We start from the raw sequence: 57,671 nt of genomic DNA on the forward strand, positions 1-57,671 counted from the left end.
TAGAGGTAGCTGGAATAAGTAGTGTAGCGGTGAAATGCATAGATATTACTTAGAACACCAATTGCGAAGGCAGGTTACCATGTCTTAACTGACGCTGATGGACGAAAGCGTGGGGAGCGAACAGGATTAGATACCCTGGTAGTCCACGCCGTAAACGATGCTAACTCGTTTTTGGGTTTTCGGATTCAGAGACTAAGCGAAAGTGATAAGTTAGCCACCTGGGGAGTACGTTCGCAAGAATGAAACTCAAAGGAATTGACGGGGGCCCGCACAAGCGGTGGATTATGTGGTTTAATTCGATGATACGCGAGGAACCTTACCAAGGCTTAAATGGGAATTGACAGGTTTAGAAATAGACTTTTCTTCGGACAATTTTCAAGGTGCTGCATGGTTGTCGTCAGCTCGTGCCGTGAGGTGTTAGGTTAAGTCCTGCAACGAGCGCAACCCCTGTCACTAGTTGCTAGCATTAAGTTGAGGACTCTAGTGAGACTGCCTACGCAAGTAGAGAGGAAGGTGGGGATGACGTCAAATCATCACGGCCCTTACGCCTTGGGCCACACACGTAATACAATGGCCGGTACAGAGGGCAGCTACACAGCGATGTGATGCAAATCTCGAAAGCCGGTCTCAGTTCGGATTGGAGTCTGCAACTCGACTCTATGAAGCTGGAATCGCTAGTAATCGCGCATCAGCCATGGCGCGGTGAATACGTTCCCGGGCCTTGTACACACCGCCCGTCAAGCCATGGAAGTCTGGGGTACCTGAAGTCGGTGACCGTAACAGGAGCTGCCTAGGGTAAAACAGGTAACTAGGGCTAAGTCGTAACAAGGTAGCCGTACCGGAAGGTGCGGCTGGAACATCTCATTTTAGAGCGTCTTTAGACGTTAAACAAAATTAAGGTACTTAAGTGTACCATGTACTTACTTAAAGGACGTTTTAGTTTTTTACTCGGTTGATTTATATTAAAAAAATACAAAACCCACTAGAAATTAGTATCAGGGAGAAAGAGATTTTAGAATTAGAAATTAGAAGTTAGTCGTTAGAAATTAGTCTAACATCTAAAATCTAGCCTCTAATATCTAAATAATGAAGTCTCGTAGCTCAGCTGGTTAGAGCGCTACACTGATAATGTAGAGGTCGGCAGTTCGAGCCTGCCCGAGACTACTAATTAAAATAGAGGTTAGAAATTAGAACTTAGAAGTTAGTTTTTTACTAATATCTAATTACTAACATCTAACATCTGACTAGAGGGGGAATTAGCTCAGCTGGCTAGAGCGCCTGCCTTGCACGCAGGAGGTCAAGGGTTCGACTCCCTTATTCTCCACAGTTTTGTGAGTCTGATTTAAAAGTACGATGAATAGAGCCAAAACAAATATTCATTTATCAGACAAGCAGAAAGACATTAAAGATCATTGACATTAACGGTAAAAATATCACAAAGAGAAAACCGAGCACTTGCGAGTGCTTGAGTAATTAATAAAATAGGAAAGAAATCGTTAAGGGCGTATGGCGGATGCCTAGGCTTTCAGAGGCGAAGAAGGACGCGGTAAGCTGCGAAAAGCTGCGGGGATCGGCACACACGAATTGATCCGCAGATGTCCGAATGGGGCAACCCGGCATGTTGAAGACATGTCACTCTAAATTTATTTAGAGAGCAAACCCGGAGAACTGAAACATCTAAGTACCCGGAGGAAAAGAAATCGAAGAGATTCCGTAAGTAGTGGCGAGCGAACGCGGATTAGCCCAAAAGTCTTTATATATTTAAAAGAATGTTCTGGAAAGAACAGCCATAGAGGGTGATAGCCCCGTATTTGAAAGGTATATTTTGATGATAAATGAGTAGGGCGGGACACGTGAAATCCTGTCTGAATATGGGGGGACCATCCTCCAAGGCTAAATACTCCTGAAAGACCGATAGTGAACAAGTACTGTGAAGGAAAGGTGAAAAGCACTTCGAATAGAAGGGTGAAATAGAACCTGAAACCGTACGCCTACAAGCGGTCGGAGCCCACATGTTGGGTGACGGCGTGCCTTTTGCATAATGAGCCTACGAGTTAATGTTACTAGCGAGGTTAAGGACTTCAGGTCCGGAGCCGGAGCGAAAGCGAGTCTGAATAGGGCGCTTAGTTAGTAGTATTAGACGCGAAACCTTGTGATCTACCCATGGGCAGGTTGAAGCTTTGGTAACACAAAGTGGAGGACCGAACCGGTTGACGTTGAAAAGTCTTCGGATGACCTGTGGGTAGGGGTGAAAGGCCAATCAAACTGGGAGATAGCTCGTACTCCCCGAAATGCATTTAGGTGCAGCGTCGTGTATAAGTTTATTAGAGGTAGAGCTACTGATTGGATGCGGGGGAGTCAAATCCTACCAATTCCTGACAAACTCCGAATGCTAATAAATGTTCCACGGCAGTGAGGGCGCGGGTGCTAAGGTCCGTGTCCGAGAGGGAAAGAACCCAGACCAACAGCTAAGGTCCCCAAATCTCTATTAAGTTGAAGCAACGCGGTTGGACTGCATTGACAGCTAGGATGTTGGCTTGGAAGCAGCCATTCATTTAAAGAGTGCGTAACAGCTCACTAGTCGAGCGGTCCGGCATGGATAATAATCGGGCATAAATAGAGTACCGAAGCTATGGATTTATAACCATTGGGTTATATCTGGTAGGGGAGCATTCTGTTTGCACAGAAGCAGTGGCGTGAGCCATTGTGGAGCGTACAGAAAAGAAAATGTAGGCATAAGTAACGATAAAGCGGGCGAGAAACCCGCTCACCGAAAGACTAAGGTTTCCTCAGCCATGCTAATCAGCTGAGGGTTAGTCGGGACCTAACGCGAACCCGAAAGGGGTAGTGGATGGACAATGGGTTAATATTCCCATACTTGCTCACACTAAAAAGGGGACGGAGTGCCGTACTTACTGGAGACTGACGGAATAGTCAAGACCTAGCCTTCGGGCGAAGTTGCTGTAAGGAAAGTGCTTCCAAGAAAAGCCGAAGTGAAGCAACCCGTACCAAAACCGACACAGGTAGTCGAGGAGAGAATCCTAAGGTGCTAGAGTGAATCATGGTTAAGGAACTAGGCAAAATAGTCTCGTAACTTCGGGAGAAGAGACGCCATCAGCAATGGTGGCCGCAGTAAAAAGGCCCAGGCGACTGTTTATCAAAAACACAGGACTCTGCTAAATCGAAAGATGCTGTATAGGGTCTGACACCTGCCCGGTGCTGGAAGGTTAAGGAAGGGCGTTAGCAGTAATGCGAAGCGTTTGACTGAAGCCCCAGTAAACGGCGGCCGTAACTATAACGGTCCTAAGGTAGCGAAATTCCTTGTCGGGTAAGTTCCGACCTGCACGAATGGTGTAACGATCTGGGCACTGTCTCAACCATGAGCTCTGTGAAATTGTAGTCTCGGTGAAGATGCCGAGTACCCGCAATGGGACGAAAAGACCCTGTGAACCTTTACTATAACTTCGTATTGACTTTGAGTAAGTAATGTGTAGGATAGGTGGGAGACTTTGAAGCAGGCACGCTAGTGTTTGTGGAGTCAACGTTGAAATACCACCCTTTACTTACTTGGAGCCTAACTTCTTTTAGAAGGACATTGCGTGGTGGGTAGTTTGACTGGGGTGGTCGCCTCCAAAAGAGTAACGGAGGCTTTCAAAGGTACCCTCAGCACGCTTGGTAACCGTGCGTAGAGTGTAATGGCATAAGGGTGCTTGACTGTGAGACCTACAAGTCGATCAGGTGCGAAAGCAGGACATAGTGATCCGGTGGTTCCGTATGGAAGGGCCATCGCTCATAGGATAAAAGGTACTCCGGGGATAACAGGCTAGTCTCCCCCAAGAGCTCACATCGACGGGGAGGTTCGGCACCTCGATGTCGGCTCGTCACATCCTGGGGCTGGAGAAGGTCCCAAGGGTTGGGCTGTTCGCCCATTAAAGTGGCACGCGAGCTGGGTTCAGAACGTCGTGAGACAGTTCGGTCTCTATCTATTGCGGGCGTTAGATGTTTGAGAGGGCTTGATTCTAGTACGAGAGGACCGAATTGAACAAACCTCTGGTGTATCAGTTGTTCCGCCAGGAGCACCGCTGAGTAGCTACGTTTGGAAGAGATAAGCACTGAAAGCATATAAGTGCGAAACTCGCCTCAAGATGAGACATCTTTTAAGGGTCGTTGGAGATGACGACGTTGATAGGCTACAGGTGTAAAGTTGGTAACAGCATAGCCGAGTAGTACTAATTACCCGTAGATTTATTGCCTATTGAAGGAATAAATATAATCATCAAATGAGTAATCATTAATATTACATTAAAAACCTATCTCAAGAGACTTGCAAGTGCAAGAAAGGTTTTGTCTTTGTGAGTGTTTTTATCGATTAAAATCAGGTAGCAGATGTTAGCTGTCAGAAAGCAGGTTTTCCCTGCAATCTATAACCATCAACCTGCAACCTTATATAACGCCTTTAGGGTGGTTTTAGCGGTGGGGCTCACCTGTTCCCATTCCGAACACAGAAGTTAAGCCCACCAGCGCCGATGGTACTGCGAAAGCGGGAGAGTAGGTCGCCGCCAGTTTTTATTTAAAACTCCTTCATCTATTGATGAAGGAGTTTTTTTATGTCCATACACTAAGGGATGAGACTTTTTTTTTGTACTTACTCAAGGAATAACTCAGACATCTACTTTGATAGAAGTAATATAGAAGCGCTGTGGTAATTTATAGTAGAAATAATATTAAGTTTTAGCTAAAGCCCTATTGATTCATATATATATATATATCATAAAATAGGGTTAAAAAACAAGATTATTTCTATCAAATTAAGAGGATTGGTTAGAAATTAAAATACTTTCTTTTAATTTAGGATTAAAACAATCTAGGCTGTTTGCAATTTATATTCAAGGTCAAAATAAAATCTAATATTAGCTATATTCTTCCAAGCTGCAAATTTGAATGCAGAGTAACCAATTAACATTCCTAGAGTGTTTAATAATACATCGTCAATGTCAGCTACACCTCGGCCTGTAAGAGATTGAGTTAGTTCAATTAGAGTTATTGAAATGATAAAAAATAGAGTAATAGGAATAATTTTATTAAGCTTTGTTATACTTAATCCTAAAAAGCCAAATGGACTGAAAACAAAAATATTTCCAATTATATTAATTAAAAATGTCTGTGTATGAATATGATTCACAGAAAAAATGGTGAATCGTTTTAAATGGAATTAGCTGAAAGTAGCTTGTAGACGACGTTTCTCTATCACATCCGATAAACATCATGTATAAAAGCAAAATAGTATAAATAGTAATAAGTACTGCAAAAAATCTTTTCATAGGTTTCCTTTTGGGATTAGTAATAAAAAAGGTTGTATGCTATTAGCTTTTAAGCTTAATTTATTAACAAAAATTCTGCCCTAATGTAGAAGATTTTAAAACTTTATGCTTCTTTAATATTTTTTAACTCAATACAAAAGCCTCACTTTAAAAGTAAGGCTGTATATTTAATTAAAATCGTTTTATCAAACCTGTATTACTCCCAAATTAAATTTCTCTGTAATTGGAGCATTATTTGCAGCCTCAATACCCATAGAGATCCATTTTCTGGTATCTGTAGGATTAATGATAGCGTCTGTCCAAAGCCTTGCTGCGGCATAAGTAGACTCTGTTTGTTTTTGGTATCTTTTAGAGATTGTATTCAGAATTTCATTACGGTCTTCCTCAGTAATTTCTTTACCTTGTTTTTTCAATGTAGATTCTTGAATCTGAGCCAATACTTTTGCAGCCTGAGAACCACCCATTACAGCTAGATCTGCCCAAGGCCAAGCAACGATTAATCTCGGATCATAAGCTTTTCCACACATTGCATAATTTCCTGCACCGTAAGAGTTTCCTGTAATAATGGTGAATTTTGGAACTACAGAATTAGCAACAGCATTTACCATTTTTGCTCCGTCTTTGATGATTCCTCCGTGCTCAGATTTTGAACCTACCATAAAACCGGTAACATCCTGTAAGAATACCAAAGGAATTTTTCTTTGATTACAGTTTGCAATAAATCTTGTCGCTTTATCAGCCGAATCAGAGTAAATAACTCCACCAAACTGCATTTCTCCTTTACCACTTTTTACTAATTTTCTTTGATTAGCAACAATTCCTACGGACCAACCATCAACTCTTGCCGTTGCGCAGATGATAGTTTTGCCATAATCAGGTTTATATTCTTCGTACTCAGAATTGTCGACCATACATTTGATAATTTCCAAAGTATCATATTGATCTGCTCTTGAAACAGGTACAATTCCGAAAATATTGTCTGGACTTTCCTTTGGAGGGAAACTTTCAATTCTATCGAAGCCTGCTTTTTCAGTACTTCCGATAGATTTCATAATCGTTTTAATTCTATTTAAAGCATCTTTATCATCTTTAGCTTTATAATCTGTAACTCCGGAAATTGAGCAGTGTGTAGTTGCTCCTCCAAGTGTTTCATTATCAATAGTTTCGCCAATTGCGGCTTTTACCAAATAACTTCCGGCTAAGAAAATAGAGCCTGTTTTGTCAACAATCATTGCTTCATCACTCATGATTGGTAAATATGCACCACCAGCAACACAACTTCCCATTACTGCAGAAATCTGAATAATTCCCATAGAGCTCATTTTGGCATTGTTTCTGAAAATTCTTCCGAAATGCTCTTTATCAGGGAAAATTTCGTCCTGCATGGGAAGATAAACTCCTGCAGAATCTACCAAATAAATAATTGGAAGTTTATTTTCCATCGCAATTTCCTGAGCTCTCAAATTTTTCTTTCCGGTAATTGGGAACCAAGCTCCAGCCTTTACAGAAGCATCATTAGCAACTACCAAGCACTGTCTTCCGGAAACATAGCCCATAACTACAACAACGCCACCAGCTGGGCAACCACCATGCTCTTCATACATTTCATAGCCTGCAAATGCGCCAATTTCTATGGAATCTGAATCTTTATCAAGAAGATATTCCACCCTTTCTCTTGCCGTCATTTTTCCTTCATCACGAAGTTTTTGAAGTCGTTTTTCGCCTCCTCCTTTTTTTATTTCAGCAAGTAGTCTATTTATTTCGGATAGTTTTAATCTGTTTTGATCTTCTCTTTTGTTGAATTCAATGTCCATAAAATTTCAAATTTTTCCGTCTAAAGATACTCTTTTTATAAGAATTCTGAATTTAAATAAAACAGGTGTTTAATAGGTTGGTTTTCAGATTTTTGTGAAATATTTAACAAAAAAAGGTTTTAAATGTTTGATATTTTTTCTAACTTTACATAAGAGTTATAGGGATAATATTCTCTATGAAATACTCTAAGTTCCTAGTTTATTTTTTTAATAGTTTATTATTTGAAGGCCCTGAAAGTTTAACAGACTTTCAGGGTTTTTTGTCTGTATGAATGTCATTTTAAAGAAAATTGATTTCAATATTACTATTTAACACAATTTCTTAAATTTAATTGAAGTAAAGAGATATTTTTTGTAAGATTTGTAAAAGCTATTTGTAAATTTGCATGTTAAAATTAAAAGAAGATAGGATATGCATAAATTAGCGCTTTTCAGATTACACTTAATTGTTTTTTTGTGGGGATTCACTGCAATTCTAGGAAAACTGATTCAGGCTAATGCACAGATTCTTGTATTTTACAGAATGCTTTTTGCTGCGATCTTTTTATATGCTTTTATCAGAATCTATAAAAAAGAGAGTATAAAAGTTTCTAAGAAAATATTCTTTCAGTTGGCTGCAATCGGAGTTGCTATGGCTTTGCACTGGTATTGCTTCTTTTATTCGATCAAAGTTTCAAACGTCTCGATAGCATTGAGCTGTTTATCATTATCAACATTATTTGCTTCCATTTTAGAACCTATTATTTTTAAAAGAAAAATAGATGCTTCGGAAGTAATCATGGGAGTGGTGATTGTCTCCTGTATTTTATTAATTTTTAAAACAGAGTTTCAATATAAAGAAGGAATCATTTACGGAGTCTTTTGTGCCATTTTTGGGACGATATTTTCCGTTTTTAATGGAAAAATGTTTGGGAAAACAAGCTCCGGGAACATTATTTTTTATGAAATCTTCTGTGGATGGTTTGTTTTATTGATATTTTATCTATTTAGTGGTCAAATTTTTCAAATGAATGAAATAAGTTACAGCGATATTGCGTTAATATGCTTATTGGCAAGTGTTTTTACAGCTTTCCCGATGTTGGAATCGGTTAATCTAATGAAGTATATTTCGCCTTTTACACTAATTTTAACAGTTAATTTAGAACCAGTTTACGGAATTATACTAGCTTTTTTTATCTTTGGAGAATCGGAACATATGAGCCCAATATTTTATATTGCATCTGGTGTTATGATACTGGCAATCATTGCAAACGGATTAATAAAAGCCAGAAAAACAAAAAAACTTTAACTAAGCATCAAACTTATATGATGAAAAAATATTTTTTACTTGCTTCTTTCGTATTATTTGGGACTTCTCAGGCTCAAATTATAAGGAAATATTCCAACGAATTTTTAAATATCGGAGCAGGAGCCAGAGGTCTTGCTATGGGAGGAGCCGTGATATCCAATCAGGATGATGTATATTCTCCTATGTGGAACCCGGCAGGTTTGATGTCGATTGAACGAGACTGGCAAGGAGCTGCAATGCACGCCGAGTATTTTGAGTCGATTGCTAAATATGATTACCTAGCATACGCAAAAGTTCTGGAAACAGGTGTTTTCGGAGTTTCGGTTGTAAGGCTTGGTATTGATAATATTTTGAATACAACTCAGTTGATCGATCCTGAAGGAAATATTGACTACGATAAAATCACTAAATTTTCGCAGTCAGACTATGCAGCAATAATTTCTTATGCTTTTAATCCTGCAGGAAATCCTAAATTGGATGTCGGAGTAAATGCTAAAATTGTTTATAGAAATGTAGGTAAATTTGCAAGTGGTTATGGTTTTGGTTTTGACGTAGGTGCAATTTATAAGGCAGACAACGGATGGAAATTTGGGGGAATGCTTCGAGATGCAACAACAACTGTCAATTTTTGGAGCATTAATCAAAAAGAGCTTTCAACGATTGTAAATGGTGAAGAATTTAACCCTGCACCAACTGATAAAATGGAACTTACAATGCCTAAATTAAATGTAGGTGCAAGTAAAATTTTTAATATCAACAGCAGTATTTATGTTTTACCTGAAGCTGGTATTAATGTAGATTTTGCTAAAACAGCAGCTCTTGTTTCTACTGATTTTGCAAGTATTACGCCTTATGCGGGAGCTGAAGTAGGCTACCAAAAAATGATTTTTGTAAGATTGGGGGTAAACAGATTCCAAAATATTACAGATATTGAAGACTTGAAAAGAAAAGTCTCTTTCCAGCCAAGTGCGGGTATTGGTATCAAATATAGAGGTCTTACGTTAGATTATGCTATTACAAACTCAGGAATTGGAGGTTCAAATTTCTATTCGAATTTCTTCTCACTTAAATTGGATATGGGAACGTTTAGAAATGATTAAAATTTTTAAAATGAAAAAACTATCAATACTTATACTTACTATTTGTTCAATAATTGCTTTCGGACAAAAGATTTCTGATTACAAATATGTTTCTATTCCAGAAAAATTTCAAACTTTTAAAAACAGTTTTGATCTAGAAAATTTTTTAGCAAATGCTTTAAAAGGAAAAAAATATGTAATCCTTCAGGATGATAAATTGAAGTGGCCGTCGGAAGCGATGGGGAACTCTTGTAGTATCATTAATGCAGATGTTATTAATGATAAGACGATGTTGAGAAATAGAGTGATCTTACAGTTTAAGGATTGTAATGGTAAAACTATACTTGAATCGAAAGGAAACTCAACAATCAAAGAATTTGAAGAAGGTTTTCAGGATGCTTTAAAGCAGGCATTAGTTGTAGTTCCAATTTCTAACCCGGTTGCAATTGTGGCTCAAAAGGAGGCCGAAACACCTGTAAATAATAATGTTTCAAGTACTGTTGCGGTATCTGCAGAAAGTACAGCGAGTAAATACAGTAACGGAAAGGTAGATTTACAGAAAGTACAAATTGATAATAGCCAGTTTATTTTGGTTAAACCCAATAGTTCTTTGCCATTTGCGACTTTTAAATCAACTACAAAAGCAGATGTTTTCAGAGTGAAACTGGAAACTGGAGATTCTACGATCGGCTATTTTGAAAATGGAAATATTGTAATAGAAATTCCTCAGAAAAATGGAGAATATGCTAAAGAAGTTTTTGCCGGAAAATAAAGCTTACTACATCATCAAGAAATAAAAAAATAGCCCTTACCTGAAACCTCAGGTAAGGGTTTTTAATAACAGTTAACCATAAAAACTAAAATTATTAAGGCATTAAAACAGTGTCAATCACATGAATCACACCATTTGACTGATTTACATCAGCTATTGTAATTTTTGCACTATTTCCTTTAGCATCAGTTACGTATAGATCTTTTCCTTTTGTCCAGAAAGTAACATCTTCACCTTCAACGGTTTTCATCATACTTTTTCCGTTTCCGGCTTTTACCGCAGCCCAAATTTCTTTAGCACTATATTTTCCTGCAAGAACGTGGTAAGTTAAAACTTTAGTAAGCATTTCTTTGTTTTCAGGCTTTACCAAGCTTTCCACTGTTCCTTTTGGAAGTTTTGCGAAAGCTGCATCAGTAGGAGCCAATACAGTAAAAGGACCTTTTCCCTGTAAAGTTTCAACTAAACCGGCTGCTTTTACAGCCGTTACAAGCGTTTTGTGATCTTTAGAGTTTACAGCGTTCTCAATAATGTTTTTTGAAGGATACATTGCTGCACCACCTACCATTACTGTTTTTTCTTTCATTTGTGCAGTTAGATTTCCACTGAAAGCGAATGATAAAGCAACCATTCCTAATACTGCGATTTTTGATCTTGTATTCATTTTTTGATTTTTTAAATTAAATATTTTTTGATTTCTTATTCTTACCTACCATTTACGATGTAGATTCTGTTTTAGATTTAAAAATTATTTTTTTGTTTAAATTATTTTTTCTTGGTTAAGAAGGTTGAGTTAATTTCAAAATCATTTACGACATAAAATATTTTTTGGTTTTTCTTTATTATACATTTTATTTTATTACATTTGGATTGAAAAATATTCGTTATTAAAACAAACTATTCGGAAGAGGAACTTATCGTTTTATTGAAAGAGAAAAACGAAGCTGGTTTTCATTATTTGTATGACCATTACTCCGGCGCGCTTTATGGTGTGATATTCCGAATTGTACAATCAAAAGAATATACAGAAGAAGTTATTCAGGATGTTTTCGTAAAGATCTGGAACTCCATTCTTCAATATGACTCTACCAAAGGAAGATTTTATACCTGGATGATTAATATTGCCAGAAATACGGCGATAGATTATTTAAAATCAAAAGGTTTCCAAAACGAACTTAAAAACCAACCACTTCCTGATTTCGTATATAACAGTGCAGAACTTTCAACGACTAATAAGACATCCGACTTTATCGGGTTCAAAGACGTTCTTGGAGGTTTGGAGATTGATAAGCAGGAGCTTATAGATCTGGCGTATTATCAGGGATATACTCAAAACGAGATATCAGAAAAACTAAAGATACCGCTGGGTACTGTTAAAACGAAAATGCGGAATGCATTGATAAAATTAAAGGATTTGTTAAAAGATTATCAATAAATTGAACACTAAGGAATACATATCATCCGGAATTATAGAATCTTATATTCTAGGTTTTGCTTCTCACGAGGAAGCAGGGATTTTGGAGTGTGTGATGAAGAACAATGCTGAAGTTAAAGTAGCTTTTGAAGAAGCTCAAAAAACTTTGGAAGATTTAGCAACAGCTCAGGCTGTAACTCCTCCAAATGATTTAAAATCTAAAATTTGGAATAAAATTCAACAGGAACAAATTGTTGAAGAGGTTAGACCTGTAATTTCAGAAGTAAAACAAGATCTGAAAGTTCAGGGAGATATAAAAGAGATTAAAACTCAAAAAAATAACAATTGGAAAACCTATGCTGTTGCAGCATCGATACTGTTTTTAGTAAGTGTTGTCGGAAATTTATTCTGGATGAATACTCAATCTGAAAATAAAAAAGTCATTGCAAAACTTGAAACTGAAAAACAGTCTAAAGATTTAGCATATCAAAAAATGCAGCAAAAATGGGATATGCTATCAGGTACAGATATGCAGATGGTTGTTTTAAAAGGCGTAGAAAAACATGCTGACTCCAAAGCAATGGTTTTCTGGGATAAAAAATCTAAACAAGTGTATCTAAATGCTGATAGCCTGCCAAAAGCTCCTGAAGGAATGCAGTATCAGCTTTGGGCAATTGCAGACGGAAAACCTGTAAGCGCAGGAATGTACACTGAAGAAAAAGACAGTAAAATTGCTCTTTCAAATATAGAAAATGCTCAGGCATTTGCAATAACTCTTGAAAAACAGGGAGGAAGTGCAACTCCAACAATGGAAAATATGTACGTGATGGGTGCTATCTAAACGTTATATTTTTATGAAAATAAAAAGCTCTTGATTTAAAGAGCTTTTTTTGTGAGCAATAATAGGATTGTATTATTTCTTGATAAACTTAATGCTTTGATTTCCTTTATCACTAATTATTTTTGCGGTATAAATTCCCGGAACTAGGTCTGGCAATCTTATGATAGTATTTTTACTGTTTTTAGGAAACTCATTTCTTAATAATTTACCATTGAAGTCATATATTTCAACAGATTTAATCGTTTTTGTATTTTCAATAGTTAAAACGTCCGAAACGGGATTTGGATAAATTTTAGCAGAAGATAATGTAATTTCAGAGGTAGATAAAGGCTCTAAAACATTCACGGTATAATCTGTCCATGTTCCATAAGCGTAAGTAGCGCATGCAGAATCGGCAGTTGGTGTACCGGCACCGGAGTTCCCAAGACGATTCCATATTCTCATTCTATAATTTCCGGCTGCTACAGATGACGGGATCGTAAAAGGTCCGGTATAGGTCTGGTTTTGATTGGCAATATAAGTCGGTAAGAACAAGTTTTCTCCTGCATCATCAAAATCTCCGTCACTATTGAAATCAATTGCCATTCCGCAAGCAGTCCAGTTGGTTGTAGACACATTGATTGTATAATTCGTTGTCGTGTTTAGGTTGATAACAACAGAAGTACGATCTCTTTCGGAAGTACATGTTCCAGCCGCAAATGAATTAGTAAAACCAACTTCAGGAATTGTTACCTGAGTAATTCTCCAATTTGTGCATCCGCTAGGATAAGATGGACTACAATATGTTTGTGAATAAAATGGAATTGCAGTTACAATCAATGAAAATAATGCAAAAATTTTTGCTAAGAGATAGTTTTTTTCCATAATATTTGATTTTTTATTACAAATTAAAATTATGAAAAAATATTAAATTATGTGTTTTTGATGCTTAATTACTAATAAAAATGCTATTTTTAGATTAATTTTATTTAAATATTGACTTTTAAATATGATTTCAATTAGTTATTGAAAAAATCATGAATAACTTTCGCCTTACTTTTCCCAAGAATTTCTTCCAAGGTCTCCAAATTAGACTCTTTTATACGTTTCACAGACTTTAATTTAGATAAAAGCAACTCAATTGTTTTTTCTCCGACTCCCGGGATTTCTTCCAGCTCAGATTTTATAGTAGAATTTGTTCTTCTGGTTCTGTGATGTTTTACTCCAAAACGGTGGGCTTCATCTCGAACTCTCTGAAGAATTTTAAGCGTTTCAGATTTTTTATCTAGATATAAAGGAATCGGGTCTTCCGGGAAGAAAATTTCCTCTAATCTTTTGGCAATTCCGACAATGGTAATCTTTCCGTAAAGTCCTAATAATCTTAAACTTTTTACCGCTGAAGAGAGCTGTCCTTTTCCACCATCGATCAAAATTAGTTGTGGTAAAGTATCCCCTTCGTCGAGTAATCTTTTATAACGACGGTAAATCACTTCTTCCATCGTCGCAAAGTCATTGGCTCCTTCCACCGTTTTTGGATGGAAAATTCTGTAATCGGCCTTGCTTGGTTTTCCGTCTTTAAACACAACACACGCCGAAACCGGATTGGTTCCCTGAATATTTGAGTTGTCGAAACCTTCAATATGTCTTGGCTCAACGGGCATTCTCAGCAGTTTTTGCATTTCTGCCATGATTCGGTTGGCATGTCTTTCCGGATCTATTATTTGAACTTGTTTTAATTTTTCTAAGCGATATTCTTTTGCATTTTTCTCGGAAAGTTCAACGATACGTTTTTTATCGCCCATTTTAGGGACGATCAATTTTACATTCGGAATTTCAACAGATAAATGGAAAGGAAGTAAAACTTCTTTTGAATCTGAATCAAATTTCTGACGAATTTCAATCAAAGCCTCTTCCATAATATCCTCGTCCGATTCTTCAAGAATTTTTTTTATTTCTGTCGTGAAACTCTGAATAATATTTCCATTTCTAATCTTAAAGAAATTCACATAAGCGGCCGTTTCATCGCTTGTCATTCCAAACACATCTACATCGTCGATATTTGGGTTTACAACCGTATTTCTTGACTGATAATCTTCAAGAATGTCTATTTTTTCTTTAACAAGCTGCGCTTGTTCAAATTGGAGGTTTTCAGCATATTTCATCATCTGATTAACCAAATATTCTTTTGCCTTTCGGAAATCTCCTTTTACAATTCCGCGGATCGCATCTATTTTTTCATCATAATCTTCTTTGCTTTCCAGATCTTCACAAGGTCCTTCGCAATTTTTGATGTGATATTCAAGACAGACTTTATATTTTCCTTCTGCAATTTTGGATGGAGCTAAATTTAAATTACAAGTTCTGAGTTTGTAAATATGTTTAATAGTTTCCAGTAGAATCTTTGCAGGACGTACTTTTGCATAGGGGCCGTAATATTCTGAACCGTCTTTGATCTTTGTTCTTGTTAAAAAAATACGTGGAAAATTTTCATTTTTAATACAGATCCAAGGATAGGTTTTATCATCCTTCAACATAACATTGTAAAACGGCTGATGTTCTTTTATCAGGTTATTTTCCAATAAAAGAGCGTCATATTCACTATTTACAATGGTCGTTTCTAATCGCTGGATCTTGCCAACCATTATTCTTGTTCTGTAACCCGGAAGATTTTTGTTGAAATAGGACAGAACCCTTTTCTTTAAATTTTTCGCCTTTCCTACATACAATAAATGTTCATTTTTATCATAATAACGATAAACACCGGGTTCGGAAGGCAAAGTTTTGAGTTGTAATTCTAAAGAAGGATTCATATAACAAAATTACGGAATTTTGCTTTTATCTGTTGATACTAATATTTTTTTAACCTATTTTAAATTTTAGATACAGATCTTTTCGACTATATCTATTAAATAAGCCTTTAAAGTATACGAGAATTTTTATTTAAATCAAGTTAGATTTCGTAAAATAAAAAAGCTGCAGAAAATTTCTACAGCTTTGTACATGATATGTTTGAATATTTTATCCGTTTGTTATCTGAGTATATTCGCTCACCAAGAAGCTGAAATAATCCCATTCAATAGATTTTTTAGGGTATTTTTTCATAAATTCTGCATTATCTCCGAATAGGAAATCGTAGTTGTCTTCAAAATCATCTTTGTGTAGCCACATTACTTTATCGCCTTTTTTAACGTAATAAGATTTAATAACGCCACCACCTAATTGAGGAGAACCCATCACAGAAAATCCGGTTGTTTCTTTCGCTCTAGGATCGTGATAAACAGAAATGATATTGTCAAATCCAGGGTTGATAACCTGCATAAGGAATTCTTTATCGTCTTTTTTATTTTTTAAAGAAACAGTTTGATTTACAAAATGAATACGCTCGTTTGTGGTATTCTTATTTAAGCTTTTTGTTCCAAAATTTCTGATATTTCCCATGTACTTGGCCACTTTTGCATACTTTTCAGCGTTGCTTGGGTAAACATACATTTCGTCAATTTGATCTGCATTAAAAGTTGTGCTCTTTTTTGAGATACTGTCTTTGATAGAAACTTCAAAAATCTGTCCTTTTTTAGTATCAATTTTACCACAGAACCCTTTGTAAGTCGTTCCGTCCTTTAAAATTACGGTAGATGTTTTCTTTGGAGATGGCGTGTTGAATCCTTCATTAAAAAGATACATTTCCATTTTTTTGATGTCTTCTTTTGAGTATTTTACCTTATCCTGGGCAAAAGAAGCAACACTTACAAGGCAGAATGCCAATAGTAAAGCTTTAAATTTCATAGGTTATTGTTTTTTATTTTCGGAAGTAAAAGTAATGAAATAAATCACTTGTTTTGAAAAATAAATACAGGTTAAAGTTTTACTTTTACAGTTGTTGTTAAAAGTGTAATTTTAAGCAAAATTAAGACAATGATATACGGGATAGATGTTTTCAGTTTTCATGATGTATTGGAAATCTGTAAAAATCCGAAAAAAGCGAAACTTAATAAAGCTTCAAAAGATCAAATTTTAAAATCACAGAAAAACGTTCAGAAAATTGTTGAGTCCGACAGATGTGTGTACGGGATCAATACAGGTTTTGGGCCTCTTTGCGATACAAAAATCTCTGCTGACGAAACAGCGCAATTACAATATAATTTAATCATTTCTCACGCGGTAGGCGTAGGAAAACCGATTGATAAAGAATTTTCAAAGATCATGATCATTGCTAAAGTTCATGCATTGTCAAAAGGTTTTTCGGGAGTTTCTTTGGAGGTGATCGAGAGATTGATCACGATGTTGGAGAAAGATATTATTCCTGTGGTTCCTGAACAAGGTTCTGTTGGTGCTTCGGGAGATTTGGCACCTTTGTCACACTTAGTTTTACCGCTTTTAGGATTAGGACAGGTTTGGGAAGGAGATCAGATTTTCGAAACTGCTGAAATTTTAGAAAAACATAACCTTGAACCTTTGACTTTAGGTCCAAAAGAAGGTTTGGGATTAATTAACGGAACCCAATTTATCTTAGCGCATGCGATCAAAGGGTTGGAGAAATTCGAATATCTGTTGGATCTGGCTGATCTGACTGCAGCAATGAGTTTAGAAGCTTATAGAGGTTCTGAAAGTCCGTTTAAAAAAGAACTTCATGACATAAGACCATTTGAAGGAAGTAAAAAAGTAGCTGCCAGAATGGTGAAATTTCTGAAAGGTTCTGAAAATATGAAAGCTCACGAAGACTGTGAACGAGTACAGGATCCTTATTCAATGAGATGTGTTCCTCAGGTTCATGGAGCGAGCAGAAATGCTTTTGAGCATCTTAAATTAATGGCGAATACAGAATTAAACTCTGTAACAGATAATCCGATTGTTTTAAGTGCTGAAGAATCAATCTCAGGAGGGAATTTCCACGGACAGTTAATGGCAATGCCTTTAGATTATGCAACGTTGGCTGCGGCTGAATTAGGAAATATTTCTGACAGAAGAAGTTATTTATTATTGGAAGGAAAATACGGTTTACCAAGATTGTTAACGGAAAGCTCTGGTTTAAATTCAGGATTCATGATTCCTCAATATACTTCTGCGGCGTTGGTTACGGAAAATAAAACATTATGTTTTCCAGCTTCTGCGGATTCAATTCCTACAAGTTTGGGTCAGGAAGATCATGTTTCGATGGGAAGTATTTCAGGAAGAAAATTCAATCAGGTTCTTGGGAATTTGGTTAATATTTTATCTGTTGAATTAATGTTTGCAGCGCAAGGATTAGAATTCAGAAGACCTGCAAAATGTTCAAAAATCATTGAAGAAAACTTTGCAATCATTCGTTCTAAAGTGGCTAAACTTGAAGATGATAGATTGATAGGAAAGGATATGCTCGCTATTGCTGAATTGATTAATGATAGAAAATTTGTTGTGAATTAATTTTTCAAACTTAATATATATATAAAAGCTTCCTTGAAAAAGGGAGCTTTTTTGTTTTAAATTTTTCTCTCGCTGATTTGCAAATTACTCAGATGTTTATGTTTTTTTTGTGTTATTTGTGAAAATATCTGTGAAATTTGTGTTTAAAAATATTAAATAAATTGCTTTTCAAACTAAAAATATACACAAACATCTGCAAAATCAGCGAGACACAAATCACAAGAATAATTTAAAAATATTAATTTAGCAAAAGTAAAAACAAAAAGATGACAATTACAAAAACAGATTCTTCAAACGTTGACTTTCAAAATCTGGTAAAACTTCTTGATGCCGATTTGGCGATTCGTAACGGTGAAGATCATGCATTTTATGATCAATTCAACAAAATTGATATGATCAAAAACTGTATCGTTATTTATGTAGATAACAATCCTGCAGCTTGTGGCGCTTTCAAAAAATTTGAGGATGATACAGTTGAGATCAAAAGAATGTACACCCATCCGGATTTCAGGAAAAGAGGTTTGGCAGGAACGATCGTAAAAGAATTAGAAAACTGGGCAAAAGAAATCGGTTATAAAAAAGCTGTTCTGGAAAGTTCATTAGAGCAAAACGAAGCTCTTTCTGTATACGAAAAAAGCGGTTATCAAAGAATTCCGAATTATGGACAATACATCGGAATTGACAAAAGTGTCTGCTACGAAAAAAGATTGTAAATCATAGTCTTATATTATTTTTAGCATAATAAAATTAATGTAAAAATCATGTGAAATTAATTTTTAAAGAACTGTAATTCAAGAGAAAGTGATATCTTGTATTACCAAATAAAAATTAATTTATATGAAAAAAAACGTATTTTATGTAATGTTTCTGCTCTTTGTGGCGGTTTCATGTAACAGGGACGAACTTCAGAATCAGGTAACCGAAATTGAGGTTGCTCAAAAAGATCCTCTCAATGCAAAACAGATTAACGGTAAAATTAATGAGTCTATTAAGAGTACGGGAAATTTCTCATGGGCGAAATCTTCCGATCATCTTGTCTGGAGTGCCGTTTTTCAGGGAAATAAAGTCGCTTCAATTGGCTTTGGCTCTACAAAAGACGATTTTGACCGAAGCTTGTCTTCAAACAATGAGCAAATTCAAAATGAAATTCTAGCTCTTATTGAGAAATATGAAGGAAAAGAAAAAAGCAGAATTTTACTTAATGCTGACAAATATCTCAATCAGATAGATGTTGCTATTGAAAAACAGGAAACAGTTATTGCTCTTCGTAAAATGAAAAACATTCGTTATCTGGAGCCTGCAGATTATCATTATTTCGAAAACGAAAGTAAATTCAACGGAACCGCGAAATCAAGCGGCAGCTCAGGATGCGGATTTGAATCAACGGCTTTAAATGCTGCCGACTATACAACCGTAACTCCCAACGCGAAAGCACCGTGGTCTTTCTACAAACATAATATCACCAATGCCTGGAGCTACAGTACAGGAGCCGGAGTGACGATTGGCTTGATCGATTCCGGGGTTTCTCCTGAACAAAGTCTGTTGGGAAGCAGTTTTAATAATGGATTATCATCGGGCAGAACAATCAGTAAAGTTGGGGTGCATGTAGATTCTGTCTGGCCATGGGCTACGGGTTACGACGGGCCAAATGATCAGTGTGGACACGGAACAAGCATGGCTTCTGCAATGGCAGCTCCGCGAAATAACCAAGGACAACCGGTTGGAGTTGCTTATAATGCCAATTTAATCGCTTATCGTGCAGCAACCAACGTTGTTTTGGATGGTTATCACGAACAAAATGGAGTAAAAATAGCTTTCACAGAATTAGCCAATAATAATAGTGTGAAAATTATTTCCATGTCAATGGGACACATTTTTTCTGTAGGTAAAATTGAAGACGGAGTAAAATATGCTTATTCAAAAGGAAAATTAATTTTCTGTGCCGGCGGAACTTCTACAAGCTTCACTACTTTTGTGGGGGTTATTTTCCCTGCCTGGATGCCGGAAACTCAAGCAATCACGGGAGTAAAAGAAAATACTTCCAATCAAAAATGTGATGTTTGCCATTCAGGAGCTGAAATTGATTTTACCTATCAAATGGAGAGAGCTTCAGGAAACAGTGTTCCGGTTCTAAGTTATTATAACGCACAAACCGATTATGTAGGCGGATCGTCCGTGGCAACCGCTTCTACGGCAGGAATTGCTGCTTTAGTTTGGTCTAAAAACCCATCATGGACGAGAGAGCAGGTCTTGAATAAAATGAGACAGTCTGCTACGTATTATCCAATTCCGAATTTAGATTACGGATATGGAAATATTAATGTTTTACAGGCTGTACAGTAAAATTTAAACTGAAAATTTAATTTTAACCACAAAAGGCACAAAAGATTTAATGCTTAAATAGTTTTAAGTTTATGAATTCAATGTAAGTTAAGAGCAAATAGGTTTTAAAAACTTTTGATCATTATTCTTTTATGAACTTTGATCAACTCAAATTTACACGAATAAGATCTTTTGCAACTTTTGTGGTTAAATTTTTTATTAATTAATCTCCTAACTGATAATCTAAAGGAAGCATATTTTCAATTTTATTTTTTGAAAAATCTCCTTCATTGATGAGTAGATCGGGAGTGGTGATGTTTCCGTCTTTTGAAACTTCAAATGTTTCACCTTCGGGATGAAGAAAGGAAGACAACATTACAGGTGTGGTACTTTTAACAAAATCTTTTCCTTTTCGTTCAAAGAAATATTTGGGATAATTAACCTGAAGCATGTCTACAAAGCTAAAAAGGACTTCCTCACCGGATCTTTTTACATAATCAGCATCAGGAATCTTTGTTTTTGTGATGGCAAGCGCGTAGGGTTTTTCATTGTTTTTTCGTCTCAGAATATCACTGATATCTTCGGGAATATTCATATTTCTTGAATTTTTCATCATTTCTGAAAAATTTTTCAATGTTTTTAACTCTTCTTCGGTCGGATATTTCGGATTGGGGAATTTTACGACTTTATTCACAATAAATCCATCTTCGGAAACCTTATTTTTGTAAATACTTCGAAAAAAATGGAGTAGACTTCCGTCAAAAGCATTCATTCTGTTAAGCTTTACTTTATCCGATTTTTTTGTTTCTTTAAAAAAACTTGTTCCGGTATAATTGACCATTTTAAACTCAAAATCGACAGAGTAGCTGATGAGGTTGTATTGTATTTCGTAACCTAAATTTTTATTTTCAATAATTAAAGTCTGTGGAGCTTTTACTTTCAGGTTTTTGTTGGTTTTATCGTAGGCAAATTTTAAAGACCGTTGATTTTTAATTCTTACATTTTCTCTGTCGGAACCAATGAATGTATTCAGAAAATAATAGATGTAATTTTTGTAAGCTTCTTCAGTGTAAGGAATAATTTTAACCTCTTCGATTGTATTGGTCTTAATTAAAACAACTCTCAATGTTTTATTGATAACTTCAGAAAGCTTTGTTGTAAAAGTTTCATAATTTTCCTTTTGGAAGACCAAACTTCCACTGGTTTGTGATGCTACATTAAGACTAAAACTTCCATCTTCCTTTGAGATAGTATTGATTTTGGTTCCGTCCAGATAAATATTGACATTGGCAATTTTCTGTTCGGCATCATTTACAACCGTACCTTTAATGATTTGGGCAAATACACTGTAAAGAGGTAGTAAAAATAGAAATAGTAATATCGTTTTTTTCATGGTAAAACAATATTACTATATTTATAGTGATAAAAAAAGTTTTTATTAAATATTTAGTGAATGAAAATAATTTAACCAATTCTCACGCTTGTCATACTCAAAGAACCGCCAATTAATTCATCATTAAATAAGACTAAATTTTCCGCTTTATCTTTCAATCCTAATGTATAGATTAACGGTAAATAATGATCCGGAGTCGGAACTGCATATTGTAAAAATGTTCCCTGTTTCTGATAATCAATAATGGGTTGGAAATTACCATCAAGAAGCCAATTATTGGTTTTCTCTCTGGCTTCAATTGCCCAATCCCAGCCGGCTCCAACGGTATCAATATTTTTCCAGTCGATCAATCTTAAATTATGAACAATATTTCCGCTTCCGATAATAAGAATACCTTTTTTGCGAAGTTTATTTAATTTTTGAGCCAATTCAAAATGATATTGCGGAGGTTTTGTATAATCAATACTCAACTGAATCACAGGAATATCCGCATTAGGATACATATGTTTGATAACAGACCATGCGCCATGATCCAGTCCCCAATTATGATCTTCCTCAACCAAGATAGGAGCCAAAAGTTCAGCTGTTTCTTTTGCCAGTTCAGGACTTCCGGGAGCGGGATATTCTACATCAAACAACGCTTTCGGAAAACCTCCAAAATCATGAATCGTTCTTGGCATATCCATCGCCGTCACAAAAGTTCCCGGAGTATACCAATGGGCGGAAATACACAAAATAGCATTCGGTTTGGGAATCTCTGTCGCGGCTTTTCTGAAACCCTTTACAAACTGATTTTCTTCAATCGCATTCATCGGCGAACCGTGCCCAAGAAATAAAACAGGCATTCTTTGCGTACTTTGAAAATTGTCACTGATATTTTGTAGATCGTTGAGGTTCATACTATAGTATTAAAAAAGAAAAAGGTTCAAGGTTTTTAGAAAATCCCTGAACCTTTTATGATTAAATTTTTTTGGATGTTTTTGGTTAATTTGTCCCGTTGGGCTCCCAAAAATCCGTTTTATTATGCTTGTTTTACAAACTGTAAATCTCCTGCTAATTTTACATCTTCGCTTACCATTACACCTCCAGCTTCAAGAGCAGCATTCCAGTTTAATCCGAAGTCTTTTCTGTTGATTTTCCCTTCAAAAGAGAAACCAGCTTTAGTATTTCCCCATGGATCAACGTTGATTCCGTTAAAATCTACATCAAGAGTGATAGGTTTTGTAATACCGTTAATCGTTAAATTTCCAGTTACAGCACCATTCAAGGCCTGAGAATCGAAAGTAATTGTAGGGTTCGCTTCTGCATTGAAAAACTCTGCAGATTTAAGGTGATTATCTCTGTCTGCATTATGAGTTGAAACAGAATCAGTCTGAATCGTTGCAGTCGTTTTAGCGTTTGCGAAAGTATCATCATCAGCATCAATTTCTGCAGTGAAGTTGGTGAAGTTACCTTTAATGTTTGAAATCATCATGTGTTTTACTTTGAAAGTAATTTCACTATGCGTTGGGTCTAGGTTCCATTTTGTTGCCATTGTAATATGTTTTTTTATTGTTATTTATACTGCAAATTTAGGATAAGGTATAGGTTCAAATCATTGACGTAAGATAAGAAATGAATATCGTAACAATTTTAACTTCAAATTAACATTACAACCTATCATTCGACGAAGGAGAAATCTATTACTTATTCTTTAGAAGCTATTTCCCGCTTTCCATTACAATCTTTTTTTTCAAAAAAGGATTTTCATTGCAATCGGGGCTAGGGTATTGGTCGCCATCATTACGATTTGTCTTTGCGAGGAGCGAAGTGACGAAGCAATCTCAAAACATCAAAATATTTATAACGAATCACCATACAGTTTATCATTTCGTAAGAATCTTAACAATCATTATTAAAAAGTAAATATAAATTCTACGCTCCACTTCGTTCCGTTCTGAATAACAAAGACACCGTACAACTATTGTTAGGAGAGTCGCAAAAAACCAAAAACTAACAACCATCAACCAAAAACTATTAAATCTAATTTAACATTTCTTAACGGTTAACTTTTATTTCTTATTTTTGATGGATTCAATTTTATACAATGAAATTACATAGATTTTCTTTATTGATGGTAGTTTTGGGCGGATCGGTTTTTGCCCAGACTCAGAAATTCACGATGGCGGAGGCTGTAAACGGGTTGAGAACGAACTTAGCAGTGAAAAATATCTCTCAATTTTCATGGTCTGGAGATGGTAAATCTTACATTCAGGCAGTGAAAGGCGGATATTTAATCACAGATCTAAAGACTGCAAAACAGGATACTTTGGTTTCTTTGACGCAGTTGAACAGAAGTTTTTCTGATAATAAACTAAAAGCAGTTCCACAGATCAAATTTATCAGCAAATCTCAAGGATACTTTAATGCGAACGGTCAAATGATCTGGGCTGATAAATCCGGAAGCGACTGGAAAGTAAAAAGCTCAACATCTTTAGATGGAAATGCTGCGAATGTAAAAGTGTTTAATGATAATCAGACTTTTGCCTACACAGTAAAGAATAATTTATTTGTCAATAAAAACGGAAAAGTAATCGCAGTAACGAATGATTCTAACGAAAATATTCTTAACGGTGCTGCCAATGTCCACAGAAACGAATTCGGGATCGATAACGGAATTTTCCCAGCACCAAATTCGGAAAGTGTAGCATTCTACAGAATGGATCAGACGATGGTTGCAGATTATCCTGTGATCGATTGGTCGGTAACTCCGGCGGTAAATCACAATATCAAATATCCGATGGCGGGGCAAAAGTCTCACGAAGTTACATTGGGGGTTTACAATATTAAAAATCAATCAACGACTTTCCTGAAAGTTGAAGGTGAGAAAGATCAATATTTAACAGCAATTACCTGGAGCCCGGATTCAAAATATATCTTTGTTGGAGTGTTGAACAGAGGTCAGAATCATATGAAAATGAATCAGTATGATGCTGTTACAGGAGATTTAGTGAAAACTTTATTTGAAGAATCGGACAGTAAATATGTTGAGCCTCAACATCCATTAACTTTCTTCCCAAATTCTACTACAGACTTTATCTGGCAGAGTCAGAGAACGGGTTATAATCATTTGTTTCATTATAGTTTAGAAAAAGGTTTGGTTGCTCAGATCACAAAAGGAGATTGGCTGGTAACGGACATTTTAGGTTTTAATGAAAAGAAAAAGGAAATTTATTTCACTTCTACGAAAGAAACTCCTTTGGAAAAACATTTATACAGAATCAATTGGGCTAACTTTAAACTACAGAGATTAGACAATGCAGAAGGCGTTCACACAGGAGTTTTAAGCAGTGACGGAAATTATTTATACGATGTTTACAGCAATGCCAACACGCCAAAAGTTGCGAACATTATTAATACAAATACATTAAAATCCGATAATATTCTTACAGCTGAAAATACATTGAAAAATTATCAGCGACCTGAAATTAAAAATGTAAACCTAAAAGCTGACGATGGTACACCTTTATACGGTAAAATAATCCTTCCGACGAATTTTGATCCGAACAAAAAATATCCTGTAATTGTTTATCTGTACAACGGACCACATTTACAATTGATAACGAATACTTTCCCTGCCTCAGGAAACCTTTGGTACGAGTATATGGCTCAAAACGGATACATTATTTTCACAATGGATGGAAGAGGTTCTGCCAACCGTGGAATGAAGTTCGAGCAGGCTGTTTTCAGAAACTTAGGAACAACCGAAATGAATGACCAGATGAAAGGGGTAGATTATCTAAAATCTCTTCCTTATGTTGATTCAGAAAAATTGGGTATTCATGGATGGAGCTTCGGTGGATTTATGACGACAAGTTTCATGACTCGTCATCCTGAAGTTTTCAAAGTAGGTGTTGCAGGTGGTCCGGTGATCGACTGGAGCATGTACGAGATCATGTACGGCGAAAGATATATGGATACACCTCAGGAAAACCCACAAGGGTACGCAGCAGCTAATTTATTGGATAAAGTTCAGAACTTGAAAGGTAAATTATTGATGATCCACGGTGCGCAGGATGATGTGGTGGTTTGGCAACATTCTATCAAATTCATTAAATCTGCGGTTGATAATGGAGTTCAGCTAGATTACTTCGTTTATCCGGGACATCCACACAACGTGATCGGAAAAGACAGAGTACATTTGATGCAGAAAGTAACCGATTATTTTGATCAGAACTTGAAAAAGTAATCATTAAAAATATAGAATGAACTTTGTAAAAGTAGATAGAGTCCACTTTCATACGTTTGATTCGTTAAGATTTCTATCTTTTTTATTAGTTTTCTTACATCATTCCCCCATTCCTACAGACAGTGTATTGCACTATATTTCTAAGGGAGGGGGGATTGGTGTTTCTTTTTTCTTTGTGTTAAGCGGTTTTTTAATTACCTATATTTTAATTCTTGAAAAGCTTAATAACCAAAATAAAATTTCACTTAAAAAGTTCTTTAAAAGAAGAATATTAAGAATATGGCCCTTGTATTATGCGATGGCTATTTTTGCATTTTGTACGCCTTTTATCCTGACTTTTTTTCATATTTCGTTTTCTAATGACGGTTACGAGCCGAATTGGTTCTTTACCTTTACATTCCTCGAAAACTATATGATGATGTACACCGGAAGTTTTCCGAATGTGGCTCCATTGCCTGTTATTTGGTCGCTTTGTATTGAGGAGCATTTTTATATTATCTGGGGACTTATTTTCTATTTTATATCATTAAAAAATATTCCAAAGCTTATTGTTGTAAGTATTTTGGTCTCATTTTTAACCAAGATTGTGTATGAAACATATAATATTCCGACTGTAGATATTTTTACGAATATTGATAATTTTGCTTTTGGAACAATTCCGGCTTACTTATTTGTTTTTCATAAAGAAATTATTAAAAAACTGAATGAAATTCCGTCTATTTATAAATATTTTTATGCTGTATTTGTCTTATCAGCCATTGTCATAAGATTAAATACGACAGTAATTCCTGATGTAAAAATTAATTCACTTTTCTTTGGAATGCTGTTTTCTTTACTGATTCTATTCACTTTGGGAGAAAAAAATGTATTTAAAATCTCAGATAAAACCATATTGGCCCGTCTTGGAAAATACACTTACGGTTTATACTTAATTCATCCGATATGCATTAGTTTATTTGTCAAAATGGGGGAGAAGTATCATTTAAATTGGTATTCTATTACTTCATTGGCGTTTGTTTTCACTGTAATTTTTGCCTATTTATCCTATCATCTTTTCGAGAAACAATTTTTAAAGCTTAAAGGTTCAAACTAAGTTTGACCATTGTTCGTTCTTACCATCGATCAATGTTTTTAAATATTGATAGCCGTAATTTTGTCCTATCTAAAAATCAAAAAATATGGAATTAGGAATAGGAATGTTTGGCGACTTATCTTTTGACCAGACAACCGGAAAATATAGAGATGCAGGCGTAAAGATTCGTGAAATTCTTGAGCAGGTAAAAACAATGGATGAGGTGGGAATTGATGTTTTCGCGATGGGAGAGCATCACCGTCCGGATTATGCGGTTTCGTCACCAGAAATTGTTTTGGCTGCAGCTGCAAGTATCACCAAAAATATAAAATTGGCAAGTGGTGTAACGGTTTTAAGTTCATCCGAGCCTGTAAAAGTATATGAAGACTTTTCAACATTAGATTTAATATCAGACGGTAGAGCCGAAATATTCGTAGGAAGAGGGAGTTTCATAGAATCTTTTCCGTTGTACGGATATTCTTTGAACGATTATGAACAGCTTTTCGATGAAAAATTAGAATTATTATTAAAAATAAATTCAGAAGAAAATGTTTCGTGGTCTGGAAAGCTTCGTGCGCCGATGCAAAATCAAACCGTTTATCCAAGAGCAAAAAATGATGGCAAATTATCAATCTGGAGAGCTGTTGGCGGAACACCACAATCGGTTTTAAGCGCTGCACAATTGGGAATGCCTTTGGTGGTTGCTATTATTGGCGGAATGCCGATTCAGTTTAAAAATTTAATCGAATTTTATAAGCAGGAATACCAAAAAGCAGGTCATGATGTATCTAAAATGCAGATCGCGATTCACTCACACACTTTTGTAAGTAACGACCAAAATGTTGTAGACGGATATTTTAATAATTACAAGTCTCAGATGGATAGAATCGGAGCTTCCAGGGGTTGGGCGCCTTATACAAAAGCGCAATATGATGGTGGAAGAAACAAAGATGGCGCTTTATTCATCGGAAGTCCGGCAGAAGTTGCAGATAAAATTGCTTACATGAAAGAAATTTTCGGAATTACGAGATTTATCGGGCATATGGATGTCGGCGATCCCGCTCATGATGTGATGATGAAATCTATTGAATTATTTGGTGAAAAAGTAAAACCTATTGTTCAAAATTGATAAAATAAAACCTCTGCTGAAATTTTCAACGGAGGTTTTTCTTGAATTAAATATAAAAAGTTTAAAGAATATTGAGAATATTAATGTTACTTTTGGTTGAAACAAATTTGATATGAAAAATATATGGATTCTTTTTTTTGCTTTAATAGGAACAATAATTAATGCTCAGGATCTAAAAAAAACAGCAAAGGAAATACAGGAAGAAGGTATTGAATTGTATCGAAGTGAAATGGCGAGCTGGTACGGAACCGATGTTTTGAAAGCAAATTATGATAAGATGGAAAATATAAAAGGATATTTTTCCTACATTGATGGTGGTGTTCCAAAATGTATTTTCTTTTCTGAAAAAAATAAAGTTTTAGCTACAGTTGCTTTTCCTGCCAATTATAATCCGAGAGATGCAAAATTGGATCTGAACGAAAGAGATTTTACAACTAAAGAATTAGATTATTTCACAATCAGACAAAATGCCAACGAAAAAGTAAAAACTGATACTATTTTTCAACAGTACAATAACACAAGTATCAATTTGATTCCTCTCATTGATAAAAATAATGTTAAGAAAGTGTATGCCGTTACCGGTCCTTCGGTGGATAATATCGTTATTTTTGGGAACGATTATCTCATTAGTTTTAATGATAAAAATGAAGTTAAAAATATAGAAAAGCTGCATAAGGGAATTATTGTTCAGGCTATGAAAGAGGAAAAAATGGAAAATGCGATTTCTGGACTTCATTCTCATGTGTTGGAAAATCAGCAGACGATAACACCTACCGATATCTGTACATTAATGCTTTATTATAAATTCACAAACTGGGACGATTATTTTGTGGTTTCTAAAGACTTTGTAAGCATATGGAGAAATAAAACTAATAATCTGGTGATTATAAAAGAAAAAGACTTTAAAAGAATGGCCGAGAGTATCGAAAAATCTGAGAAAAATAGTATGAATAAAAATTAAGAATAGAAATTATGCACGAAAAAGCAAAAGATCCTTTACACGGAAAAAGACTCGATGCTATTCTTGAAGAGCTGGTAGATTATTACGGTGGATTTGAGAAATTGGGACAACAGATCAATATCAAATGTTTCACAGATAATCCGAGCATCAATTCTTCTCTCAAGTTTTTACGAAAAACAGATTGGGCGAGAACAAAAGTTGAAAGCCTGTATCTTTATGTTTTAAGACAGAAAAAAAAGAACGAACCAAAAAGTGAAAACTAAAAACAGTATGTTTTAGATTCTTGTTTAAAGGTATTTCTTCGATCAATAATTTCAAAAATAGTATATTTGTGCCATTAATCGTGAAAGAAAATCACGAAAAAAAGAAAAAATATGACAATTGAAAACAATCACGTTGTAGCTGTAAAGTATATACTTCACACTATCGAAGAGGATGGAAATAAAATTCTTGTAGAAGAAACAACAGACGAAAATCCACTTACATTCTTATACGGTATGGGAATGATGATTCCTAAATTTGAACAAAATATTCTTGGTTTAAAAGCTGGTGATAAAGCAGCTTTTGTAATTCAGCCGGAAGAAGCTTACGGTGAAAAACAACCGGATGCTATTGCTCAATTGCCGATAGATATGTTTAAAGAAGCTGGAATTCCTCCTGTAGGAGCTATTTTACCTTTATCTGATAATGAAGGAAATAATTTCCAGGCATTCGTAGTAGAAGTAACGCCGGAAGCTGTAGTAGCAGACCTTAACCATCCAATGGCTGGGAAAGTGTTAGATTTCCAGGTAGAAATTTTAAATACACGTCCTGCGACAGAAGATGAATTATCACACGGTCACGCTCACGGAGTTGACGGAAACGAAGCTCACTAAAATATAATATAAATGTCCGATTTCTAATCGGACATTTTTTATTCTAAAAATTCTCCACTTACATAAAACCAACGGTTTTGTATCATTTTGAATTTCGATAATTCATGATGAACCTGCTTTTGACCGTCTTGATCTGTATAAAAAGCTTTAAATTCAACTTTGCTGACAGAAGGTTTATCAATAATCTCCAGTTTTGTCCATTCATTGATTTCTCCCCATTCCTGTAAATCTTTTGTATTATGAAATTGTCTTTTGCCTGGAGATGTTGTTTCCATCAGATACTTTCCATTGGGAATCGCAAATGCTGAAAACCGTGAACGCATCAAAGCTTCAGCTGTCGGAGCATTTTTTTCTCCTGTATGATAAGGTTTACAACATTCTTCGTAGGTTTTTCCTGAGCAGCAGGGACAGTTCATTTTTTCTAATTTTAATTTTCAAAACACAAATTTACACGAATATTTTTTCACAAATAACATAAATTTTGTGTCAATAGAAACGGGCTTTAGCCCGTTTAAATAAAATATTAATTCCAAATTGGCTTTAGCCAAAACCTATAAAAGAATATTTCTTCCACAGATCGCACAGATTTTCACAGATGATTGCGCATAATCTTTTTATTCATGATAAAATATAACACAAACATCTGTAGTAAATAAAAAAAGCATCCAAAAAATGAATGCTTTTAAAAATTTATTTAATAAAACCTCTGTTTCTCAATAAAGGCTTAATATCCGGATCATGTCCTGTAAAATCTCTGAATGCCTGATTTAGATCAACAGAATTACCTACAGAAAGAATATATTTTCTGAAACGGTCACCATTTTCTCTTGTTAGTCCTCCATTCTTTGAAATCCATTCCCATGCATCATTATCCAATGTTTCAGACCATAAATAAGCGTAATATCCTGCTGAATATCCACCTCCCCAAATGTGTGCAAAATAAGGAGTGTGATATCTTGGTGGAACGGTTGCTAATGTAAATCCGTGTTTTGTTAATGATTGTTTTTCAAAATCTAAAACAGGGATTAATTGACTTTCATTCGTTACAGTATGCCAATCCATGTCAAGTTCAGCAGCAGAAACTAATTCTGTTGTCATATAACCTTGATTAAATGTTCCCGCTTTTTTGATTTTATCAACTAAAGCTTGTGGAATAGGCTGTTTTGTTTCGTAATGAAGGGCATAATTCTTTAAAACAATAGGATCTAAAGCCCAATGCTCATTAATCTGAGAAGGGAATTCTACGAAATCTCTCGGTACATTTGTTCCTGAAAGCGATGGATATTTCTGACTTGCAAACATTCCGTGGATCGAGTGACCAAATTCATGGAAGATAGTCGAAACATCATCAAAGCTAATTAATGAAGGTTTCCCCGGAGCAGGTTTCTGATAATTATAACAGTTTACAATAACAGGTTTTGTTCCCAATAGATAAGATTGCTCAACAAAATTACTCATCCAGGCTCCACCATTTTTAGAATCTCTTGTATAGAAATCCAAATAATAGATCGCAATAGATTTTCCATCATGATCAAAAACTTCATACGTTACAACATCAGGATGATAAACCGGAAGATCTGTTCTCTTTTTGAATGTCAGTCCATAGAATTTTTCAGCAGCGAAGAAAACGCCTTTTTCCAAAACCGTTGTGATTTCAAAATAAGGTTTGATTTGGTTTTCATCTAAATCGAATTTCGCTTTTCTTACTTGTTCAGCATAAAAATTCCAGTCCCAAGGCTCAACTTGGAAACCTCCTTTTTGCTGATCGATCAAATCTTGAATGTCTTTTGCCTCACGTTTTGCTGTTTCTACGGCTGGAGTAGCAATCTGGTTCATTAAGTTGGTCGCTGCTTCAGGCGTTTTTGCCATCTGATCTTGCAATTTCCATTCTGCAAAACTCTTCTTACCTAAAATCTGAGCTTTTTTAAGTCTTAACTTTGCCAGTTTCTCAATGGTTTCTCTGGTGTCGTTCGCATCACCTTTTTCAGCTCTTAACCAAGAAGCTTTAAATAACTTCTCTCTCGTTGCTCTGTTAGTAAGGTTTTGTAGTAAAGGTTGCTGAGTTGTATTTTGTAAAGCTAAAAGATATTGTCCATCTTTTCCGGCAGTTTTTGCATCGGTTGCAGCTGCTGCGATTTCGTCAGCAGAAAGTCCGTCAAGTTCTTTTGCGTTCGAAAAGAAAACACCACCTACTTTTCTAGCTTCCAATAATTTATTGGCATATTGAGTAGAAAGTGAAGCTAATTCCTGATTTACCTGCTTTAATTTTTCTTTATCGGCTGCCGAAAGATTCGCACCTGCGATTTCAAAATTCTGCTTGTAAAACTGTACGAGTCTTTTACTTTCAGGATCTAAACCATCTTCTTTGATGGATTTTATTCTTTTATAAAGATTATCATTCAAATACATTTTATCAGAATGTGCAGCAAAAATTGGAGCATATTCTTCGTCCAAAGCTTGTAATGTTGGGTTTGTATTTGCACTTGTAAGGTTTGAAAATACAATAGTTGTTCTTTTTAAAACCTCGCCACTTTTTTCTAAAGCAACGATCGTATTTTCAAAAGTCGGAGCTTCGGGATTGTTGGCAATTTTTAAAATTTCAGCGTCGTGCTGTTTTAATCCAAAATCAAAAGCCGGTTTAAAATGTTCATTTTTAATTTTATCAAATTCTGGAGCTTCGTATTGAAGTTTGCTTTTTTTCATAAAAGGATTTGATGAAAGAGAAGTGTCCGGTACAGGAATTTCCTGTTGATTATCGGTTTTTTTCATTGTAGTACAAGAGTAATTAAATGCTAATGCAGAAATTAATAATACCGATGTAATATTTTTCATAAATTAGTTGTTATTAAAGTATAAAGATATTAAAAACTTAATGTATAAAACGGTAAACATGAAATCAACAACTATTTTTATTTTTTCGGCCTTCGTCTTATTATCCTCGTGTAACGAAAAACATGAGAGAAACGTTAATGATAAAAGCAATTGGGTAGATAAGGTGACCAATAAGGACCATGGTCCAGGCAAAGAAAAACAATATACCGGTGATTTTGATGAGATCGAAGTTTCTCAGGCGATCGATGCTGAAATTGTAAAATCTGAAACTGAGAAGGTCGTAGTTTATGCACCTGCGAATATCATCGATGATATATTAATTGATAAAATTGGAAGTAAAGTACACATTCATTATAAATCAGGGATCAGAGTTATGAACACGCCTGATGTTAAAGCTAAAATTTATGTTAAAGATTTCTCTAAGCTGATTGCTAATTCTGCAGCAAGTATTACGGTAAAAGATAAATTTACACAAGAAAAAACTGATATTGAAATATCGAGTGCTGCAAGTGTTACAGGAAATTTAGAAGCTAATAAATTTGAAATTTCTGCAGACAGCAGCAGTAGTTTTGACGGCAAAATATGGGCGGTTGATCTTGATGTGGAAGCATCTTCAGCAGCAAGCATCAGTATTTCCGGAAAGGCAAAAAATGCCGATATGAGCTCTTCTTCAGGAAGTAGTCTTTCTGCAAAAGATCTTATCACTGATAATTTAAAAGTTGATGCATCAAGTGGAGCAAGCGTTGATGTAAGCGCAACATCAAGCATAGATGCAGAAGCTTCATCAGGCGGAAGTGTAGATGTTTACAAAAAAGGAAATGTTACGAACATCAAAAAAGACGAAAGCAGTGGCGGAAGCGTTACGATTCAATAAAATTTAGACAGGCGGTTCTTCGTCTTCATCATCTGCGGATGAGGAACCTTCCCAGTTTTTATTATCAAAATTAAGATTATCAAAAGCCAATAATTCCTCCTCTCGCTGGAGGATTTCTTTTGTGGTGAAAAGAAGAATTTCATCATCTTCTTTTGCTTTCGCCAATCTTCTGATGGATGCTTTGTCAATCGTCATAAATCTTTGTCCGAGACGTCTTGCTGCATATTTTCTCATTCCTGTTTCGTGAAGAACATCAACAGCCATATCAACGGCAGTTCCTAATGTTTCACGATAAATATTATCAATACCATTGTTGAGATAAGTGTAAGCATCGATTCTGTTTTTTGCTCTTACAAAGATTTTCACGTTAGGATAGTGTTCACGAACAAGATCTGCAATGAATTTATTATCGCCGGAATCATCAAGGCAAAGAACGAGAATTTCAGCATCTTCAATTCCTGCGGCTCTTAGAATGGGAATTCTCGTAGCGTCTCCGTAATAAACTTTAAAACCATAACTTCTCAACAGTTTCACTCGGTCTGAATCTCTATCCAAAACGGTTGCCGTAACTTTATTAGCCTTCAATAAACGTCCGACGGTACTTCCAAAATGCCCAAAACCTACAATGATAATCTTCTTCTGAGCGATATCGTTATCCAAGATATTAAAAGCACTTTCTTCTTCAGGGATTTCTTTAATGAATTTCGGAGTGATTAGTTTATCATTAATAATTAATAGAAAAGGAGTAATACACATGGTGATCGCCGTTACAGCCATCATCTGTGCATTAAGTTCCGGACTTAAAAGATAAAGGTTTGAAGCATAATTAATCAATACAAAAGCAAATTCTCCCACCTGCGAAAGTGCAAAAGCATAAAATAAACTTTGTGGAGTATCTATTTTGAAAAATTTTCCGATAGCGTAAAGAACCGTAAATTTTACAGCTAAAACGGCTAAAACCGTCGTGAAGATAAAGGTCGGATCCTGTTGAATAACATTAAAATTCATCGTAGAACCTACACTCACAAAGAAGACAGCCAGTAAAAGTCCTTTAAACGGATCAATTTGCGCCTCCAATTCATGACGAAACTCACTGTTCGCAAGCATCACACCAGCAAGGAAAGCTCCTAGCGCCGGAGATAAGCCGATCGCAACCATTAATTCTGAAACTCCAATCACTAAAAATAGGGAAGAGGCGGTTAATAATTCCGTCATTCCGGATTTTGAGACATATCTTAGAAATGGCACGAAAACGTATTTTCCCAATAATATAAGAATAGCAACTCCTAAGATTACGGTTCCGGCCTGTAGCCATTCCGGTAGTTTTTGGATTAATATCTGTACTTCATTGTCGCTGCTGCTTGCTTTATAATTGGCGATGATCGGTAAAATTGCCAAAATAGGAATCACTGCAATATCCTGAAATAAAAGGGTAGAAAATGATGCTTCTCCCGCCAAGGTTTTTAGATTATTTTTTTCCTGTAAAGTCTGTAAAACAATTGCTGTTGAAGATAATGCAAAACAAATCGCAACGGCAATGGCTTTGTCAATTCTCCAACCTGCCCAGATGAAAATTAAGAAGAGAATCGAAATGGTAAGCAACATTTGGGTGAGTCCAAGACCTACGATTTTCTTCCGCATTTCCCAAAATTTTCGGGGTTCTAATTCTAATCCGACCAAAAATAAAAGCATGATAACTCCAAATTCACTGGCGTGCATGATGTCATTAACATCTTTTCCGGTAAGTCTTAGAACATATGGCCCGATAATGATTCCTCCGAAAATATAACCGATCACCGAGCTTAAACCAAACTTTCTAGCCAGCGGAACCATAATAATGGCAACGCCTAAGAAAATTAATGTGTTCATCGCTAAGCTGGATTCCATATTTTATTGGTTCAGGAGTTCTACAAATTCTTTTTTATGTAAAATGATTTCTTTTTTTGAAAGTTTATTGGCTTCATAAACGATCTTGATATTTTTGATATTGGCTTTAAAAACATTTAAGGAAACGATTAATCCGCTGATGAGTTCATCAATGGTGTATTGGTAAGTTCCTGTTTTGGTAAAAGATCTTTCTTTTCCACCGGTTGTGACGAGGATGTAAACTTCTTTTCCTTCGAGTGGATTATTTTCGCCTTCTTTCAGCCAGTCGCGATCAAAAACTTCATCGATCCATAATCTCAATAATGGTGGCATTCCGAACCAGATGATGGGAAACTGAAAGATAAAGCGGTCATAATTTTTTAATCGTTTTCTTTCTCTGAAAGCCGCAATATGAAAGTCGGGATACTCTTCGTAAAGATCTCTAAGGGTAAAATGTTGGTGACGGACATAGAAATTGATGAGCTCCACATTCGAGTTTGAGTGCTCTAAATAAGGGTGCGCAAAAACTACCAATGTCTTCTTCATAAAACCTGTTTTCAGTAAATATAATGAAAAAATATTAGATAAAAAACGTTTTTAAGGTGGTTTTATTAACTTTTCGATACTTAAAATTGAATTTAATGTTAAAATAAGACAAAGAAATGTCACATTATTAGAATTTTAAATAAAAAAATAAGTGAGAACTTAACAGATTATTTTAATTATTAAGATTTTGATTAAGAAGTTAAGAATATCAAGAAATTGCTATGTTGTCAAAAATGAGAAATAGCGCGAGCGAAGCGAGCGTCAAAGCAGATAGTATTAGTGATACTTTGTTAAGCCTGTTCAATTTAATCACAAAAAAAATCAGCCAAATAATGACTGATTTGATATTTTGTTTAAAACTTAAATTAAAAATCAATGTTTACCATCCACCCGAAGCGCCACCGCCTCCGAAACTTCCGCCTCCGCCGAAGCCTCCAAAACCGCCACCTCCGCCGGAACTCCCACCACCAAAGCCACCGCCTCCAAAACTACCAGGGAATGGGAAAAATCCCCCCGGAAAATTACTGCGACCTCTTCTGGAGAGAATTACATCATCATCGTCATTATTTCCGCCTCTTCCGCCACCTTTATTTCCGAATAAAATGATTAGAATAATAAAGATTACAAATGCGATGAGTAGTATTTTTAAAGTGCTTCCACCTCCCGTATCCTGATTGCCGATAGGTTTAAATTTTCCCTGCACAGCTTCCATGATAGCAGAGGTACCACGGTTGATACCTTCATACCATTGTCCCTGTTTGAAATTGGGAGTGACGATATAGTCTAAAATTTGTCCGGCAACTGATGCTGTTAAATATTGCTCAACGGCTCTTCCTTGTTGGATAGACATCGTATGATCTTCTGTTGCAATTAAGAAAACGACACCATTATCAATTCCTTTTTTTCCGATTCCCCATTTCTGACCAAACATTGTCGCCAGAAAATTCACATCTTCTCCTTTTGTGGAACGAATGATAATAACTTCTATCTCAGTTGAGGTAGAATCTGCAAATTTTATAAGTTTGTTATTAAGCTCATCTTTTTCCTGTTGTGATAATAAATTAGCTTCATCAAAAACAGGATACAAAACCGCTGGCTTTGCAGGAATAGCATATTGTGCTGATACAAAACTGTAAAAGCAAATCAATAAAAATGAAAATACTATTTTAAGAGAACGTAATCTCATTAGAAAGTTGGTTGGGGTTTTCTCCTTTTATGGGAAAATGTTTTTTTAGTTCAAGACCTGTTTCAAGAATAGCACTTTTTAGGGCTTTATGGTAATTTCCTTTGGCAAATTCTGAAGTGATATAATCATGCAGATGATCCCAATAAGACTGATGAACTTTATCATGAATCCCGACATCTCCTATGATGGTAAGATATTTTTTTTCAAAATTAACATGAAAAAGCACAGCATTTCTTTCAACAGTTTTATTCTGACAAAGCTTTTTGAAAACTTCAAATGCCGTTTTTGCATTCTGATCTTCGGTTGTAGAATCTATGTGTACTCTAATCTCGCCTGTAGAATGTTCCTCTGCTGACTGAATAGCTTCCACGAGGGAAGCTATCTGCTGATCTGTTAAGAATTTACCCATTATTCTGAGAAAACTTCTGGTGCTTTCTGAGCTCCTGCTTCAGCTTTGAAGTAAGGTTTTTCTTTAAAGTTGGTAAAATTCGCCAAAATATTATTTGGGAAAGTTTTGATCGAAGTATTATAATCCTGAGCTGCTCCGTTATAGTAAACAGTTTCGGTTCTGATACTGTTTTCTATTGCAGTATATTCTCTTTGGAAGTTGATGTATTGTTGGTCAGCTTTTAAATTTGGATAAGATTCCACAACGGCCATCAATCTGCTTAAAGATCCTGACAATTCTCCCTGAGCTGCTTGAAATTTAGCCATGTCAGCTTCTGTCATATTTGTAGGATCGATATTGATAGAAGTCGCTTTAGAACGTGCTTCAACCACTTTCGTTAATGTTTCCTGCTCAAATTTTGAATACGATTTTACCGTTCTTTCCAAATTGGGGATAAGATTGGCTCTTTTTTGATAAACAGTCTCCACATTAGACCATTTTGTATTTACCGTTTGTTCTTTGGTGACGAAGTTGTTATATCCGCTCTTTCCCCAAAAGAATAGAACAGCAACAATAATAAGGAGAGCAATACCGATCGTTCCGGCGCTCAGGCAACCTTTATTTTTCATAGTTTAATTTTTTAATATTTTTTGTGCTAACCAAATATACAAATTATGTGCTAATTTTGCAGAAAATTATTTTAATGACAACAATTGTGGTGGCAATGGGAGAGAAGAATGAGATTGGTTTTAAAAATCAGTTGCTTTGGCATCTTCCAAAAGATTTAAAACATTTTAAAGATCTTACATCGGAGCATCCCATCATTATGGGAAGAAAAACATATGAAAGTATCGGGAAACCTCTTCCTAACCGTACCAATATTGTTATTTCAAGAAAGAAAAACTGGTTTGAAGAGGGTATTCTGATTGTCGGAAGTATTAAAGAAGCTGTGAAATTTGCTAAAAAAATCGATGAAAATGTTTTTATCATAGGTGGCGGAAATATCTATGAGCAGACGATGGATTTGGCAGATAAATTAGAAGTTACTCTAGTGAAAGCTGATTTGGAAGCCGATACTTATTTTCCTAAAATAGATGCTAAGATCTGGAAAAAAACAGAAGAGGTATTTCATGAGAAGGATGAAAAAAATCAATATGATTTCTATTTTCAGACGTTTGAAAGAATTGATGGTAAATAGTTTTCAGTTGATAGTTTTGAAATGCGTAAAATTTTTAACCAGAAACCATCAACAAACAACCGTTAACTACCAACCGAATTTCTTATCTTTGCACTTCTAAATTTTAATAATGAATAAGTACATAAAAATTGTAATTGCAGCACTTCTTATTATTGCAGGTCTTTATCTGATGATCTTCACAAGAAGCTTAGGCTGGGGAATCGTAGTATTTCTTCTTGCGGCATTGCCTATTTTTCTTTTCTTTAAAAATGAATATATCCTTTTGGCATTCTGGCAATTAAGAAAACAGAATATGCAAAAAGCAGCAAGTTATTTAACCGGTATTACCAATTATCAAAGTCAGCTTCACAAATCTCAGTATGGATATTTCCATTATCTGCAAGGGTTGACATTGGCTCAGGATCACCCTACAAAAGTGGAACCTTTAATGAAAAAAGCGCTGGAATATGGTTTAAATATGAAGCACGACAGAGCAATGGCGACATTAAATCTTGCTGTGGGGGCGATTTCTAAAGGAAGAAGACAGGAAGGTCAAAAACTATTGGAAGAAGCAAAAAGATTAGACACTGCAGGAATGATGACTGATCAGATCAAAATGATGAAAGATCAGTTGAAAATGCCAACGATGCAAAAGCATATGCATAATCCTAACATGAGACAGAGAGGGAAGTTCTAATTTAGAATTTTCTAATAAAATATAAATGCACTTGATTTTTTCAGGTGCATTTTTTATTTTTAATCATTATTGTTTTAAATATGATATCGTGAATACTATCTGTTTTGACGCTCGCTTCGCTCGCGCCGTTCTTTAATTATGAGAAATTATTTTCTTAACTTCTAAATCAAAATCTTAATGGTTTGAATCTGCAATTACATTTCCGAACTATGATCATGCCCATAAAATTTGGGGATCTGCCAATGATATTTTACAGCCAATGTTCTGATTCCTACAATTAATAGAATGGTGAAAATCTGAATAAAAGTATAAGAAAGATTCGTGAATTTTGTCATTAATAAAAATGCAGAACCCCCAACAATACAAGCTGTAGCATAAATTTCTTTCCTAAAGATCAATGGAATTCTATTCAATAAAATATCCCGGATAATACCTCCGAAACAGCCGGTAATTGTTCCAAGTCCGATACATATTAAAGGATGAATATCTGCATTCAAACCTTTCTGAACTCCGATTATGGTGAACAAACCCAATCCGAAACTATCGAAAATAAATAAAGTAACCTGAAAATTTTTCTCCAAAGATTTAAATATCATTGAAAAAATACTTGTGATGATAATCACGGCACAAGTTAAAAGATCGTGCATCCAGAAAACCGGAATGTCTAATAATAAATCTCTCACAGTTCCGCCTCCAACCGAAGTTACAAAGGCAATAATAAGTACGCCGAACGGATCAAGCCGTTTTTGCATCGCTGCAAAACTTCCCGACATCGAAAAGGAAATCGTTCCGAGTACTTCTATGGCAAAATTGAACTGTTCGTGCATATAATATAGGTGATAAATAATAATTAATGAATGATTTCTTCATAAGCAAATTTTCTACCATTGTATCAATTATCATTTATCGCTTATCAATTATTTTACTTTTTTCGGAACCCTAACTGCTTCGGGAACTAACAATTCATACTCGCCGCTGTGATTGATAATTTCTCTCACAATACTGCTGCTGATGAAAGATTTTCCTGATGAGGTTAATAAGAAAACGGTTTCTAATTTTTTATGAGCTAATGTTCTGTTGGTATGAGCAATGGCTTTTTCAAATTCAAAATCTGCGGGATTTCTTAATCCTCGAAGAATGTATTGAGCATTTTTTTCAAAGCAAAAGTCAACCGTTAAGCCTTCAAAATAATCTACTTCAACGTTTGGAAATTCAGCAACAGAATTTTGGATGAACTCCATTCTTTTTTCCAACGGAAACATGTATTTCTTTTGAGAATTTTGTCCTATGGCAATGATTAATTTATCAAAAAGCGGAGCCGCTCTTTCTATAATGTCGTAGTGTCCTAAAGTGATAGGATCAAATGATCCCGGGAAAACAGCAATTTTCATGTCTTAAAGAGTTTTGAATAATTGGTATTTGGTTTTTAGTGGTTAGTAGTTTCCAAACACTAAAAACCAAATACCCAACACTAATTTCTAATTTTATTTAAAGCTTTTTCAACTTCGTTTCCACAAAGATCTGTGATAGAGATTCCATAAATTTTTGCCTGTTGAGGTAGAATGCTTGCGGGAGAAAATCCAGGATTCGTATTCATTTCCAACATATAAGGAATGCCGTCCATCAAAATAAACTCACTGCGCGAAAAACCACTCATTCCAAGAGAATCATAAGCCCTTTTTGAAATTTCTTCTACTCTGATTCTTGTTTCATCATCGATTCTTGCAGGGGTAATTTCTTCGGAAGCACCTTCATATTTAGCTTCATAATCGAAAAATTCGTTTTGAGGAACAATTTCTGTAATTCCTAAAACGATAGTTTCACCTTTAAAATCAATAACGCCTACCGAAACCTCCATTCCGTCTAGGAAGCTTTCAATTAAAATTTCATCATCTTCTTTAAAAGCAATTTCTGTCGCTGCAATTAATTCAGACTTTTCTTTCACTTTAGAAATTCCCAGAGAAGAACCGGATTGATTAGGCTTAACGAAAACAGGAAGTCCCAGATCATCAATAATCTTATCTACATTAATATCTTCTCCTTTTCTTAAATAAACACTTTTTGCAGAAGGAATTCCGTATTTAGACAATACTGCTAAAGTATCTTTTTTATTAAATGTTAAAGCGCTCTGGTAAAAATCACAACCCGTATAGGTTTGCCCGATTGCATCCCAATACGCCTGTAAGATTCCATTTTCGCCTGGAGTTCCATGGATAATATTAAAGCAGACATCAAATTTTAGTTGCTCATTATTATTTAATGTCACAGAGAAGTCACCTTTGTTGATTGCATATTTTTTATCGTTTTCACCTAAAAAATACCACTCATCTTTAAGAATAACTACTTTATATACATCATATAGATCTCTGTCTAAAGAATCATATATTAATTGACCGCTTTTCAGGGAAACAACATATTCGTCGGAATAGCCTCCCATAACTACGGCAACAGTTTTTTTGCTCATAACCATATAGTATCAATTAGGGCAAATTTAATGATTTTATACAATGCAATACGGGAAATTCGGAAAATTTGAAATCAAAAATGAATTGTGTTAAATAAAAAGGACTTTCTAAAATTATTAATTATATTTGCCGTTATAATTAAAGTCTTTTTAAGTATGCTTAAATCACTTTTCAATTGGAAAGTTTTACTGAACTTATTAGTAGCCATCGCAGTTTTTGTTGGGTTGGTATGGCTTACGTTTCGTTGGTTAGAATACCATACGAAACATGGTCAGGAAACGCCGGTTCCAAATGTAGTCAATAAATCTGTATATGAAGCTGTTAAGATATTAGAAGACGCAGGTTTAGAATATTCTGTAGACAGTGCTACGTATGATCCTAAATATAGAGCTTTTCAGGTTCTTAAAATGTCTCCATTTGCAGGCTCTCGTGTAAAAGACGGAAGAGCTATTGAATTGAGAGTAAACCCTAGAACTTGGGCACCTGTTGCGATTCCTGATGTTATCAATAAATATTCAGGATTAGCCTTCCAAAGAATAACTCAGGTTGGATTAAAGGTTGGAGACACTATTTTTGAACCAAGTATCCAAAAAGATGCTATTATTCGAGTATTATTCAAAGGAAATGCAGTAAAACCGGGAACATTGATTCCTAGATTCTCAACGATTGATGTTGTAGTAGGTTCAGGACCTATGAGAAATATCTCAATACCAAATGTGGTAGGATTAACCGTGAAAGAAGCAAGAGGAGTTATTGCAAGAAGTATGTTTGAAGTTGGTCTTGTAGAACATGACGACGGAAGTAAAGACGAATCTGATATTATTTATTATCAGGATCCTGCTTCGGGAGATGTCAGGGATCAGGGAATGCAGATGGATCTCTGGGCGAGTAAGAAAACTCCGGCAGAATTAAGTGCTAAAATAGAACAGTTAAATTCGATATACCGTATGAAGGTTGATACATCATTACCTCCTGTACGTTACGAAGAAGTTCCGAATTATCAGTCTGCGCCTGAACCTGTACCTGTTGCTCCCGCACCTGTACAAAGAACGGAACCTGTAAAAACAGAACCTAAACCGGCAACAACAAAACCTGCCGCTTCCACAACTGAAAATAAACCAAAAGCTTCCGCAAGTTCTAATACGAATGGTGGAAGTAATAATAAAACACCAGCGACAAGTACGCAGCAACCCGCTCAAAAGCCGAAAGCTAAAAAAGTAGTCGTAGAATAATATCTATTTATTGTAAAAAATAAGGCTTCAACTTTCATAATGTTGAGGCCTTTTGTGTAAAAAATAAAAATAATGACAGAAGATAACGAAGATTTTATAGATGAAGAATTATTAGATTCCAACAGTATTGATTCTATTGATATTGATGAGGAGAATAGCGGGTTGTATGAGCATCTTAATATCACTGTTGATAAAAAGCAAGAGCCATTAAGGATAGATAAGTTTCTATTAATTTATCGTCAGAATTCTTCACGAAATAAAATCTCACAAACCTGCAGAGCCGGAAATGTTGTTGTTAACGGATTACCCGTAAAACAAAACTATCGTGTAAAACCGGGAGATCAGGTCTCTGTGTTGTTAGCTCATCCTCCGAGAGAAAACTACATAATTCCTCAGAACATTCCTATTAATATTGTTTATGAAGATGATGATCTTGTGGTGGTAGATAAAGATCCGGGAATAGTCGTTCATCCCGGATTCGGAAACTGGGATGAAACTTTAGTAAATGCACTTGCCTATCATTTTGAACAAAATAATGAAAAGTCTGATCTCGACAGAGTAGGACTAGTTCATAGAATTGATAAAGATACTTCAGGATTATTGGTTATTGCTAAAAATGAGTATGCTTTAAGTTTCCTTGCCAAGCAGTTTTTTGAAAGAAAAACCAAAAGATTATACTGGGCTTTTGTATGGGGAAATGTGAAAGATGATGAAGGAACAATAACGGGACACATAGGAAGACATCCTAAAAATAGAATGCAAATGCATACCTATGTAGACGGAAGCCACGGAAAACACGCTGTAACCCATTATAAAGTCCTTGAAAGATTTAAGTATATGACTTGGGTGGAATGCAAATTAGAGACGGGAAGAACCCATCAGATAAGAGCACACTTCAAACATATCGGTCATACGCTGTTTAATGATGAAAGATATGAGGGGCATACACCGTTGAGAGGAGTTAACTTACCTAAGTATAAGCAGTTTATAAAAAACGTATTCGAAGTTTTGCCAAGACATGCGCTTCATGCCCATACTTTAGGATTTATACATCCAACTACGAAAAAGGAATTGTATTTTGAGAGCCCAATGCCTCAAGATATGACGGATGCCGTAAAAAAATGGAGAAATTATTTAGAAAACTAAAAATATATTGAGAATTTTTTTATATTTGTTGAATTGAAATCAAGATTTGTTATGAGAAAACTATATGCTATCGTGTGTTTGGCTCTTTTGTCAAATGCATATAAAGCACAAGAAACATTACCATACTATCAACAATATCTTTTGGATGGTGAGTTCCTGTTCAACCCTGCACAATACGGTAAAACGGACTATGTTCAGCTTAATCTCAACTACCAACAACAATTTTCAAAGTTTAGCGAGTCTCCAAACGTACAGTCTGTGGGGATAAACGCTAATATCTTTGATAGAGTAGGAGCTGGTATTTCTGTTTTTAGAGATAGTAATGGACCTATCTCGGCTGGAGGTATTACAGCGGGTGCTTCATATTTCATTCCTCTTAGCAGTGAAGGAGAAAGAAAAGATCAATTCTCTTTCGGTACAAGCGTAAGCTTCTATAATATGAATTTTGATTACTCAAAGATTAACACAGAAGATGCTTCTGACCCTCTATTGCAGGGTAGCGAGAGTAATATCTTTATGGCTTATGCCAACTTTGGGGTAGCGGCTACTTATCACAATATCTTTGCGGGTGTTTCTGTAAACGATATCGCTTTAACGAATGACGAGTCTATCGTTAACGGTCGTGAGCCTTCTCCAATCAAATTCTTCTTAAACTTAGGATATGACTGGCATTTTGCAGACAATATGTATGTAACACCATCTGCATTAATCAACCTTAATACAAACTCTACAAGAACGATTGATTATAACTTAATAGCAACGTTCTTTAACGATATCAATTCGTTCTCTTTCGGGGTAAACTATAGATCTGTTCAGAATAGATTTGATAGCCAACAATTAAGTATCTCTCCAATTGTTAAGGTAAGATTTAACAAATTTATGATCGGAGCAAGTTACAACCTTGGATTATCTGATATTCAGGAATATGGAGGAAATAGCTTCATGATCGGTCTGGGTTATAACTTTGATAACTTCATTAATCACAGAGGTTATAGATATTAATCAATTTAATTTAAATAAATTTGAGCTCTGATTTTTTCAGAGCTTTTTTTATGATTTATATTCACATCCCGTTCTGTAAACAAAAATGCAGCTATTGCAATTTTCATTTTTCAACATCTTTGAATTTTAAGGATGAAATGATTGCTGCCATGAAGAAAGAAATCTTTTTACGAAAAGATGAACTGCAGAATAAAAACCTGCATTCCCTTTATTTTGGCGGTGGAACGCCTTCCATTCTCTCCGTTGATGAGATCAATTCTATGATCGATGAGGTTTTAAAACATTTCAGTTTTGAAAAAGATATTGAGATAACTTTGGAAGCCAACCCCGATGATTTAGATAAAAACTTTTTAAAAGGACTATCAAATTCTCATATTAATCGATTGTCGATAGGAACTCAAAGCTTCTTTGAAGAAGATTTGAAGTTAATGAACCGTGCACATAATGCCTCCGAAGCAGAAAGTTCTATCAAAAGAGCTCAGGATTTTGGCTTTGAAAATTTAAGTATTGATCTAATCTACGGTTCACCAACCTCCAATCTTGCCATCTGGAAGGAAAATTTAAACAAAACAATCGCTTTAGAAGTTCCTCATATTTCTTCTTATGCGCTAACAGTTGAGCCAAAAACAGCGTTGGAAAACTGGATCTCGAAAGGTAAAGTTGCTAATCCAAAGGAAGAAGAGCAGAATGAAGAGTTTTATTACCTCTCAGATTTCCTAAAAGACAACGGTTTTGATCATTATGAGGTGTCAAATTTTGCGAAACCAGGCTTTTATTCAAGACATAATTCTGCGTATTGGAAGTATAAAGAGTACTTGGGAATCGGTCCATCTGCACATTCTTACAACGGTCATGATATCAGAAGTTGGAATATTGCCAATAATCAACAATATATTAAGAAATTAAACTCAAATATTTTAGCTAAAGAAACAGAAATTTTGTCTCAGGAAGATCAATTTAATGAAATGATCATGATTGGTTTAAGAACAATTTGGGGTGTAGATCTTGAAAGTTTGAATAATAAATTCTCAAATAAGATTTTAGATACGTTTCAAAACGATATTAAATCTAAAGTTTCTGATGGTATTTTAGTAGTTGAAGACAATCATCTTAAGATTCCTGAAAAGCATTGGTTTATGGCAGATGGAATTGCTTCGGATTTGTTTGTAGTTTAGATTGGAAGTCAGAAGCATGAAGTTAGAAAAGTTGTTTGTGAAAAACTTCCGGCATCCAGCTTCCAGCATTCAACAATTTCACTATTTTTGTATAAAATTTCAGCTCACTTGAAAACTAAAAAAGTAAATTACTCGCATCTTTCAGCAAAACAGCCTATCGGAATTTTTGATAGCGGGGTTGGAGGATTAACGGTTGCTAAAGAAATAAAAAGGCTTCTTCCGAATGAAGATCTGATCTATTTCGGAGATACAAAACACCTTCCATATGGTGAAAAATCAAAGGAAGCGATCATCGAATATTCTACAAAGATCACCAACTTTTTGTTGGCTCAAAATTGCAAAGCGATTGTAATTGCCTGCAACACGGCGACGGCAAATGCTTTGAATGAAGTGATGCAGTCTGTTGCCGGAAAAGTTCCCGTAATTGATGTAATCAATCCTGTTGCAGAGAAAGTTTCATACGAAATTCATACTAACGTTGGAGTTATTGCTACAAAAGCAACCGTAAATTCTGGGTTATATAAAAAGAGCATCAGAAAGCATAATAAATGGATCAAAGTTGATGAATTAGCAACGCCTTTATTGGTTCCTGCGATTGAGGAAGGTTTTAAAAATCATCCGATTACACATGCAATTATTTACAATTATTTAAGTAACAGTAAATTAAAAAATATTGAGACATTGATCTTAGGATGTACCCATTATCCGTTGCTGATCGATGAAATCAAACAATATTACGGAAACCGAGTTCGTGTAATTGATTCCCCGAATATTGTTGCCAGTCATTTGAAGATCATTTTAGATAAATATAATTTGTTGAATGAGAGCAATCCAAAGCCAAATTATCATTTTTATCTATCGGATCTCACCAAAAACTTTGAGAAAATATCAAAAAAGTTCTTCGGAAAAACGATCGACTTAGAATTAAAAGTATTATAAATAAAAAAAGACTCAGCGATGAGTCTTTTCTTTTTACATTTCCAAAATTATTTTTTCACTTTGTAATCTTTTCTTTGGATTTAATTTGGGTTGATTGCTGTCATCTTCAGCTCTTTTTCCGATAGCTACAGCAAATAACGTTTCATACTTATCATTTTTTAAAATATCATCATACTTTTCTGGTTCAATTCCTTCCATTGGGGTAGAATCAATTCCCATATCAGCACAGGCAGAAAGAAAAACGCCCAGAGACAGATAAACCTGATGTCCAAGCCATGATTTTATGGCTTCTTCACCTTTTGGTTTTACAAAGCTTTTGTAATAATTAATAGGACCTTCGGGAAGATTTTCCTCAATCTGTTCTTCAAAATCTTTAACGTTTTTGATCATTTGAAACACAACCAATTGACTGCTGTCTACAATTTTCTCTTTATTAAAATAAGAAGCTTCGGCCAATTCAGTTTTAATTTCAAGATTATTTACAAACACAAAATTCCATGGCTGGCTGTTAATGGAGGAGGGGCTCAGATTCAGTATTTCTTTCAATTGAGCTACTTGTTCTTCACTAATTATTCCTTTAGGATTGTACTTTTTTACAGTATACCTCGTTTTCATTTTTTCTAAAAAATTCATAATTTTATACTATCATTTTTATAGTTACAAAATTAATTTAAGTTTACTAACTTTGCAATAACGGTAAAAAATGATAGTATAAAATGTATAAAGTAGATGACAAATCATATCCTTGCTGCACCAGCGTCACCATGCGATTTATAGGTGGAAAATGGAAAGCAGTAATTTTGTTTTATTTAATTGATGGAGCAAAAAGGTATAATGAATTGAGGAAATTAATTCCCACAATAACGGAAAGAACATTAAGTCTTCAATTAAAACAATTAGAAGAAGACAATATTATTGATAGAAAAGTTTTCACAGAAAAGCCACCTTTAATGGTAGAATATTCATTAACAGATTTCGGAAAAACATTGCTTCCAGTGTTAAAAGAAATTACAAAATGGGGGCAGGATGCGGTAGAAATTTCAAAAAAAATAACCAAGAATTAAATTTCCTGGTTATCTATTTCTACTGTTTCTGCAGTATTCGGTTTAAAAAAACTGAAACTCACGTTTCCGTATTTTCTGGTTTCTAAAAAGTTGGGATGATCAAATTTCAGTCTGCTTTGATGTTCAACAATCAGAACACCGTTTTCTTTTAAATATTTGTTATTTAATACTAAAGAAAGCAGTTCGTAGTATTTTTTTTCTTCCATCTCGAATGGCGCGTCAGAAAAAACGATCTCAAAAGATTTTTTATTTCTGAATTTTTTTAACCAGTCAAAAGCATCTCCTCTCTGAACGCTCACCTGTACAGACATATCAAGTTCTGAAGCAGTAGAATTAAGGAATGAAGTGTGTTTTGGATTCATTTCTACAGACGTTACGTCTTTGCAGCCTCTTGAAGCAAATTCGAATGTGATAGACCCGATTCCTGCGAAAAGATCCAGCACGGAGATCGACTGCATATCATACGTGTTTTCTATGATACTGAACAAAGCTTCCTTTGCAAAATCCGTCGTAGGTCTTACATCAAAATTCTTTGGAGCTGCTATTTTTTTGGCTTTCCATCGGCCGGATATTATTCTGTACATTCTTTTAGGGTTTAGGTGATGGTTTTAGGAATTAGAAAATATTAGAATAGGAACTAAGCCCTAAATCCTCATTCCTAGTACCTAATTCAAAATGAAATTCTTATTAGGAACATTATCAAATACAATTTTTAGATTCTTTACAAATTTTTGTAATTCTGAAATAAAGGTTTCATTTTCAGTAGTTTCTCCGTAAGCAAAAAAACTGGTTTCATTAATTCCAAAACCTATTTTACTTAACGTAAACATTACAAAATAAAGAAAATCTACCTCCGAATTTACATCCAGATTATTGTATAAGATGATTTTTTTATTGTCAATGGCAAAAAACTCACACTGATTATGATACAAATTAATGTGAATTTCTTTGTTATTTTTATTGTTGATTGAATTTAAAAACTTTTCTCCAGAAAAATTAAAATGAACCGGAATCGCCAATTCTTTAATTTTCTTGTAAAAATTTTTCGGAAAAGTATAGTAAAACTGAACCTTGAATTTTTTATTCACAGAAAGCATCAGTTCTTCATTTTCTTTATCCACAGGAGCATTGAAGGCAATTAATTCAAATCCGGCATCATGCTCCGAAAATCCTTCAGGCATTAGAGTAAAATGGTTCAGTGACGAGATTACATGAATTTCGTCAAATCTTTGTTTTATTAGAATATTATCCAGTTGATCAGCAATAAAATTTTCCGGAGTTTCTTCTGTCACAAAATAAGATTTTTCCTCCAAAACGCTTTTATTCTTAGCTATTTGGTAGATCAGTCCGTCTTTGGTAAAAAGTAAATTAAGTACGTTCATATTACAATTGTTGCAAATTTAGTGAAATTCTACCATTACCGCACCTGATTGATGATGAAGTATGTCTTTATTGTAAAAATCGAGATTACTTTGGCTTTCCAACACATCGAAAACCATTCTTTGCAGAACACCATCGCCAATTCCGTGAACGATTTCCAGCCTTTTTAAATTATTTTTCCTGCAAAATGCAATGGTTTCCAATAACTTTTCTTTTTGAATGAAGAGTCTTTCAAAACCGTCATAATCATTAGGATTTTTAACTAAATTATGAAAATGTAAGTCTAAAATCAAAGCATTATTTTGATGTTTTTTTGAAACAACCTTTTTGGGTTCGGGTTTTCTTACAACTTTAATATTTTCATAAAGATCAGCATTTTTAGGAACCAATTTCTCTTGTGGATATTGATAGGTAAATCCATATTCGTCTTTAAAAACCACAGTTTTTCCGTGAACGGAAGTCACAATTCCGCTTAAATCTTCGTCTACCACAGAAACTTTATCACCTATCTTCATAATAATTTTTAAATATAAACACAAAAGACACAAATAATATCACGAATTTCCACAAATTTAAATCGTGATATTTGTGAAAGTATTAGTGATATTCTTGTTTAAAATATCAAATTTTTGGACCTAATTCAATAACCTCAAGATCTTTTATTTCTTCACCATCAACCACAAAACGCATCATTGTTCTCATTTTATGCCAACCTTGTTTTCCGCAAGCTCCGGGATTAAGATGAAGAAGATCGTTTTTTTTGTCATACATCGCCTTTAAGATATGAGAATGCCCTGAAATAAATAATTTCGGAGCTTTTTCAGCAATTTCTTCTTTTGTTAAAGGGGTGTATTTTCCGGGATAACCTCCGATATGAATCATTAAAACTTCCAGACTTTCACAAAAAAATCGGTTTACTTCAGGAAATTCAGAACGGATTTTAGCATTGTCAATATTTCCGTAAACGCCTTTTAATGGTTTAATTTTTTCTAATTCTTCAATAATCTCGAAGCTTCCAAAATCTCCGCAATGCCAAATTTCATCAGCTTGTCGGGCATATTCTAAAATTCGGTCATCAATATAGGAATGGGAGTCGGAAAGGAGGAGGATCTTGGTCATTTATCTAAAAGTTCTTTCAGTAATATTTTCATCATATTTCTCTTTAAAAATAGCAACACGCTCAGAATTCAATTCTCCATCATGACTAAGCACTCTTTCTTTGATCAGCCATCTTATCAATTTTTCCATTCCTTTTCTGGAGTTCATGAAATTGGCAATTTTTGCGATATCAGTTGATTCTATTTTTACTTTCTCAGTTAGAAAATTTAGGATAAAATAATCATCGTTTACATATTTTGGAGTTTCATTATCCATATATCTGTAAAGCAAAATTTCCTCATCATCTTTCATGGAAAAGAAAGAGTATTGAGAAATGTTGATTTTTTCAACTTTTAAAATCTGTTTTCCGTCAAGCAAAACTTTATCGTCTTTGATAATGGCTTCCTGTGAAAAATATAAATGAAAACTGATTGTTAATAAAAAGAAAATTAATAGCTTTTTTGCTGTCATTTTTTAGTGTTTAAATCAAGATACAAATTTACTCAATAAATGTTGAATTGATTAACTTTGAAAAAATTTAAAAATAATGAAGCATAACTTTTCCTTGTTCTTTATTTTTCTTTCTCTGATGTCTTTTGCGCAGGTTGAAGAAAAAAAACTGGATGAATTGATCCAGAATACCTTAAAAACTTTTGACGTTCCCGGAATGTCTGTCGGAGTAATCAAAGATGGTAAATTGATCTATTCTAAAGGGTTTGGAGTACGTTCTTTAACGACAAAACAGCCAATGGACGACAATACTTTGGTGGGAATTGCTTCCAATTCAAAAGGTTTTACCTGTACGGCATTAGCGATTTTAGCAGATGAAGGGAAGTTGAACTGGGATGATAAAGTTTCAAAATATATTCCTGAATTTCAAATGTATGATCCTTATGTTTCTCAAAATGTTACGATTAAAGATTTAGTCACCCACAGAGCAGGATTAGGCTTGGGACAAGGTGATTTGATGTTTTTTCCTGAAGGCGGAAGTTTAACGGTGAATGATATCGTTCATAATGTAAGATATTTAAAACCTGAAAATCCTTTCAGAACGACTTTAGATTATAACAATATCATGTTTATAGTTGCCGGAGAAGTGATTCACCGAGTTTCAGGATTAAGCTGGGCGGATTTTATTGAACAGAGAATTATGAAACCTGTTGGCATGACCTCAAGTTTCGGAAGCTACAACAGAGCAAAAGCCATAACCAATAAAATTGATGCTCATGCACCTGTAAATGGAAAAGCGATTGCAGTTCCTCACGACTGGAACGAAACAGCCAACGCTGCAGGTGGAATTATGAGCAACATTAAAGACATGACGACTTGGGCAGAATTTTTATTAAATAATTTCACTACAAAAGACGGCAAAAAATTAGTTTCAGATAAAAATGTTCAACAGCTTTGGAGTTTACAGATTCCGGATAAAGTAGCGGCAAAAAGTCCTTATGATACTAGCTTTTACGGTTACGGAATGGGTTGGTTTTTAAGTGATGTGAAAGGTCACAAACAAGTTCAGCATACAGGTGGATTGATTGGAACCGTAACTCAATTTACCTTAATTCCGGATATGAAATTAGGAATTGTAGTCTTGACAAATCAACAATCTGGAGCAGCTTTCAATACGATCACAAATACGGTAAAAGATTCTTATTTAGGAGTTGCAGACCGAAATTGGCTGAAAACTTACGGTGAAAGAATGGCAAAAAACGAAGCTGTTTATGAAAAACAAAAGAAAGAAGCTTTTACAAAATCTGAGACATTTAAGAAAGATAAAAGTCTTCAACCGAAAGCAGAGCAGTTTGTAGGAAGTTATAATGATGTTTGGTTCGGAGATGTAGAAATTTCTCAACAGGGGAATAATTATAGAATTTCGTGCAAAAATTCTCCTAGATTAAAAGGTGAACTGCTTCCGTATTCAAACAATTCTTTCATTATAAAATGGGATGACAGAAGTTACGACGCCGATTCTTACATTATTTTTAATTATAATGAAAATGGAAAAGCAGAATCTGCAAAGTTGAAACCTATTTCAGATATTACGGATTTCAGTTTCGATTTTGATGACCTGGATTTGAAGAGAAAGTCGTGATTTTTAAATATAATAAAAGCTCCAAAATGTTGGAGCTTTTATTATATAAGGGAAATTGATTCAATTAAATTTTCCCCGGCTCATAAAAAAATAATAATTTCTTATTCGCTCCATCAAATTCAGACCACGAATTGCAGTCGATTTCAAAACCGGCAACACCGCATGTCGGAAAATGGAAAATATCGTCAGAAATGGAATTCGCAAAGTTAGAAATCCCATTATTATGTGAGAAAATAGCTACGGAATCATGATCATTATCCAAGTCATAAATTACAGATTCAAAATTTCTTTCCGATGGATTATACAATTTTTCATCAGTCATAATGTTGATCTGATAGGCTTGATTGAAAATTTTGCACGTATTCAAAGCACGGACAGCCGGACTCGATACCAGATAATCGATGGAAATTTTATTGGATTTTAAAAATCTGGACATATTCATAGCATCTTCTAACCCTTTGTCTGCCAGAGGTCTGTCGAAATCCTCTGTTTCTTCCGGCCAGTCGCTTTTTGCATGTCTTACAAGGATGAGTTTCTTCATAATTTCGTTTTTGGAAGATTAAAATTATAAAAAAAATAATGGAATAAAACATGATTCATAAAAAAAACTACGTCACGAATAAAATCATTAAAATTTACTAAATTTGCAAACTTATGGGACAGATCCTTGCAATAGACTATGGAAAGGCTCGCTGCGGTATTGCGGCGACAGATGACATGCAGATCATTGCGAGTGGTCTCGATACGGTACAAACTCAATTTTTAATGGAATTTTTGAAAAAATATTTCACCGAAAACAGAGTAGATGATATTGTTGTAGGGCTTCCTACAGATTTGAAAGGAAATATTTCCGAGATAGAAACTGATATTCTGAAATTTATAGAAATATTTAAAAAAGAATTTTCAGATATACCCGTTCATCGCTTAGATGAGAGATTTACGTCCAAAATGGCTTCGTTTTTTATTTCTCAAAGTGGGAAAAGCAAAAAACAGAGACAGCAAAAAGGATTAATAGATAAAGTAAGTGCAACCATCATATTGCAGAATTTTTTAGAACAAAGAACAAGATGATTTTACCGATAAGAGCCTTTGGGGATCCTGTTTTGAGAAAAGTAGGCAAAGATATAGACAAAGATTATCCCGATTTACAAGAATTGATTGACAACATGTTCGACACGATGAACAGTGCCAACGGAATTGGTCTGGCTGCTCCGCAAATTGGTCTTGACATCCGTGTATTTATCATAGATGTTTCTCCATTAGCGGATGATGATGATTATGAGGATATTAAGGATGAATTGAAAGATTTTAAAAAAGTTTTTATTAACGCCAAAATTCTTGAAGAATCTGGTGAAGAATGGAAATTTAATGAAGGATGTCTTTCTATTCCTGACGTAAGAGAGGACGTTAAGAGAAAAAGTAATATCCTTATAGAATATTATGACGAAAATTTCGTTAAGCATACGGAAACTTTTTCCGATATTAGAGCCCGCGTAATTCAACATGAATATGATCATATCGAAGGAACGCTGTTTACCGACCATTTAAGCTCTTTGAAGAAGAAATTGGTAAAAGGTAAATTAACAAAGATTTCTCAGGGTGATGTAAGCATTAGCTACAAAATGAGATTTCCGAAATAGTTTGAATAATTAAGTAAAAAAAATAATAAACTGCAAAAAGCTTTCACACTAGGCTTGCCGAAGTACAAAAGCCGATTGCTACATTTAAAAAAAATAAAATTATGCTGTTAGAAAAAATAATTTCAATCTCTGGAAAACCAGGACTTTACAAATTAGTTTCTCAATTAAGAAACGGTTTTATTATTGAAGATGTTACTACAAAAAAGAAAGTAAGCATTGGAAACTCTAGCCAGGTAAGTTTGCTGGATAATATCGCTATGTTTACGTTTGACAAAGAAGTTCCTTTGTTTGAAGTATTTGAAAATATTGCTAAAAACCAAGATTATAAAGAAACTATTTCTCACAAATCTACTGATGCTGAGTTGAAGGATTTCATGGGTGAATCTCTTCCAAACTACGATACAGAAAGAGTTTATGCTTCTGATATCAAGAAATTGGCTCAATGGTACAATATTTTACACAAAGCGGGATATATTACTCCTGAAAGTTTTGTAAAAGCTGAACCTGAAACTTTAGACCCGGTAACAGGTGAAGTAACTTTAACAGATAAGGAAGCTCCTAAAAAAGCAGCTCCAAAAGCTGACAAACCTGCTGCTCCGAAAGCAAAAGCTTCATCTGGTGCAAAAGCAGCTACAAAAAGTACACACAGAAAAATGGGATAGTCTATCTATCTGAATTTTTAAATATAAAGCCTTGTTGAGAATTTTCTTGACAAGGTTTTTTGTTTTCTCGCAAGGTTAAACAAAGAATATTGAAAGTATTAATAATTATAAAGATAAACCCAGCCACTTTGCTTATTTTTGAAATACAATTTGTTTTACTTTGATAAGTTTACGCCTTTGTCTAACTTAATTTGCATGATGCAGTTTATTATTCTTTGTTTATCCTTGCGATAAAATTTCATTCCTTAAATTTGTATCACTTGAATTCTTAATTATGAATACCAAACAGGAAAAACTAGAAGCTTTCGGAAGATTGTTGGATATTATGGATGATCTGCGCGAAAAATGTCCGTGGGATCAGAAGCAAACGTTAGAATCACTTCGTCATTTGACGCTTGAAGAAACTTACGAGCTTTCAGATGCCATTTTAAAGGGCGATTTACAGGAGATTAAGAAAGAATTAGGTGATGTTTTGCTTCATCTTGTTTTCTATTCGAAAATAGGTTCTGAAAAAGAAAGTTTTGATATCGCTGATGTTATTAATTCCTTAAATGAAAAATTAATTTTCCGTCATCCTCATATTTACGGTGATGTAGAAGTGAAAGATGAAGAAGAAGTAAAACAGAATTGGGAAAAGCTAAAATTAAAAGAAGGAAATAAATCTATTTTGGGCGGAGTTCCGAAAAGTCTGCCGAGTTTGGTGAAAGCTTACAGAATTCAGGACAAGGTAAAAGGAATTGGTTTTGAATTTCACGATGCAGAAGATGCCTGGAAAAAAGTAGATGAAGAAATTCAGGAATTTCATGCGGAAACTGATTTGGATAAAAAAGAACTGGAGCTGGGCGATGTATTTTTTTCATTGATCAATTATGCAAGAATTTCAGGAATTAATCCCGATTCAGCGTTGGAAAGAACTAATTTGAAATTTATCTCAAGATTTCAAAAAATGGAAAATATAGCTTTAGAAAAAAATGTAAAGCTTGAAGATATGTCTTTAGAAGAAATGGATATCCTTTGGGAGGAAGCTAAACTATTAAATAAAAACTAATGAAAATGTATATTTTTTGTGCGATAACTTCGCTTTTACTTGTTGGTTGCAATCCGAAAAGCCAAACCGATCAGCCGAAAGAAGATACTTTGAAAGTAGAATTTTCTTTACCTAAAAAGTTAAAGGAAGTTTCCGGAATTACTTTGTCTCAGGATAAAAAAAGGATCTGGGCAATAGAAGATCAGGGTAATAAAAATGTCGTTTACGGATTGGATACTCATGGTAACTTGGTTGCCGATGTTTTGGTTGAAAATGCTGAAAATAATGATTGGGAAGATATTACAAAAGATTCTCAGGGAAATATTTACATCGGAAATTTTGGAAATAATGATAATAACAGACAAAATCTTTCGATCTTAAAATTAGACCTAAAAGATGCTTCTCAAAAAACGGCAAAAGCTGTTCAGACTACAAATTTTCATTATGAAGGGCAAACAGAATTTCCTCCAAAAAAATCAAATTGGCTGTATGATTGTGAAGCTTTCGTAGAAATGGATGGAAATTTTTATCTGTTCACAAAAAATAGGAGTAAAGGTTTTGACGGAACTTTTCTTGTTTTCCAAGTTCCTAATAAAGAAGGCGATTTTGAAGCTAAATTAATTGGTAAATTGAAACTTCAGGGAGGTTACAGCGACGCTGCGATTACTTCAGCTACAATTAATAGTACAAAAGACAAGATCGTTTTATTGACCCATAAAAATATTCATGTACTTTCAGGATTTACGAAGAATGATTTTAATTCAGCTAAAATTCAGAAAATACCTTTAAATCATAATTCTCAAAAAGAAGCAATTGTTTTTGTTGATGATAAAACATTACTGATCGCTGATGAAAAGGATAAAAAAATAGGAGGAAATGTTTATAAATTCTCTTTTTAAATTTAAATCCTCACAAAGTTAATTTGTGAGGATTTATATTTTCTTGAAATTTTATTTTTTATGGTGTAAGATATGAGATATAAATATTACCACTTGATAACCTAAAACTTTGTGTATAACGACAACGAATTCTAAACGTTTCACCGGTATTGAAAAAAGTGATAGAAGACAAGTTATGATTAATTCCAAGTGTCCTTTCCCCATGGCCTGTTGATATAGCTGCCAGTGAAGCGGAAGAAGGTGAGACTTTTTGAATGTAAGAGTTTGCTGTTCCTGCGGTATATCCATTCCCGTTGAGACTTAGATCGTACGTTATGTATGGTACGATGTTATAGAATCCAGGTTTTACTACTGTAAATATTCCATTACTTGAATTGTAGGTTAAATAAGCATTATCAA

The 57,671-nt window shown here is 34.8% G+C and carries 56 protein-coding genes, 2 tRNA genes and 3 rRNA genes (2 of these 61 cut by a window edge); 34 read left to right on the forward strand and 27 right to left on the reverse strand.

The genetic code is table 11. The annotated features are described in order from the left end of the window. The 5 genes from EG348_RS09875 to rrf all read left to right on the forward strand — a co-directional run. Positions 1–867, forward strand: a 16S ribosomal RNA gene (locus EG348_RS09875); it begins 650 nt to the left of the window's first position. Between the two features lie 223 nt (positions 868–1,090). Further along, positions 1,091–1,164: transfer RNA gene (locus EG348_RS09880), tRNA-Ile, on the forward strand. Between the two features lie 86 nt (positions 1,165–1,250). Then, positions 1,251–1,324 (forward strand) — tRNA-Ala (locus tag EG348_RS09885). A 162-nt stretch (positions 1,325–1,486) separates the two neighbouring features. Further along, positions 1,487–4,253 (forward strand): 23S ribosomal RNA (locus tag EG348_RS09890). A 204-nt stretch (positions 4,254–4,457) separates the two neighbouring features. Continuing rightward, a 5S ribosomal RNA gene (gene rrf, locus EG348_RS09895) occupies positions 4,458–4,565 on the forward strand. The 16S, 23S and 5S rRNA genes sit together here with 2 tRNA genes alongside, the layout of an rRNA operon. Positions 4,566–4,864: 299 nt before the next feature. Here the strand turns inward: rrf and EG348_RS22075 are convergent. Continuing rightward, on the reverse strand, positions 4,865–5,182 hold the full coding sequence (locus EG348_RS22075) for a VanZ family protein (RefSeq protein WP_164463278.1): 318 nt from the start codon (positions 5,180–5,182) through the stop codon (positions 4,865–4,867). 324 nt (positions 5,183–5,506) lie between these two features. Continuing rightward, positions 5,507–7,135 carry an acyl-CoA carboxylase subunit beta gene (locus EG348_RS09905; RefSeq protein WP_123982898.1) on the reverse strand — a complete coding sequence of 543 codons (1,629 nt, stop codon included), beginning with the start codon at positions 7,133–7,135 and terminating at the stop codon, positions 5,507–5,509. Between the two features lie 412 nt (positions 7,136–7,547). Between EG348_RS09905 and EG348_RS09910 the strand changes: the two genes are divergently transcribed. From EG348_RS09910 to EG348_RS09920, 3 genes are read left to right on the forward strand one after another with little or no spacing between them, the layout of a single operon-like run. After that, positions 7,548–8,423 carry a DMT family transporter gene (locus EG348_RS09910; protein WP_123982900.1) on the forward strand — a complete coding sequence of 292 codons (876 nt, stop codon included), beginning with the start codon at positions 7,548–7,550 and terminating at the stop codon, positions 8,421–8,423. A gap of 17 nt (positions 8,424–8,440) precedes the next feature. Next, positions 8,441–9,523 carry a PorV/PorQ family protein gene (locus tag EG348_RS09915; protein WP_410494142.1) on the forward strand — a complete coding sequence of 361 codons (1,083 nt, stop codon included), beginning with the start codon at positions 8,441–8,443 and terminating at the stop codon, positions 9,521–9,523. A 10-nt stretch (positions 9,524–9,533) separates the two neighbouring features. After that, entirely contained in the window at positions 9,534–10,274 is a 741-nt protein-coding gene (locus EG348_RS09920) for a hypothetical protein (protein WP_123982904.1), read from the forward strand. A 94-nt stretch (positions 10,275–10,368) separates the two neighbouring features. Here EG348_RS09920 and EG348_RS09925 read toward each other — a convergent pair whose 3' ends face one another. Then, positions 10,369–10,935, reverse strand: coding sequence for a fasciclin domain-containing protein (locus EG348_RS09925; RefSeq protein ID WP_123982906.1), 567 nt, complete (start codon positions 10,933–10,935; stop codon positions 10,369–10,371). A 261-nt stretch (positions 10,936–11,196) separates the two neighbouring features. Between EG348_RS09925 and EG348_RS09930 the strand changes: the two genes are divergently transcribed. Together EG348_RS09930 and EG348_RS09935 are read left to right on the forward strand one after the other, a co-directional pair. Beyond that, positions 11,197–11,706, forward strand: a complete 510-nt coding sequence (locus EG348_RS09930; RefSeq protein WP_228414856.1) for an RNA polymerase sigma factor — start codon at positions 11,197–11,199, stop codon at positions 11,704–11,706. Between the two features lies 1 nt (position 11,707). Beyond that, positions 11,708–12,526 carry an anti-sigma factor domain-containing protein gene (locus EG348_RS09935; protein WP_123982908.1) on the forward strand — a complete coding sequence of 273 codons (819 nt, stop codon included), beginning with the start codon at positions 11,708–11,710 and terminating at the stop codon, positions 12,524–12,526. A gap of 72 nt (positions 12,527–12,598) precedes the next feature. On the opposite strand, the gene EG348_RS09940 is transcribed toward EG348_RS09935, so the two are convergent. From EG348_RS09940 to EG348_RS09950, 3 genes are all read right to left on the reverse strand, one after another. Further along, positions 12,599–13,390, reverse strand: a complete 792-nt coding sequence (locus EG348_RS09940) for a T9SS type A sorting domain-containing protein (protein ID WP_123982910.1) — start codon at positions 13,388–13,390, stop codon at positions 12,599–12,601. A gap of 134 nt (positions 13,391–13,524) precedes the next feature. Continuing rightward, complete coding sequence (gene uvrC / locus EG348_RS09945) at positions 13,525–15,315, reverse strand: excinuclease ABC subunit UvrC (RefSeq protein WP_123982913.1); 1,791 nt, start codon at positions 15,313–15,315, stop codon at positions 13,525–13,527. Positions 15,316–15,523: 208 nt separating this feature from the next. Then, entirely contained in the window at positions 15,524–16,288 is a 765-nt protein-coding gene (locus tag EG348_RS09950; RefSeq protein ID WP_123982915.1) for a hypothetical protein, read from the reverse strand. A gap of 129 nt (positions 16,289–16,417) precedes the next feature. Here EG348_RS09950 and hutH point away from each other — a divergent pair, with 129 nt between their 5' ends. The 3 genes from hutH to EG348_RS09965 all read left to right on the forward strand — a co-directional run bounded on the left by hutH (position 16,418) and on the right by EG348_RS09965 (position 20,248). Next, a complete protein-coding gene (hutH, locus tag EG348_RS09955) occupies positions 16,418–17,905 on the forward strand; it encodes a histidine ammonia-lyase (RefSeq protein ID WP_072411786.1) in 1,488 nt (495 codons plus the stop codon). A gap of 266 nt (positions 17,906–18,171) precedes the next feature. Beyond that, positions 18,172–18,618 (forward strand): GNAT family N-acetyltransferase, encoded by a 447-nt coding sequence (locus EG348_RS09960; protein ID WP_123982917.1) that lies wholly within the window; start codon positions 18,172–18,174, stop codon positions 18,616–18,618. Positions 18,619–18,742: 124 nt separating this feature from the next. Beyond that, positions 18,743–20,248, forward strand: a complete 1,506-nt coding sequence (locus tag EG348_RS09965; RefSeq protein ID WP_123982919.1) for a S8 family peptidase — start codon at positions 18,743–18,745, stop codon at positions 20,246–20,248. Between the two features lie 202 nt (positions 20,249–20,450). Here EG348_RS09965 and EG348_RS09970 read toward each other — a convergent pair whose 3' ends face one another. The 3 genes from EG348_RS09970 to EG348_RS09980 form a co-directional block, all read right to left on the reverse strand. Then, complete coding sequence (locus tag EG348_RS09970) at positions 20,451–21,620, reverse strand: carboxypeptidase-like regulatory domain-containing protein (RefSeq protein WP_123982921.1); 1,170 nt, start codon at positions 21,618–21,620, stop codon at positions 20,451–20,453. A 71-nt stretch (positions 21,621–21,691) separates the two neighbouring features. Next, positions 21,692–22,519 (reverse strand): 4,5-DOPA dioxygenase extradiol, encoded by an 828-nt coding sequence (ygiD, locus tag EG348_RS09975; RefSeq protein WP_123982924.1) that lies wholly within the window; start codon positions 22,517–22,519, stop codon positions 21,692–21,694. A gap of 122 nt (positions 22,520–22,641) precedes the next feature. Continuing rightward, complete coding sequence (locus EG348_RS09980) at positions 22,642–23,154, reverse strand: YceI family protein (RefSeq protein ID WP_123982926.1); 513 nt, start codon at positions 23,152–23,154, stop codon at positions 22,642–22,644. A gap of 552 nt (positions 23,155–23,706) precedes the next feature. On the opposite strand from EG348_RS09980, the gene EG348_RS09985 reads away from it, so the two are divergent. The 6 genes from EG348_RS09985 (at position 23,707) to EG348_RS10010 (ending at position 29,885) form a co-directional block, all read left to right on the forward strand. Further along, entirely contained in the window at positions 23,707–25,848 is a 2,142-nt protein-coding gene (locus EG348_RS09985) for a S9 family peptidase (RefSeq protein ID WP_123982928.1), read from the forward strand. A gap of 16 nt (positions 25,849–25,864) precedes the next feature. Next, on the forward strand, positions 25,865–26,941 hold the full coding sequence (locus EG348_RS09990) for an acyltransferase family protein (protein ID WP_123982930.1): 1,077 nt from the start codon (positions 25,865–25,867) through the stop codon (positions 26,939–26,941). Positions 26,942–27,026: 85 nt separating this feature from the next. Continuing rightward, entirely contained in the window at positions 27,027–28,049 is a 1,023-nt protein-coding gene (locus EG348_RS09995; protein ID WP_123982932.1) for an LLM class flavin-dependent oxidoreductase, read from the forward strand. Between the two features lie 112 nt (positions 28,050–28,161). Then, complete coding sequence (locus EG348_RS10000) at positions 28,162–29,010, forward strand: hypothetical protein (RefSeq protein ID WP_123982934.1); 849 nt, start codon at positions 28,162–28,164, stop codon at positions 29,008–29,010. 11 nt (positions 29,011–29,021) lie between these two features. Further along, positions 29,022–29,273 carry a VF530 family DNA-binding protein gene (locus EG348_RS10005; RefSeq protein ID WP_123982936.1) on the forward strand — a complete coding sequence of 84 codons (252 nt, stop codon included), beginning with the start codon at positions 29,022–29,024 and terminating at the stop codon, positions 29,271–29,273. Between the two features lie 111 nt (positions 29,274–29,384). Beyond that, positions 29,385–29,885: a peptidylprolyl isomerase gene (locus tag EG348_RS10010; protein WP_123982938.1), complete on the forward strand. Its 501-nt coding sequence runs from the start codon at positions 29,385–29,387 to the stop codon at positions 29,883–29,885. 38 nt (positions 29,886–29,923) lie between these two features. Here EG348_RS10010 and EG348_RS10015 read toward each other — a convergent pair whose 3' ends face one another. Continuing rightward, entirely contained in the window at positions 29,924–30,301 is a 378-nt protein-coding gene (locus EG348_RS10015) for a YchJ family protein (RefSeq protein ID WP_123982940.1), read from the reverse strand. A gap of 274 nt (positions 30,302–30,575) precedes the next feature. After that, positions 30,576–32,717, reverse strand: a complete 2,142-nt coding sequence (locus tag EG348_RS10020; RefSeq protein ID WP_123982942.1) for a M3 family metallopeptidase — start codon at positions 32,715–32,717, stop codon at positions 30,576–30,578. Positions 32,718–32,775: 58 nt separating this feature from the next. Between EG348_RS10020 and EG348_RS10025 the strand changes: the two genes are divergently transcribed. Next, a complete protein-coding gene (locus EG348_RS10025; RefSeq protein ID WP_123982944.1) occupies positions 32,776–33,591 on the forward strand; it encodes a GIN domain-containing protein in 816 nt (271 codons plus the stop codon). A gap of 3 nt (positions 33,592–33,594) precedes the next feature. On the opposite strand, the gene EG348_RS10030 is transcribed toward EG348_RS10025, so the two are convergent. The 5 genes from EG348_RS10030 to EG348_RS10050 form a co-directional block, all read right to left on the reverse strand. Next, positions 33,595–35,478 carry a monovalent cation:proton antiporter-2 (CPA2) family protein gene (locus tag EG348_RS10030; protein ID WP_123982946.1) on the reverse strand — a complete coding sequence of 628 codons (1,884 nt, stop codon included), beginning with the start codon at positions 35,476–35,478 and terminating at the stop codon, positions 33,595–33,597. A gap of 3 nt (positions 35,479–35,481) precedes the next feature. Beyond that, entirely contained in the window at positions 35,482–36,003 is a 522-nt protein-coding gene (locus EG348_RS10035; protein WP_123982948.1) for an NAD(P)H-dependent oxidoreductase, read from the reverse strand. Positions 36,004–36,382: 379 nt separating this feature from the next. Next, complete coding sequence (locus EG348_RS10040) at positions 36,383–37,189, reverse strand: TPM domain-containing protein (protein ID WP_123982950.1); 807 nt, start codon at positions 37,187–37,189, stop codon at positions 36,383–36,385. Continuing rightward, positions 37,170–37,598: a TPM domain-containing protein gene (locus tag EG348_RS10045; RefSeq protein ID WP_185145503.1), complete on the reverse strand. Its 429-nt coding sequence runs from the start codon at positions 37,596–37,598 to the stop codon at positions 37,170–37,172. The genes EG348_RS10040 and EG348_RS10045 overlap by 20 nt, the downstream gene beginning before the upstream one ends. Continuing rightward, positions 37,598–38,206 carry a LemA family protein gene (locus EG348_RS10050; RefSeq protein WP_123982954.1) on the reverse strand — a complete coding sequence of 203 codons (609 nt, stop codon included), beginning with the start codon at positions 38,204–38,206 and terminating at the stop codon, positions 37,598–37,600. Before EG348_RS10050 ends, EG348_RS10045 begins: the two co-directional genes overlap by 1 nt. Before the next feature lie 74 nt (positions 38,207–38,280). Between EG348_RS10050 and EG348_RS10055 the strand changes: the two genes are divergently transcribed. Next, positions 38,281–38,775: a dihydrofolate reductase gene (locus EG348_RS10055; protein WP_123982956.1), complete on the forward strand. Its 495-nt coding sequence runs from the start codon at positions 38,281–38,283 to the stop codon at positions 38,773–38,775. Between the two features lie 109 nt (positions 38,776–38,884). Then, positions 38,885–39,451: a DUF2892 domain-containing protein gene (locus EG348_RS10060; protein ID WP_123982958.1), complete on the forward strand. Its 567-nt coding sequence runs from the start codon at positions 38,885–38,887 to the stop codon at positions 39,449–39,451. Positions 39,452–39,645: 194 nt separating this feature from the next. Here the strand turns inward: EG348_RS10060 and EG348_RS10065 are convergent, their stop codons facing one another. From EG348_RS10065 to EG348_RS10075, 3 genes are all read right to left on the reverse strand, one after another. Then, entirely contained in the window at positions 39,646–40,278 is a 633-nt protein-coding gene (locus EG348_RS10065) for a trimeric intracellular cation channel family protein (protein ID WP_123982960.1), read from the reverse strand. 90 nt (positions 40,279–40,368) lie between these two features. Beyond that, positions 40,369–40,842 (reverse strand): pantetheine-phosphate adenylyltransferase, encoded by a 474-nt coding sequence (gene coaD / locus EG348_RS10070; protein WP_072411746.1) that lies wholly within the window; start codon positions 40,840–40,842, stop codon positions 40,369–40,371. An 80-nt stretch (positions 40,843–40,922) separates the two neighbouring features. Beyond that, positions 40,923–41,915: a D-alanine--D-alanine ligase gene (locus tag EG348_RS10075; RefSeq protein ID WP_123982962.1), complete on the reverse strand. Its 993-nt coding sequence runs from the start codon at positions 41,913–41,915 to the stop codon at positions 40,923–40,925. A gap of 156 nt (positions 41,916–42,071) precedes the next feature. On the opposite strand from EG348_RS10075, the gene EG348_RS10080 reads away from it, so the two are divergent. From EG348_RS10080 to murI, 5 genes are all read left to right on the forward strand, one after another. Then, entirely contained in the window at positions 42,072–43,148 is a 1,077-nt protein-coding gene (locus tag EG348_RS10080) for a PASTA domain-containing protein (protein WP_123982964.1), read from the forward strand. Positions 43,149–43,220: 72 nt separating this feature from the next. Continuing rightward, positions 43,221–44,294 carry an RluA family pseudouridine synthase gene (locus tag EG348_RS10085; protein WP_123982966.1) on the forward strand — a complete coding sequence of 358 codons (1,074 nt, stop codon included), beginning with the start codon at positions 43,221–43,223 and terminating at the stop codon, positions 44,292–44,294. Positions 44,295–44,345: 51 nt separating this feature from the next. After that, positions 44,346–45,296, forward strand: coding sequence for a type IX secretion system membrane protein PorP/SprF (locus EG348_RS10090; protein ID WP_123982968.1), 951 nt, complete (start codon positions 44,346–44,348; stop codon positions 45,294–45,296). 50 nt (positions 45,297–45,346) lie between these two features. Then, entirely contained in the window at positions 45,347–46,471 is a 1,125-nt protein-coding gene (gene hemW, locus EG348_RS10095) for a radical SAM family heme chaperone HemW (RefSeq protein ID WP_123982970.1), read from the forward strand. 108 nt (positions 46,472–46,579) lie between these two features. Continuing rightward, positions 46,580–47,410, forward strand: a complete 831-nt coding sequence (murI, locus tag EG348_RS10100) for a glutamate racemase (RefSeq protein ID WP_123982972.1) — start codon at positions 46,580–46,582, stop codon at positions 47,408–47,410. A gap of 33 nt (positions 47,411–47,443) precedes the next feature. Here murI and EG348_RS10105 read toward each other — a convergent pair whose 3' ends face one another. Continuing rightward, positions 47,444–48,043, reverse strand: coding sequence for a nitroreductase family protein (locus EG348_RS10105; RefSeq protein ID WP_123982974.1), 600 nt, complete (start codon positions 48,041–48,043; stop codon positions 47,444–47,446). An 83-nt stretch (positions 48,044–48,126) separates the two neighbouring features. Between EG348_RS10105 and EG348_RS10110 the strand changes: the two genes are divergently transcribed. Further along, entirely contained in the window at positions 48,127–48,474 is a 348-nt protein-coding gene (locus EG348_RS10110; protein ID WP_123982976.1) for a winged helix-turn-helix transcriptional regulator, read from the forward strand. Here the strand turns inward: EG348_RS10110 and EG348_RS10115 are convergent. From EG348_RS10115 to EG348_RS10135, 5 genes are all read right to left on the reverse strand, one after another. After that, entirely contained in the window at positions 48,471–49,058 is a 588-nt protein-coding gene (locus EG348_RS10115; protein WP_123982978.1) for an RsmD family RNA methyltransferase, read from the reverse strand. The genes EG348_RS10110 and EG348_RS10115 overlap by 4 nt on opposite strands. Before the next feature lie 81 nt (positions 49,059–49,139). After that, positions 49,140–49,856, reverse strand: a complete 717-nt coding sequence (locus EG348_RS10120) for a DUF3822 family protein (RefSeq protein WP_123982980.1) — start codon at positions 49,854–49,856, stop codon at positions 49,140–49,142. Between the two features lie 18 nt (positions 49,857–49,874). Further along, positions 49,875–50,369: a Smr/MutS family protein gene (locus EG348_RS10125; protein ID WP_123982982.1), complete on the reverse strand. Its 495-nt coding sequence runs from the start codon at positions 50,367–50,369 to the stop codon at positions 49,875–49,877. Positions 50,370–50,475: 106 nt separating this feature from the next. Further along, on the reverse strand, positions 50,476–50,973 hold the full coding sequence (locus tag EG348_RS10130; RefSeq protein ID WP_123982984.1) for a metallophosphoesterase family protein: 498 nt from the start codon (positions 50,971–50,973) through the stop codon (positions 50,476–50,478). Continuing rightward, on the reverse strand, positions 50,974–51,423 hold the full coding sequence (locus EG348_RS10135) for a hypothetical protein (protein ID WP_123982986.1): 450 nt from the start codon (positions 51,421–51,423) through the stop codon (positions 50,974–50,976). 76 nt (positions 51,424–51,499) lie between these two features. Here EG348_RS10135 and EG348_RS10140 point away from each other — a divergent pair, with 76 nt between their 5' ends. Beyond that, positions 51,500–53,044, forward strand: a complete 1,545-nt coding sequence (locus EG348_RS10140) for a serine hydrolase (protein ID WP_123982988.1) — start codon at positions 51,500–51,502, stop codon at positions 53,042–53,044. A gap of 64 nt (positions 53,045–53,108) precedes the next feature. On the opposite strand, the gene EG348_RS10145 is transcribed toward EG348_RS10140, so the two are convergent. Next, the gene (locus EG348_RS10145; protein ID WP_123982990.1) at positions 53,109–53,585 is read right to left on the reverse strand and encodes a SixA phosphatase family protein; all 477 of its coding nucleotides are present in this window, start codon (positions 53,583–53,585) and stop codon (positions 53,109–53,111) included. A 113-nt stretch (positions 53,586–53,698) separates the two neighbouring features. On the opposite strand from EG348_RS10145, the gene ruvX reads away from it, so the two are divergent. From ruvX to EG348_RS10170, 5 genes are all read left to right on the forward strand, one after another. Continuing rightward, a complete protein-coding gene (ruvX, locus tag EG348_RS10150; protein WP_123982992.1) occupies positions 53,699–54,115 on the forward strand; it encodes a Holliday junction resolvase RuvX in 417 nt (138 codons plus the stop codon). Then, entirely contained in the window at positions 54,112–54,684 is a 573-nt protein-coding gene (gene def, locus EG348_RS10155) for a peptide deformylase (RefSeq protein ID WP_123982994.1), read from the forward strand. The genes ruvX and def overlap by 4 nt, the downstream gene beginning before the upstream one ends. A 101-nt stretch (positions 54,685–54,785) precedes the next feature. Continuing rightward, positions 54,786–55,346 carry a DUF5606 domain-containing protein gene (locus tag EG348_RS10160; RefSeq protein ID WP_123982996.1) on the forward strand — a complete coding sequence of 187 codons (561 nt, stop codon included), beginning with the start codon at positions 54,786–54,788 and terminating at the stop codon, positions 55,344–55,346. A 274-nt stretch (positions 55,347–55,620) separates the two neighbouring features. Then, positions 55,621–56,394 (forward strand): nucleoside triphosphate pyrophosphohydrolase, encoded by a 774-nt coding sequence (mazG, locus tag EG348_RS10165; RefSeq protein WP_123982998.1) that lies wholly within the window; start codon positions 55,621–55,623, stop codon positions 56,392–56,394. Further along, the gene (locus tag EG348_RS10170; RefSeq protein ID WP_228414857.1) at positions 56,394–57,272 is read left to right on the forward strand and encodes a hypothetical protein; all 879 of its coding nucleotides are present in this window, start codon (positions 56,394–56,396) and stop codon (positions 57,270–57,272) included. Before mazG ends, EG348_RS10170 begins: the two co-directional genes overlap by 1 nt. Before the next feature lie 58 nt (positions 57,273–57,330). Here the strand turns inward: EG348_RS10170 and EG348_RS10175 are convergent, their stop codons facing one another. Further along, positions 57,331–57,671, reverse strand: partial view of a hypothetical protein gene (locus EG348_RS10175; RefSeq protein ID WP_123983000.1) — the 3' end only. It continues 379 nt past the right edge of the window; only the last 341 of its 720 coding nucleotides appear in the window; its start codon lies off the right edge, out of view — the gene reads right to left on this strand; its stop codon occupies positions 57,331–57,333.

This window comes from Chryseobacterium sp. G0201, assembly GCF_003815655.1.
GTDB lineage: Bacteria > Bacteroidota > Bacteroidia > Flavobacteriales > Weeksellaceae > Chryseobacterium.

Coding starts and splice junctions, on each gene's coding strand:
- EG348_RS09905 (WP_123982898.1), bottom strand. CDS start 7,135: ATGGACATTGAATTCAACAAAAGAGAAGATCAAAACAGATTAAAACTA.
- EG348_RS09910 (WP_123982900.1), top strand. CDS start 7,548: ATGCATAAATTAGCGCTTTTCAGATTACACTTAATTGTTTTTTTGTGG.
- EG348_RS09915 (WP_410494142.1), top strand. CDS start 8,441: ATGATGAAAAAATATTTTTTACTTGCTTCTTTCGTATTATTTGGGACT.
- EG348_RS09920 (WP_123982904.1), top strand. CDS start 9,534: ATGAAAAAACTATCAATACTTATACTTACTATTTGTTCAATAATTGCT.
- EG348_RS09925 (WP_123982906.1), bottom strand. CDS start 10,935: ATGAATACAAGATCAAAAATCGCAGTATTAGGAATGGTTGCTTTATCA.
- EG348_RS09940 (WP_123982910.1), bottom strand. CDS start 13,390: ATGGAAAAAAACTATCTCTTAGCAAAAATTTTTGCATTATTTTCATTG.
- uvrC (WP_123982913.1), bottom strand. CDS start 15,315: ATGAATCCTTCTTTAGAATTACAACTCAAAACTTTGCCTTCCGAACCC.
- EG348_RS09950 (WP_123982915.1), bottom strand. CDS start 16,288: ATGAAATTTAAAGCTTTACTATTGGCATTCTGCCTTGTAAGTGTTGCT.
- hutH (WP_072411786.1), top strand. CDS start 16,418: ATGATATACGGGATAGATGTTTTCAGTTTTCATGATGTATTGGAAATC.
- EG348_RS09960 (WP_123982917.1), top strand. CDS start 18,172: ATGACAATTACAAAAACAGATTCTTCAAACGTTGACTTTCAAAATCTG.
- EG348_RS09965 (WP_123982919.1), top strand. CDS start 18,743: ATGAAAAAAAACGTATTTTATGTAATGTTTCTGCTCTTTGTGGCGGTT.
- EG348_RS09970 (WP_123982921.1), bottom strand. CDS start 21,620: ATGAAAAAAACGATATTACTATTTCTATTTTTACTACCTCTTTACAGT.
- ygiD (WP_123982924.1), bottom strand. CDS start 22,519: ATGAACCTCAACGATCTACAAAATATCAGTGACAATTTTCAAAGTACG.
- EG348_RS09980 (WP_123982926.1), bottom strand. CDS start 23,154: ATGGCAACAAAATGGAACCTAGACCCAACGCATAGTGAAATTACTTTC.
- EG348_RS09985 (WP_123982928.1), top strand. CDS start 23,707: ATGAAATTACATAGATTTTCTTTATTGATGGTAGTTTTGGGCGGATCG.
- EG348_RS09990 (WP_123982930.1), top strand. CDS start 25,865: ATGAACTTTGTAAAAGTAGATAGAGTCCACTTTCATACGTTTGATTCG.
- EG348_RS09995 (WP_123982932.1), top strand. CDS start 27,027: ATGGAATTAGGAATAGGAATGTTTGGCGACTTATCTTTTGACCAGACA.
- EG348_RS10000 (WP_123982934.1), top strand. CDS start 28,162: ATGAAAAATATATGGATTCTTTTTTTTGCTTTAATAGGAACAATAATT.
- EG348_RS10005 (WP_123982936.1), top strand. CDS start 29,022: ATGCACGAAAAAGCAAAAGATCCTTTACACGGAAAAAGACTCGATGCT.
- EG348_RS10010 (WP_123982938.1), top strand. CDS start 29,385: ATGACAATTGAAAACAATCACGTTGTAGCTGTAAAGTATATACTTCAC.
- EG348_RS10015 (WP_123982940.1), bottom strand. CDS start 30,301: ATGAACTGTCCCTGCTGCTCAGGAAAAACCTACGAAGAATGTTGTAAA.
- EG348_RS10020 (WP_123982942.1), bottom strand. CDS start 32,717: ATGAAAAATATTACATCGGTATTATTAATTTCTGCATTAGCATTTAAT.
- EG348_RS10025 (WP_123982944.1), top strand. CDS start 32,776: ATGAAATCAACAACTATTTTTATTTTTTCGGCCTTCGTCTTATTATCC.
- EG348_RS10030 (WP_123982946.1), bottom strand. CDS start 35,478: ATGGAATCCAGCTTAGCGATGAACACATTAATTTTCTTAGGCGTTGCC.
- EG348_RS10035 (WP_123982948.1), bottom strand. CDS start 36,003: ATGAAGAAGACATTGGTAGTTTTTGCGCACCCTTATTTAGAGCACTCA.
- EG348_RS10040 (WP_123982950.1), bottom strand. CDS start 37,189: ATGAGATTACGTTCTCTTAAAATAGTATTTTCATTTTTATTGATTTGC.
- EG348_RS10045 (WP_185145503.1), bottom strand. CDS start 37,598: ATGGGTAAATTCTTAACAGATCAGCAGATAGCTTCCCTCGTGGAAGCT.
- EG348_RS10050 (WP_123982954.1), bottom strand. CDS start 38,206: ATGAAAAATAAAGGTTGCCTGAGCGCCGGAACGATCGGTATTGCTCTC.
- EG348_RS10055 (WP_123982956.1), top strand. CDS start 38,281: ATGACAACAATTGTGGTGGCAATGGGAGAGAAGAATGAGATTGGTTTT.
- EG348_RS10060 (WP_123982958.1), top strand. CDS start 38,885: ATGAATAAGTACATAAAAATTGTAATTGCAGCACTTCTTATTATTGCA.
- EG348_RS10065 (WP_123982960.1), bottom strand. CDS start 40,278: ATGCACGAACAGTTCAATTTTGCCATAGAAGTACTCGGAACGATTTCC.
- coaD (WP_072411746.1), bottom strand. CDS start 40,842: ATGAAAATTGCTGTTTTCCCGGGATCATTTGATCCTATCACTTTAGGA.
- EG348_RS10075 (WP_123982962.1), bottom strand. CDS start 41,915: ATGAGCAAAAAAACTGTTGCCGTAGTTATGGGAGGCTATTCCGACGAA.
- EG348_RS10080 (WP_123982964.1), top strand. CDS start 42,072: ATGCTTAAATCACTTTTCAATTGGAAAGTTTTACTGAACTTATTAGTA.
- EG348_RS10085 (WP_123982966.1), top strand. CDS start 43,221: ATGACAGAAGATAACGAAGATTTTATAGATGAAGAATTATTAGATTCC.
- EG348_RS10090 (WP_123982968.1), top strand. CDS start 44,346: ATGAGAAAACTATATGCTATCGTGTGTTTGGCTCTTTTGTCAAATGCA.
- hemW (WP_123982970.1), top strand. CDS start 45,347: ATGATTTATATTCACATCCCGTTCTGTAAACAAAAATGCAGCTATTGC.
- EG348_RS10105 (WP_123982974.1), bottom strand. CDS start 48,043: ATGAATTTTTTAGAAAAAATGAAAACGAGGTATACTGTAAAAAAGTAC.
- EG348_RS10110 (WP_123982976.1), top strand. CDS start 48,127: ATGTATAAAGTAGATGACAAATCATATCCTTGCTGCACCAGCGTCACC.
- EG348_RS10115 (WP_123982978.1), bottom strand. CDS start 49,058: ATGTACAGAATAATATCCGGCCGATGGAAAGCCAAAAAAATAGCAGCT.
- EG348_RS10120 (WP_123982980.1), bottom strand. CDS start 49,856: ATGAACGTACTTAATTTACTTTTTACCAAAGACGGACTGATCTACCAA.
- EG348_RS10125 (WP_123982982.1), bottom strand. CDS start 50,369: ATGAAGATAGGTGATAAAGTTTCTGTGGTAGACGAAGATTTAAGCGGA.
- EG348_RS10130 (WP_123982984.1), bottom strand. CDS start 50,973: ATGACCAAGATCCTCCTCCTTTCCGACTCCCATTCCTATATTGATGAC.
- EG348_RS10135 (WP_123982986.1), bottom strand. CDS start 51,423: ATGACAGCAAAAAAGCTATTAATTTTCTTTTTATTAACAATCAGTTTT.
- EG348_RS10140 (WP_123982988.1), top strand. CDS start 51,500: ATGAAGCATAACTTTTCCTTGTTCTTTATTTTTCTTTCTCTGATGTCT.
- EG348_RS10145 (WP_123982990.1), bottom strand. CDS start 53,585: ATGAAGAAACTCATCCTTGTAAGACATGCAAAAAGCGACTGGCCGGAA.
- ruvX (WP_123982992.1), top strand. CDS start 53,699: ATGGGACAGATCCTTGCAATAGACTATGGAAAGGCTCGCTGCGGTATT.
- def (WP_123982994.1), top strand. CDS start 54,112: ATGATTTTACCGATAAGAGCCTTTGGGGATCCTGTTTTGAGAAAAGTA.
- EG348_RS10160 (WP_123982996.1), top strand. CDS start 54,786: ATGCTGTTAGAAAAAATAATTTCAATCTCTGGAAAACCAGGACTTTAC.
- mazG (WP_123982998.1), top strand. CDS start 55,621: ATGAATACCAAACAGGAAAAACTAGAAGCTTTCGGAAGATTGTTGGAT.
- EG348_RS10170 (WP_228414857.1), top strand. CDS start 56,394: ATGAAAATGTATATTTTTTGTGCGATAACTTCGCTTTTACTTGTTGGT.